Consider the following 56,053-nt stretch of genomic DNA (forward strand, 5'->3'; position numbering starts at 1 on the left):
GTGCGGATGCCGGTGCGCCGGCGTGTCGGGCCGGATCGGCCCGACATCCGGTAATCGGCCCGACAAACTGCCCGCCACCTGCCGGCATCCGTTCATCGAATGAGCATCCGCTTGTCGAAGCACGGTGCAGGACTGTTCCGTCTCGTCACCACCCCTCTCCAGGGCGGCACTGCAGATGATCGACGCGACTCAGCGGGTCGTCCCCCGCGGGACCAGGCGCGAAGGAGCCCAGATGTCCTCCGCCGGTTCCTGAGAGCCCTCGATGCGGGCGATCAAGCGATCGAGAGCGGTCTTCGCGATCCACTCGATCCGCGAGTCCATCGAGGTCAGCGCGGGCGACAGATAGGCCGCCTCCTCGATGTTGTCGAACCCGATCACCTGGATGTCCTCCGGGACCCGATGCCCGTGCTCCCTCAGCGCCCAGATCGCGCCGATCGCAAGACCGTCGTTGAGGCAGAGCAGACCGTCGAACTCGCGGCCTCTGGCCAACAGCTCCTCCGCGCCACGGAAACCGGCGCCGATCGTCCAGTCATAGCCGGTCACTGCGATCAGCGCTGGGTCCAGCGGCGCACCCTGCTCCTGGCAGGCCTGCACGATGCCGCGCAAGCGCTGCTCCGCGTTCCCCTCCGTCGCGTTCAAGATCCGGGACTCGTCGAATGCGCTGTGGGCGCCGACGACCGCGATCCGCGTGCTGCCGCGTGAGAAGAGGTAAGCCGTTGCGGCACGAGCGTCCTCGACGTCGTCGGTCGTGACCCGGTCGACCGCGCCGCCGGTGAGCCGCGACCCCAGGGCCACCACCGGGAAGCTCACGCGGAGATCGTCTGCGTCGAGATCGCCCTGCTCGGACATCGACAGGAGGAGTCCGTCGCTGAGGTATGGGTTGAAGCTTCGCAGATACTCCCGTGAGCCGTCGGCGCGATCATCGGGGTAGGTCGTCACATAGACCGCGTACCCGCGCGAACGCGCATCCTCGACGAACGCCTCTGCCAGTTCGGCGAGGTACGGCGACTTCAGCGTCGGAACCGCCAGGGAGATCGCGTTCGTCCGCCCGAGTGTCAGGCTTCTCGCGGCGACGTTCACCTTGTAGTCGAGGTCATCGATCGCCGCCAGCACCCGCCGTCGCGTGTCGTCGGACATGCGCCCCGTGCCGTTCACGACGTTCGAAGCCGTCTTCAGCGACACTCCGGCGCGTTCGGCGACGGCGTGCAGGGTCGCTCTCCCCCGCGCCTCACGCACAAGCACTCCTCCGACCGATCCGACCCGCCATCACTCCCACACTATCCCCCGCGATGACCCGGATCCCTCGGTGCGAGCCGGTGCACCGGTTCCGCCCGCCGAGCACGGGTCTCCTGCCGCGTCCGCTCCGCGCCGCGCGCACAGGGCAGTCCGCAGCTCACTTGATGGCTCCGGTGATCCCCGCGGCGAAGGAGCGCTGGAGGACGAGGAAGATGATCATGGTGGGCAACGAGGCGAGGAGCACTGCCAGCATCAGCACGCCGTAGTCGGTCACGTATCCCGCGCTCAGGTTCGCGATGAGCATCGGCATCGTCTGCACCCGGTTGTCGACGAGGATCACGCGAGGCCAGAGGAAGTTGTTCCAGGCGGTCATGAAGGTGATCACCGCGGCAGCGGCGTACGTGGACCGCATGGTCGGGATGTAGATCCGCGCGAAGATCCCGAGCTCGCCGACGCCGTCGATGCGAGCCGCCTCGATGATCTCATGAGGGAACGACCGGGATGCCTGGCGGAACAGCAGGATCAGGAACGGCGTCGAGATCGCCGGGATGATGACCGCGATGATCGAGTTCACCAGCCCCGCCTCGGCGAACAGCGTGAACAGCGGGATCATCGTGGCTGCGAAGGGGATCATCATCGCCAGCAGCAGCACGGCCATGACCGCATCCTTGGCACGGGAGTGGAAGACCTCGAAGCCGTACCCTGCGATCGAGCAGACCGCCAGCGCGACGACGGTGGTGCCGATGGCCACGGCGAAGGAGTTCCACAACGCGGAGCCGAGGTCTTGCGACTCGATGAGCTTCGTGAAGTTGTTCAGCAGCTCGCCCCCAGGCAGCAGCCGGGAATCGAGCACGTCGGCACTCGAGTTCGTCGCCGAGACGACCATGAAGTACAGCGGGAACACCGAGAACACGGCGAACAGGCCCAGAGTCGCATAGCCGGGCAGCTGTCGGAGTCGCTCAGTCACGCTTATCGCCTACTTTCATCTGGAAGAATGCGAGGGCGGCCACGAGGACGAGGATCACGAACGAGATCGCTGCGGCGTAGCCGAAGTTGGGGTTCTTGAGGAAAGAGACCTCATACAGGTAGTGCGACATGCTCATCGTGGTGTACGCAGGACCGCCGTGCGTCAACGACCACGACTCGTCGAACAGCTGGAGCGTGCCGTTGGTCGACATGATCGCGGTGAGCAGGATCATCGGCTTCAGCTGCGGCACGGTGACGTTCCAGAAGACCTGCCACGAGTTGGCACCGTCCATGCGGGCGGCTTCGATCGACGAGTAGTCGATGTTCTGCAATGCGGCGAGGTAGAAGACCATGTTGAACCCGGTCCAGCGCCACAGCAGACCGAGGATGAGCACGAAGCGTGCGGTATCCGGCGTGCCAAGCCAGTTCACCGCGGTGCCGCCCAGCCCGACAATCACGTCGTTGACGAAGCCTTCGTTCGCGAACAGCGTGCGAAAGACGAGGGAGTACGCCACCAGGGACACCGCGCACGGCAGGAAGATCGCGGTTCGCCAGAGACCTTTCAGGCGCAGGCGCGGGTTGTTCAGCAGATTCGCCAGGACCAGCGCCATCACCAGCATGATCGGCACCTGGATGATCAGGTAGATGAAGGTGTTCTGCAGCGCCAGCTTGAAGATCTCGTCGTGCAGCAGGCGCTCGTAGTTGTACCAGAGCGGATCAGCGAAGCTGAAGTTCGTGCCGCGGCCGGTCTGGAACGACAGCAGCAGCGCCTGGAGCATCGGCAGGAAGCTCATCACCAGAAGCAGCAGCGCCGCCGGCAGCAGGAAGCCCCAGCCGGTGAGGCTGCGTCGCCGCTCCCCGGAGAGCCAGGGTCTGCGCCGCTCGACGAATCCGTCCGTCTCCGGTTGGGCGTCGGATCGCCGCTTTCTCATGCGTGCGCGATGAGGGGAGGTCGTCGTCAACGTCGGGTCTCGCCTTCTTGGTCGTCTGCAGGGAGCGGGCGTCCGGCCTGGGAGGATGAGTCCTCCCAGGCCGGATCGCGCTTACTTCATCGCGAACTCGACGTTCGCCTGCGCTTCTTCGAGCGCCGTGGCCGGGTCCGCGCCGCTGAGGATCTGGGTGATCGCAGCGCTGACGGCGTCGCGGCCCTCGTAGTAGTAGACGCCCGTGTTGTTGCTGGGCACCTCAGCGCCGAAGGTCACGACGTCGGCGAAGATCGCCTGGCCGCCGAAGAACTCGCTGGGCTGCGAGTAGACGTCGCTATCGCCCGCAGGCACCCAGTTCGCCACGGCTCCGGTGGAGGGCAGGATCTCGTCGTAGAGCTCCTTCGAGCCCGCGAAGGTCGACGCGAGGAAGTCGGTGGCGAGGTCGACGTCAGCCTCTGCGCTGATCCCCCATGACGATCCGCCGTTGGCCGAGTAGTTGGTCGCACCGGAGACTCCCGCGAGCTTGGGGAGGTTCGTGACGGCCCACGAGCCGCTCTGGTCCTCTGCGCTCTGGATCGAGCCGACGATCCACACTCCGTTGATGGTGCCTGCCACGTCGCCGTTCACGAACGAGCCGATGTACTCGTCCCAGGAGTTCACCTCCACGAAGATCCCGGCTTCGACCAGCTGCGCGTAGACGTCGATGGCCTCGAGCAGGGCGTCGTTGTCGGTGATGGTCGGGTTGCCGTCGGCGTCGAACAGGCTGGCGCCGGCGGACTGCAGGATCATCATGATCATGTCGGAGGAACCGGCCTGACCCGACAGCAGGGCGTGACCGGTCTTGGCGAGCACGTCGGAGCCCTTCTCGATGAACTCCGGCCACGTGATGTCGGTGAAGTCGTCGATGGTGTAGCCGGCCTGCTCGAGCACATCGGTGCGCAGCGCCGTGATCGCGGTGCCGGAGTCGAACGGGACGCCGTAGTGCACGCCGTCGACGCTCGAGTAGTCGACGACGGACTCCGGGAACTCGCTGAAGTCCACCGCGTCGGACGAGATCTCGCTGAACAGATCGGGGTAGTTGATGACGTTCTTCTGGAACGCGTTGCTCTGCATGAGGAAGATGTCCGGGAGCTGATCGAGCTGACGCGACTGCGCCAGCGTCGTGAGCTTCGTCTGCAGGTCCTCCCACGGCGTCTCGACGATGTCGAGCTCGAAGTCGTGGTGGTCCTCCTGGTAGATCTTCTCCGCAGCCTCGAGAGCGGCGATGTTGAACGCCGGATCCCAGGCCCAGACGGTGAGCGTCTGATCGTCGCTGCCTTCTCCGCCGTCGCCTTCGCTGGGGCCGGTGCATCCGCTGAGACCCAGCGTGAGCGGAACGGAGAGGGCCAGCATCAGCGCTGCGCCCTTGGTGATTCGCTTCATTGTGATTCCCTACTCTGGTCGTGTGCTGTGCGCCGACGCGGCGCCACACCACTCGTCGTTGCGAGAGGAACGATCACGATTCGTCATCCCGGGCATTGCGGGAGACGGTCATTGCCACATGATCCTTCGCCTTCGGAGGTGATGTTGGTACAGCGCTGTACCACTGATGGCAAGCATCGATTCGACTCAGCGCAGATCCCCGACGCGTGCGGCGACGAAACCGCTCTCCCCTGTGCGCCTTTCCGCGGTCACCGTGATAATCAGCAGCACGGCGCCCATCACGGCGAGAGTGATCCACCAGGGCATCGACTCGATGCCCCTGCCGATCTGCACCGAGAACACGAACACGTTCTCGATCGGCAGCACGACGAGGCCGATCAGGAAGGGGGCAGCGAGTCGCCCGCGAGAGCCGACGAGGATCGCCACGAGTGCGAGGAGCATCACCAGGATGGCCCGCCAGGTGAGCGGATCGGTGAACGTCGAGACGATCGAGGCGCTCATCATGCTGGCGATGCCGGGGGCGAGCAGCGCCCAGGACCCGCTGAAGCCGGCGGGCCACGCGCCGAGGCGTCCCTGCCGCCCCTCCGCGCTCGCGCCCCTCAGGTGCAGGGCACCGGCGGCGAGCAGGAACGCGCCGAGCGGCAGCGAGAACCACTCGACCCGCAGCTCACGCGGACTCCACGCCACGATCGCGGTGACGAAGGCGATCGCGGACACAAGATCGCACTCGTCGACATCGCCGCAGGCGAGCAGATCCGCAAGTACGGGCAGTCGATCGGCGTTGCCAGCATCCCCATCCGCGCCGGCAGCCACGTCCACACGCACAACGTGCGGATGGACCTCACCGAGCGGCCGCGCGAGCTGGGCGGCGTGCACCACGAGCAAGCTCCCCCGCCCGGCCCCCGCCCCACCTTCCTGGGGTACCGCCGCGCGAACGGCCGGGTCGGCACCCGCAACTACATCGGCATCGTCACCTCCGTCAACTGCTCGGCCAGCACGGCGCGCATGATCGCGGCGCAGTTCCCCCGCAGCGTGCTGGCCGACTACCCGCACATCGACGGCGTCATGGCGCTGACCCATACGTCCGGGTGCGGACTGGTCACACAGTCCGAGGGTGCGCAGACGCTCGAGCGCACCCTGAAGGGCTACGCCGAGCACCCCAACTTCGCCGGCATCCTCGTGCTGGGCCTCGGGTGCGAGATGCTGACCGTGAACTCGCTCGTCTCCTCGCTCGACCTCTCCCCCGACACCGTGCTCGAGCATCTGACGATCCAGGAATCCGGCGGCATCCGCGCGTCCGTGCGCGCCGGCGTCGCGGCGATCACGCGCATGCTCGATCGCTGCGAGGCCGAGCGGGTCGAATGCGACGTGAGCCACCTCGTCCTCGAGCTCAACTGCGGCGGCTCCGACGGCTACTCCGGCATCACGGCGAACCCCGCCCTCGGCTACGCCTCCGACCTGCTCGCCGCCTACGGCGGCACCTCGGTGCTGGCCGAGACGCCGGAGGTGTTCGGCGCCGAGCACCTGCTCACCCGCCGTGCCGTCTCCCCCGAGGTCGCCCTGCAGCTGCTCGACCGCATCGACTGGTGGCAGCGGTATGTGGAGACCGGCGGCGGCACGCTCGACAACAACCCCTCCCCCGGGAACAAGGCGGGCGGGCTCACGACGATCCTGGAGAAGTCGCTGGGCGCCGTCGCGAAGGCCGGGCAATCCGACCTCGCGGCCGTGTACCTGTATGCGCAGCGCATCGACACGCCTGGGCTCGGTTTCATGGACACCCCTGGGTACGACCCGGTCTCGGTCACCGGTCTCATCGCCGGCGGCGCGACGGTCATCTGCTTCACGACCGGGCGCGGCTCCGTTCTCGGCGGAAAGCCGAGCCCGTCGATCAAGCTCGCGACGAACACGGAGCTCTTCAACCGTCAGCGCGAGGACATCGACATCAATTGCGGCGGAATCGTCGGCGGCACGCACTCGATCGAGGATGTCGGCCAGGAGATCTTCGAGCGGATCCTCCGCGTCGCCTCCGGCGAGATGTCGGTGAGCGAGGACCTCGACCTGGGGCAGGACGAGTTCGTGCCGTGGCAGCTCGGGTCGGTGACGTGACGGTCTCGGCGGTGTGACGGTCTCGGCGGCGTCAGAGGGTCTCGGCGGCGTCAGAGGGTCTCGGGGCCGAAAGGAGAGTCCAGCGATTCGGTGAGCTCGGCCAGCATCGCCTCGATCTGCGGCTCGACGTGCTGTGAGATGGCGGCCTGGATCTGCAACCGGTGCCGCAGCAGGAAGCCGCAGATCTCGCGCCCGACCAGGTTCGCGTACTCGTCGGCCAGGGCGACCTCCTGACGCAGCGCCGCCTTCGCCTCGTCGCTCAGCGGCGGCAACGGCGGCAGCTCCTCCGCTGCATCGTCGGCGAGACCCGCGATCGTGAAGAGGAACGGCGCCCCCGGCACGGGATCGGGGTCCAGCGGCAGGCCGTCGAACTCCGGGTCGAGGTTCTCGCTCGGGCGATAGCTGCGCGAGCGGTTGCGGGTCGCCTGCTGATCGAGCTCGCTCTGCAGCATCGGCAGGTTCTTCGCCGTGTACTCGGCGACCGCCGCATCGACGATCGCCTTGATGCGCGTCGACAGGCCGTGCTGGACGCCGTGCGGGGTGTTCGAGGCGATGCCCGCCGCCGACAGGATGGGAGAGCCGAAGCAGCGCCGGCAGGGCGCGAAGCGACCGCGGTGGGTGGCCGGCTCCCAGCGCGGCACCCAACGCAGCCAGGCCTCGACGGCCTGAGCGACCTGCGTCTCCAGAGAGCGCTCCACCCCTCAAGCGTACGGCGCGCCCGGCGCGTCGCCGGCTATTCCGCGTCGTGTTCCTCCCACGGCCACCGCGGATGCTGCGCCCTGGTGCGCCGCAGCGCCACGGCACCCCACGACGCCACGACCGCCGCGAGCACGATCACCGCACTCGCCCCCTTGCGCACGAGATCGCCGACGACGACCGTCGCGATCACCGCGTCGCCCGTGCCGACCGTCACCGCCGCCCACACCGCCGCCAGATGCGCGAGACCGGTCGTCAGCGCGATCGTCACCACCGGCAGGTAGGACGGATGCCGTGCACGCACCACCGCGCGCAGCGACAGGGCGAACACGGCGACCGCGACCAGCATCCCCGCCGCCCCCGGCGCCTGGCCGAGATCGGGCACCGCGATGATGTCGGCATCCGTAGAGAAGCTCAACGCACCGAGCCCGAACACCGCGAGGGCGAAGAAGCCGATCGTGGCCAGCACGAGCGCCAGAGATGCCGAGACCCTCGCAGCCTGAGGCTCGCGGGGGTCCGGCGTGGTCATGTCGTCACTCAGCGGGCGAGGGTCGGCCCCGCGTCGAGGGTGCGCTCGTACTCGCGCTGCGCCTCGGCGTTGATCTCGTTCTTGCGAGCGCCTCTGCGGGCGACCCACGCGCCGAACCAGATGGTGAGCTCGCGTCCGAACACGAAGGCGGCGATCGCGAGCGGCGCCAGCAGCTGGCCGTTCACGAATTCGACGCCTTCGGAGGCGGTGAGGCTCCAGAACGGGGCGGCGAGCAGCTGCCCGAGGATGTGCCCGCCGTAGGCGATGAAGCCGACGAAGATGCCGAGGATCACCCAACGACCCCAAGGTCCGCGGTTGATGACCGCGCCCAGCAGCCAGAACCCGAGGAAGAAGATCACGACAGGGGTCCAGAAGCCGACCGTCGTCAGCGGAGCGAGGGCGGCGTCGGCGATGTTCTCGCCGGTGACGTCGCCGACGAGGGCGCCGAGGCCCAGGATCGTACCGAGGTACAGGATCGCGAACGACAGCGTGGCGAGCAGGCCGATGACGCCTGCGGTGCCGCGGTTGCCGCGGTCGCGGGGCGGCTCGGGGGCCTGCACGAAGATCGGCTGCTGCTGCTGGAGCGGGGCGACCACGGGGGGCGGGGCGAGCACCGGATCGGGGCTCGTCGTCACGGGCTCGACGACCAGGGCGTCGGCCACGGTGGGGTCGGCCACGGTGGCGACGGGCTCGGAGGGGACGATGCGGGTCTCGGTGTCGTCGCCCGCGCTCTCGTGCACCGCGTTCAGCGCGGGCGTCGAGAACGTGCCGGGGTGGTCGCGCTCGGCCGCTTCGAAAGCCGCGAGGTCGGAGTCGACGGCATCCGTCTCCGTGCGCTCGTCGCTGTCGCCGCCGACGGCCGCGCTCGCCGCCGCGGCCGCGTCGAGACCGGCGTTCGCGCTGTCTACGACGTCGTTCACGTCGTGCGGCTGCTCGGACTGCGAAACCTCGGGGTCACTCATGGGGTGCACCTCTCATCGGATGTGATCACTACGAGGCTACCGCCGCGTGTTCGCGCGGCGGCGGAGGCGTGCCGTCGTGTCGGAGAGCGGATGCCGCGTCACTGCCCCATGTTGCGAAGCCCGTCTCCCACGAACTGCGCCATGACCGGCACGAGGGGCAGCGTGAACCACACCAGGGCGGCGATGACGCCCACGCACAGCACCCCGGCGATCCAGCTGATCGCGCGGTTGCGTCCCCCGACCTGTGCGCTCATGCCGCTCACGCTACCCCCCTCGCGTCATCCTCGTCGGAACCACACACCCCCTTCCCCCCATCTCCCCCTCCCCCAACCCTTCGCGCCGAGAAACCGCTTGCCGCCCGAGACACCACGTGTGCAGTGGTGTCTCACGACAGAAGTGGTTTCTCACTTTGTCTACCCAGCCAACTCAGGGCGAGAAACCACTTGCCGCACCAGACACCACTGGAGAGGGGATGTTTCGGGACGGAAGTGGTTTCTCGGCGAGGAGACGGGGGCGGGGGCAGGGGACGGGGGCGGGGGCGGGGGCAGGGGGCGTGGCGGGGGTGGGGGGTCAGCGACGACGCATCCGCCAGAGGAGCCAGAGACCGGATGCCGGAATGAGCAGGAACGCGACGAGGAACAGCACATGGTGCACGCCGAAGGTCGGAACCAGCGGGTTGACCGGATCGGATCCCGCATCGTCACCCATCACACGCGACAGCACGAAGGAGAGCAGAGCCGACAGCGCGATCACGACGAACGGGCCGATGATGGCGACGAGTTTCTCGCCGCGCCTCCACACGGTGCTCAGGAGCACGAGCGCGATGCCGACCACCCAGCCGACGGCCGGCACGACGAAGCCGCCGAAGCCGAGCACGAGCGCCGCCGCGATCGCGAATCCGCGCGACGAGGTCACGGAGGGCTGCGGCACGGCGGCGGCGGATGCCGGAGCGATCGTCGAGACCCGCGCAACGGTGGCGGATGCCGACGCAGAACCGGATACCGGCGCGGAGGCAGCGCCCGGAGCATCCGCAGCCGACCGCCCAGACCCGGACGCTGCGAACGGAACCGTCGGCGCAGGTGTCTGCACGGAATCCGCGACAGGTGCAGCGGGGCCGCCGGGCCCGGCGTCGTCCCCTCCGGCGTCGGCGGCGGCGCGGGCGATCGCCGCGGGGTCTCCGAGTTGCGCTATCCGCGCCGAGACGGCGTCCGCGTCGATGCCGGTGAGTTCTTCGGCGATCCCCGCCCGCAGGTCGCCGGCGACGCCGTAGGGCAGCGCGCCCATCGCGTCGTCGAGCCGTGCGAGGTAGTCCTCGCGCAGACGTGCGGCTTCAGCATCCGTCATGTTCGTCCCTCTCCGATCAGTGCGGTGACCGTGCGCGCGAAAGGCGCCCACTGCGCGCGGAACCGGTCGAGCTGCGCGCGCCCTTCGGCGGTCAGCCGGTAGTACTTACGCACGGGTCCAGAGCCGGACGGCTGGTCGAAGGTCACGACCCAGCCGTTGTCGCGCAGGCGTCCCAGCAGCGGATACAGCGTGCCGATGCTGGCGATGAGGTTCGCTTCGACGAGCGCCTCGGACAGCTCCCACCCGTACTTGGGCTCGTCGGCGAGCAGCCCGAGCACGCAGTACTCGACCACGCCCTTGCGCAACTGCGCGCCGGCATCCGCTGTCATGCATGACAAGGTACCAGCTCGCGCTCGCGCCCGCCACGAGGGTCTGCGTGTCGATGCCGACGGGCTCGACGCTCGCGATGACGCCCTGATGGATCAGCGCTGTCGGTAGACTCTCCGCATGGCTGACAGTTCCTTTGACATCGTCTCGAAAGTCGATCACCAGGAGGCGCAGAACGCTCTCAACCAGGCCCACAAGGAGATCGAGCAGCGCTACGACTTCAAGGGCACCGGTGCGTCTATCGAGTGGAGCGGCGAGCAGGTGCTCATCAAGGCGAACTCAGAAGAGCGCGCCAAGGCCGTCCTCGACGTGTTCCAGTCGAAGCTCATCAAGCGGGGCATCTCGCTGAAGAGTTTGGACTCAGGCGAGCCCTTCGCCAGCGGCAAGGAGTTCCGCATCGTCTCAAGCCTGAAAGACGGAATCTCCTCGGAGAATGCGAAGAAGATTAGCAAGATCATCCGCGATGACGGCCCGAAGGGCGTGAAGAGCCAGATCCAGGGCGACGAGTTGCGCGTGCAGTCCAAGAGCCGCGACGATCTGCAGGCCGTGATCGCTCTCCTCAAGGGCAGCGACCTCGACGTCGACCTGCAGTTCGTCAACTACCGGTAGTTGTTGCACACCCTCCCACACGGTGTCACCAGCGAAGACGGGTCTCGGGACGACTGCACCGCGGTACGCAACTGATGCTCACCGAAGGATCCAGGCCTGGCAAGGGTGAGCTGTATATTCCCACTGGATCGCCGCCGCTCCAATTGCAGTGGAAGCGTTGCCAATCTCGAGACGCTTCCCGCTGACCCGATTGCTGATCGCGAAACCGCCCCCAGGGAAGGGAACGATCACCCATTCGTGATCGAGAGTGCCGTTGTCGCTCCATTGCAGGGTGCGCGCGCCGTTGTCACGTGACTTGCCGGTGACGCCCAGGACGAGACCGCTGTTGCGATTCCGGATCAGCCAATAGCCGTCTGATTGACGCTCGAAGGTCCAACTGTGGTCGGGGGTTCCGTTATCGGTCCATTGCAGCCCGCCCGCTCCGACGTTCTTGCCGCCACCTTCGACGCCGAGGACGAGGCCGCTGCTGCGGTTTGCGACAGTGTAAGTCGCGCCGGAGGTGATGGAGGAGCCAAGGTCGACAGCCCCGTACGTGACAGTGTTGTTCCCGCCGAGGCTCCCCGCGTTCATGACGAATACCGTGCGGCCGTCCGGCATAGCCGTGAGCGATCGTGAGTACCCTGCGCTCACTTGTATCGGCACGCGGGTCCACGTGTTCTTGGCGCCGCCGCTGGTATTGAGGAACAGGTCGGAGGAGCTGCTCGCCGACACGACGATCGTGCCCTGCGGCCCACCCGACGGAATCCAGGTTACGTACGGAGAGCCCGTCGGCACGATGCCGTCGGTCGTGCGCAGCACTTGGGTGCTCTTGTTGCCCCAGCTTTCGATGTCAGTTGAGAATTTGTAGTAGACAGAGAAGTATCCCTCCGCAGCCCCGCCGTTCTCGTAGGTCATCATGTACCGCCCGTCGGGCAGCTTGGTAATGACGGGCATGCCAGGGCGGTCGGAGTAGCGCGAATTGGTGACGTCGTTGACAACCGCTCCCCACGTTGTGAGATCGCTAGTCGTCTGGTGAACGATCTTCTGCCCGTAGGCGGGGTCTCGCTGGTCGGAGTAGAACGCGCTCAGTTTTCCGTTGGCGAAGACGAAGAAGGGTTCCCACACCGGAGTCTCACCGTTGTTCGGCAAGGCGACCCCGCCCCGCGCGATACTGCTGACAAAACTCCAGGTGTACCCGCCGTCCGTGCTGGCGTACACGTCGAGCTTCGTCTCCGAGAGATCGTTCGGGATGGAGTTTCCCGCGGCGATGATCGTGCCGGCAGGATAGTTTCCGATAGCACTCGGCAACTGGAAGAGCTGAGGCTGGTAGCGAAGACCCCATCCATTGACCGTGTCACGCACGCTCGAGATCCGAGTCCACGTGCGGCCCTTGTCGGTGCTGCGGAAAATGGGCAGCACTGGTGTGCCGTTGGTGTACTGCTCGAAGCTGGCGAGCATGGTGCCGTTCTGCAGCGTGATCGCCCGGGGATACAGCACCTTCGGCGTAGGAGCGGCGGCAGGCGGCGTGTACATCGTCGATACGCCGAAGGTCTCGGCGACGGCGGCCGGGGCGCTCATGCCACCGAGCACTACCGCGACTACGGCGACAGCAGATCCGATTCTTGCAATAACCCGGCGCAGCGTGCGGGGCGGCCGGGCGGGCGGGTCAGCAGAAAAGGTCATAATCACTCCATTGTGACTCGAATTTCTACATCGTAGTAGACGACGATGTCGAAGAACGTAGCGCGGATGCCGACTCGGCGTCAATGCCTCGACACGAGGAGCACTGCCGTCTCAGGTTGTCAGAGCGTTGTCCGCGTTGACGGAAGATTCCCGAACCGCCAGCTCGAACGCGGATTGCACATGATGTGGCGCGCAGTCGTCTCCGACGATACGGCGCTCCAGGATCGAGAGCGCAGTTTCGGCGATCTCGACAACGCCGGGGTCCACGGCAGTGAGTGCGGGAAGGCTGTACCGCGATTCCTCGAGGTTGTCGAATCCGACCACGGCAACATCTTCTGGAATCGTGAAGCCGCGTCGCTGTAGCGAACGCATCGCACCGAGGGCGAGCATGTCGTTGAGGCCGAAGACGGCATCGATGAGAACTCCGCTGTCGAGGAGGGCATCCATCGTCGCCGTCCCGTCGCTTCGATGCCAACGCTTGACATAGCCGATGAGGCGCTCGTCGATGTCGACACCAGCCTCGCGATGAGCCTGTCGGTAGCCTTCCAGCCGAAGGCCGGCGGATCCGACGACCTCGTCCTCGTGGGCGCCGATCACTGCGATGCGGCGCCGTCCTTGCGAGAGGAGGTGGTGCGTCATCGCCCTAGCCGCTTCGACATTCGGCATCGTGACGTGGTCGGTCGGCGGGTTGAGAACGTGATCGCCCAACAAAACCGTCGGGACCCTCCCTGCGAGCAGGGGTCCATCCTCATCACACAGTGCGAGGGCGTTCAAGAGCAGTCCGTCGTAGGTTGCCGAGTGCTGTCCGTGCAGAACATCCAACTCACGCTGTCTCTCGCCCTTGGTGAGACTGATGGCGACCGTCAACCCCCGCCGCTCCGCGGCCACCGTGACCGCGTCCGCAAGCTCGGCGAAGTAGGCGTTGCGAAGATCGGGCAGAGCAAGGCCAATGACGCGGCTGCGGCCGGAACGCAGACTGCGCGCTGACTGATTGGGCACGTACGCCAGCCGTTCAACGGCGTCGAGCACTCGCTGCCGAGTGTCGGGCTTCATGAAAGGGTAACCGTTGAGTGCGTTCGATACGGTCTTGGCAGAGACGTTCGCCGCCTTCGCGACGTCTTTCATCGTCACCGCCATCGCGCACTCCATCGGTCGAGTTCCCTATTGACAAGACTGTAGTCGCTCATGCAGACTCGCGTCTACATCGTTATCTTCATCGATGTAGACGCGCTCAGAGCGTCAGTGTCGAAGGCGACCATCCCGTGGGCAGATGCATTCGACGACGCCCGTCCTGCGCAACAGCACCTGACAGCAGTTCGAGAGGAAAACCAGACAATGAAGTCCACAACGATCCGCCGATGCACCGGTGTCGTCCTGAGCCTCGCGGTAGGCGTGAGCATGTTCACAGCCTGTTCCGGCAACACCAGCGGTGGCGACACCAGCGCCGCACCGGAAGGTGGCAGCTGCACCAACACCATTGTCAACGCCGACGCCCCGCAGGTGTCGGTATGGGCCTGGTATCCCGCGTTCGAGGAGGTCGTCGATGAGTTCAACAGCACTCACGACGACGTGCAGGTGTGCTGGACGAACGCAGGCCAGGGGCAGGAGGAGTACACGCGTTTCTCCACTGCAGTCGAAGCCGGCTCCGGTGCCCCGGATGTGGTCATGCTGGAAACCGACCAGATCAACAGCTTCGCGCTACGTGAAGCTCTCGTTGATCTGAACGAGTTCGGCGCTGCCGACGTGAAGGAGAACTACACTGACGGTGCGTGGGCAGACGTCAGCGCCGGTGATGGCGTCTACGCGATTCCGGTCGACGGCGGCCCGATGGGCCTCCTTTACCGCAAGGACATCCTCGACAAGTACGGCATCGCGGTCCCGACCACGTGGGACGAGTTCGCCCTCGCCGCACAGCAGCTGAAGGATGCAGGTGCACCGGGAGTTCTTACGAACTTCCCGACCAACCGCGATGGCGCCGCATTCGTGCAGGCACTGCTGAACCAGGCCGGAGTCGAGCCCTTCGAGTACGACCTCGGCCAGAGCCCGACCGAGCTCGGCGTCGACATCGACAACGCCGCCGAGGTGAAGGTTCTCAGCTACTGGTCCGACCTCGTCTCCAAGGGCCTCGTCGCCAATGACGACGCGTTCACGCCGGACGCCAACACCAAGCTCGTGGACGGCACATACGCAATCTACCTCGCCGCGGCATGGGGTCCCGGTTACCTGCAGGGGCTGCAGGGCGGCTCCAGTGACGCCGAGTGGCGCGCGGCACCGCTTCCCCAGTGGGACGCGGCTGCGCCCAAGCAGGTCAACTGGGGAGGGTCCGCCTTCGCCGTGACCACGCAGGCGCGCGATCAAGCCCTCGCTGCTGAGGTCGCGAAGGGGATCTTTGGCACCGAGGAGGCATGGAAGATCGGCATCGAAAAGGGCGCCCTCTTCCCGCTGTGGAAGCCCATCCTGGAGTCGGACTACTTCACCAACCTGGAGTACCCATTCTTCGGCGGTCAGCAGATCAACAAAGAGGTTTTCCTCGACGCCGCCGCCGGCTACGAGGGCTTCACGTACAGCCCTATCCAGAACTACTTCTACGACCAGCAGAGCACCCAGGCCGCTGCGATGGCGCGCGGTGAGGTCACCCCTGAGGAAGCCGCGACGAACATTCAGGATGCCGTCGCGTCCTACGCCACCGAGCAGGGCTTCGACCTGAAGTAACGGCGGGAGGCGGGTGGGCCGACCTGGTCGCCCACCCGCCTCCGACCCCGAAGGAGTTGTCATGACGAACGTGGGCGTTCCCGCTTCCACGCCAATCGCGCCTGGCCGCACGCCTCGACGATCCAACGCGCATCAGCGCCGCCAGCGATGGGGCTGGGTGTTCACCGCACCGTTCGCGACGGTCTTCGCGCTGATGCTCATCGTGCCCCTCGCGTACGCCTTCTGGCTGAGCCTGCACACGAAAACTCTCGCGTTCGGAACGAAGTTCACTGGCCTCGATAATTACGTCAAGGCGTTCAGCGACCCGGACTTCCTCGACGGAGTCTGGTTGGTAACGCGGTTCTCTCTCGTGCTAATCCCCCTGCAGATGCTCGTCTCACTCGTCGCCGCACTGGTTTTGGACGCCCTGAGCACGCGATTCGCGGCCTTCGCGCGTCTGATGATCTTCGTACCATACGCGATTCCCGTGGTGATCGGGGCGCTCATGTGGGGCTTTCTGTACAGCCCGCAATTCGGGCCCGGCGCACAGATATTCGGGCTGTTCGGCGCCGAGAGTCCGGCCTTCCTCGCACCGGAGAACATCTTCGGCAGCCTGGTCAACATCGTCACTTGGCAGTGGGCCGGGTACTACATGATCATTCTGTTCTCCGCCCTGCGCGGCATCGATCCCACGCTCTACGAGGCGGCTCGTCTTGACGGAGCCAACGCCTGGCAGACGGCGCTGCGCATCAAGATCCCCCTCATCTCCTCATCCCTCGTGGTGATCCTCGTGTTCGCTCTCATTGGGACGCTCCAGTTCTTCACGGAGCCGCAGATTCTTCGCGCCGTGGCGTCCGGAGCCATTCCCGCCAACTACACACCGAATATCTACGCGTATTCGTTGGCGTTCTCGTACTCGCAGTTCAACTACGCCTCGGCGATCTCATTCGCGCTCGGTTTGATCGTGTTCCTGTTCTCGTACGTCTTCCTGTTCCTCACCCGTAAGCGCAACGGAGTCTTCTGATGGCCAGCATGTTCGACAAGGTCCCCGCTGGCAGCCGCGGCAGCTCGTCGGCGGCTCCCGGTCGCACCGCAGCGTCGGTCGCCGACCGCCGCGCTCCCGGTTCGCACCGTTCGTCCGCGACGCTGACGCACCTGTTCCTACTCGCAATGGTCGTCTACTTCGTCACACCGCTGTGGTGGCTCATCATCGCGAGCACGAAATCCGAAGCCGGTCTCTTCGGAGGCACCGGGGGCCCGCTCTGGTTCGACCGGGACTTCGCCCTCTTCGCGAATCTCGCGGAGCTGTTCACGGCCGAGAACGGCCTTTACCTAACGTGGCTGCGCAATTCGTTTCTGTATGCTCTCTCCGGCGGTATCGGCTCAACGATTCTCGCCGTGCTGGCGGGGTACGGACTAGCGATCTATCAGTTCCGCGGGAGCCGGGTCTTCTTCGCCGTTCTCCTCGGCGCCGTCATGGTGCCTCTCACTGCGCTCGTCATCCCCACTTTCGTCTTGCTGAGCGAACTGAATCTGACCAACACCATCTGGGCGGTCATCCTCCCGAGCCTGCTGAACCCGTTTGGGGTGTATCTGATGCGCGTCTACGCGCAGGAGGTTGTTCCCACAGAGCTCCTCGAAGCAGGTCGCATGGATGGGGCCGGTGAGCTCCGCTTGTTCTTCCAAGTGGCGCTGCCGCTGCTTCGCCCGGCGCTCGTGACGGTGCTCCTCTTGTCCGTCGTCGCGACCTGGAACAACTACTTCCTGCCGCTCGTCATGGTCAACGACCCGCAGCTGCTGCCTGTGACGGTGGGTCTCGGCCAATGGCTGAGCATTTCTCGGCAAGGTGCCGCTGAGGCGCAGGTGTGGAACCTCGTCGTCACCGGCGCACTGGTCTCGATCGTGCCGTTGGTGATCTCATTCCTCGCCCTGCAGCGCTACTGGCGCGGCGGCCTCGCGCTGGGGAGCCTCAAGTAGTCTTCAGTGCACCCCGCCCGGTTGTTCGCGCCGGCGGGACCGAGCAGCTGGCTCTGCACATGCACGGGCTCTGACGGGCGTGTCAGCGCAGCGCGCTGATCGCGGACTCGCAGCGCTCCGCCATGACGTCGACGCTGAAGCCGTCAGCCCCATGCGTCGCAGCGCGGCGAGGAAGCCCCCGCATGATCGGGCGCAGTCGCTCGAGATAGTCAACGACGGCAGGCGGTTTCACACCGAACAGGCTGAGCGCGTCGGCCGTGAGAAACGCGTCAAGCCCGAGGCGGCGCTCACCGAACAACCCGAGTTGGTGCACATCGCCCTCCCCCGATGGCTCGGGATTGACATCGAACGCAGGCGACAAGGTCCACGATGCTCCCCGTCGCAGAAACCCGTGGTTGCGTAGATGATCGTCGACGTTCCCGACGAGCACGCCGAACACCGCGCGTCGCCACAGCTCACCGGCATCAGCACCGGAGATCCGGGCGAAATCGACGACGTCCATCCAGTCTCCGCCCGCGCCGTCCTCGGCTTCCAAGGCCGTCAACGCGGAGATGTACGGGATCCGCCTACCACCGGCCGCGCGATCGAACCGTCGCAGGAGAAGCAGTGTGCGCCGGCTCCCATCCAGCGTCACCGATGCCGTCCGGTGCTCCGGGATGGAGATGCCTGCCTCTTCCATCGCATCGAGCATCGCCGCTTCCCACGCCATGACGTTCCAAGCGTCGCCGACAGGCTTCGGAAACTTCGCCAGCCACAGCTCCGCCCCGATCCGCACGTTGGCCTTCGGCCGTGCACCACCCAGCGACCCAGTGGCTCTGAAGAGGCGACGAACCGCGACGGGGTCGATGTCCGCTTCGCCGCGCTCGACCTGATCGGCGACCCTGAGCAGATCGGCGAGGTCCGTCTCCGCGGGCACGCCATCTCCGTCGGCGACAGCGAGGCCATCCGACCAGAATCGAGTGGCTCCTTGGCGACCCTCATCATTGACGCCGAGCATGAGCGTGAGCTCATCGAGCTTGCGACCCGCCGCACGGATCTGCACCTTGCGGCCCCATGTGTCCGGCGCGGAATCGCTGAACGGGTTGTTCGGCCGCAGCGGCTGCGGCCCGGCGAACAAGCCCAGCGCGGGGGCGAGCGCGAAAGCCGCGCGGGAGCGCAGATAGCCGGAGTCGTACTCGAAAGAACCTGCAGCCCGGCTGCGATAGATCCTGCCGGCGAGAACCTCCTGCCCGCCGACGACCGTCGTCACCTCGTACACGTCAGCCATCACGGCGCACTCGCACACGCTCTGGGAGCTTCTCATCGAGCATCATCCGCCCGCGCTCCGTGTTGAAGGGATCGGATGCCGCCACCACGGCATCCATGAGGCCCAGCACGCGCATCACCCGCAGCGTGATCTCAAGGGAAGCGCCGTCGCCGTTCTCGAGCTTGCTGATGGTGGGCGGCGTCGTGCCCGCGCGTTCCGCGACCATCTTCGCCGTGAGTCCCAGCAGTTTGCGCTGGTTCACGAGGTTCTGTCCGATCGCACGCATCGAGCGCTTCACAGAAACGGGAGTCATCGACATCGAACCATATTACAACGCGGAATATTTATCTAAAATGGATTTAGAACAACTATCCTTTATTCTAAATGCCCGCCGCCCAGCCCCGCACCCAGCGGTCGAGCCGGGTGTAGGCGTCTTCGCGCGCCTCGTGCCGTGAGAGGAAGACGTCGTGCAGCGCACCATCGATCCGCTCGATGGTCACGCTCGCGCCGAGCTTCAACGACGCCCGCGCGATGTCGTCGACGACGAGCACGCTGTCGGCCGCGGTGAGATCCTCCGACCATCGCGTCGGCGTCGCCGACCGCGACGACAGGAGCACGCACACCGGTGCGTCGATGCGCAGCCCCGCCGCGACCTGGGCGTGACCGGCGAGAATCGCGTGGAACCAGCCCGCATGCACCGCGTTCGACTGCGCCGGACGCCACTCGAGGTTCACCTCGACGGGGTCCTCCGGGTCGGCGACCTCCTGCTGCGCCCGGGTGTAGAAGCCGAGATCGATCTGAGGCGCGGCCTCCAGCGGCGCCCGCCGCGCCCGGTACTCGGCGACCGGCGCGAGCAGCGGGCGCGCCAGGGCGACCTGGAGCTCCAGCCACGGACTGTTGAGGATGACGGCATCCGCCACCCCCGGATGCCGCGACGCCCACAGGCTCAGCGTGAGACCGCCGGTGGAGTGCCCGAACAGCACGAGACGACGAGCGGATGCCGCGCCCTCCGCGCCGCGTCCCATCGCCTCGAGCGCCGCCGCGATGTCCTCGTCATAGGTGGCGAGATCGTTGATGTACCCGGGTGTCTGCCCCGGTCTGAGGCTCCGGCCGTACTTGCGCAGATCGAGCGCGTGGAACCGGGCGCCCCTGGCCGTCCAGAACCGCGCCAGACGCTTCTGGAAGAAGTAGTCCGACCAGCCATGCACGTACAGCACATCGACGTCGTCGAGCGGGCGCTGCGGCGCCAACGGGTTCCGCAGGCGTCCGATCGGCCGCTCCCACCACCGCGGCGGCCTCGGCAGCGCGCGCACGAGGGTGGCGACGACCGGGCCCTCCTGATCCTCGCCGAGCTCCAGCGTCAGTTGGGTGAACTCGTCGCCGAGGACGTCGGGGATCCAGTCGGGCATGCCGCTACTCGCCGCGCGAGACCCGCACCATCTCTTCACGCGGGACGACCTTGATGCGGGCGCGATCCTGCGCCGAGCCGAGGGCGATCTCGTGCTCGTCGAGGCGGTGCCAGCCCTCGAGGTCCGTCCAGCGCACCCCGCGCTCGGCGAGTAGCGCGGGGATCGCGTCTTCGGACGGATCCTCAGGGTGCCACCACGAGCCCTGATCGTTGATGAGGTGTCGAACGGTCTCCATGGCGTCGGACTTCGTGTGGCCGATGAGACCGACAGGCCCGCGCTTGATCCAGCCGGTGGCGTACACGCCGGGGACGTGCTCGTTGGAGTCCTTGGCGAGCACCTGGCCCTCGCGGTTGGGGATCACGCCGTGCTTCTCATCGAAGGGCACACCCGGCAGCGGCGAGCCGAAGTAGCCGACAGCGCGGTAGAGCGCCTGCAGCGGGATCTCGCGCAGCTCTCCCGTGCCCACAGCACCGCCCTGGCCGTCGGGCTTCGTGCGCTCGTAGACGAGAGCGGCGACACGCCCGTCATCGTCGGTGCGGACCTCGACCGGGCGCGCCCAGAAGTGCAGGTGGAGTCGGCGGGATGCCGTGCCGCCTTCGTTGCTCGCGTCGCCTCTGGCGTCATTGACGGACGGGCGCTTGCGCCACGACTGCAGCACGCGGTCGATGACCATGACCTGCTTGTTGCTGGCGATGGCATCCTTCGACGCCTCGTCGTAGTCGAAGTCTTCGTCGTAGACGACCATGTCGACGTCGCGAAGCTCACCGAGCTCGCGCAGCTCCAGCGGGGTGAACTTCACCTGCGCTGGCCCCCGGCGCCCGAACACGTGCACGTCGGTGACCGGGCTCGCCTTCAGCCCCTCGTAGACGTTCTCCGGCACCTCGGTGACCAGCAGGTCCTCGGCGTGCTTCGCCAGCATCCGCGCCACGTCGAGGGCGACGTTTCCGTTGCCGAGCACGCCCACCGAGGCGGCGTCCAGCGGCCACTCGCGCGGCACGTCCGGGTGGCCGTCGAACCAGCTCACGTAGTCGGCAGCGCCGTAGGAGGCGAGCGCGTCGATGCCGGGGATGTCGAGGTCGGCGTCGCGGATCGCGCCGGTGGCGAAGATCACCGCGTTGTAGTGCTTCTTGAGATCGTCGAGCGTGATGTCCTCGCCGAAGCGGACGTTGCCGAAAATGCGGATGTCGCCGCGGTCGAGCACCTCGCGCAGCGCCGTGATGATGCCCTTGATGCGCGGGTGGTCGGGGGCGACGCCGTAGCGGACCAGACCGTACGGCGCCGGCAGCTGCTCGAACAGGTCGATGGAGACGTCGAAGGTGCGCTCGGCCTTCAGCAGGATGTCTGCGGCGTAGATGCCGGCGGGGCCCGCACCGACGATGGCGAGTCTGAGCTTGGTCATGAGGGTCCTTTCGTCGCACCGCGCGTGCGCTGCGGTGCGGGATCAGCGGGAGCGCTCGGCGAGGGACTCCGCGAAGCGGGTGAGCGCCTCGCGCACCGTGCCCTTGGGCAGCGGGGCGAGAGCATCGATCGCGTCACGGGTCCAGGCGAGGGCGAGGTCGAGGGTCTTCTGCGTCGAGGCGTGGTCGCGGAGCTGGGCGAGCGGACCGTCGAGGATCGAGGGGTCGGCGCCGTCGGCGATGCGGGCGACGCCCTCGTCGATGCGAGCGGCGAGGGCGGCGGATGCCGGATCGGCCTCGGCCTTCAGCAGGAGGTACGGCATGGTCGGAACGCCCGCCCGCAGATCGGTGCCTGGCACCTTGCCGGTGTCCTCCGGCTTCGACGACAGGTCGATCACATCGTCGAGCAGCTGGAAGGCGACGCCGATCTTCTCGCCGTACACGCGCATCGGCTCCTCGAACTCGGCCGGCGCGTGCGAGAAGATCACACCGGCCTGAGTGGCGGCGGCGATCAGCGAACCGGTCTTGTCGGCCAGCACCTGGATGTAGAACTCGATCGGGTCGTCACCCGGCTGAGCACCGAGCGTCTCGTGCATCTGGCCGAGGACGAGCCGCTCGAAGGTGTCGGCCTGCAGGCGGATCGCCCGGTCGCCGTGCCGCGACATGAGCAGGCTCGCACGCGAGAAGAGGATGTCGCCGGTGAGGATGGCGACGTTGTTTCCCCAGACCGTCTGCGCGGCGGGAACCCCGCGGCGGCGGTCGGCGCCGTCCATGACGTCGTCGTGGTAGAGCGAGCCGAGGTGGGTGATCTCCAGCGCCTTGGCGATGTCTATGACGGCATCCGTGTTGCCATCGCCGAGCTGCGCGGCGAGCAGCGTGAGCACAGGGCGGATGCGCTTGCCGCCGGCCTCGTAGAGGTAGCGGCTGGTCGCGTCGGCGAGTGGGTCGGCCACGCGGACGTCCTCGGCAAGCCCCGTCTCGACGCGCTCGAGGCCGTCTTCGATGGCGTGGGCGATGCGGCGCGCAGCAGGACCGATGAAGATGCGGTCACTGAAGCCGAGTCGGCTCGCCAGTCGCGAACCCGGGACGATGGGGCTCGAAGTCACGGTGTCCAGCCTACCTGGCGCTGTCATTCGGGCTTGCGGGCCCGATGCAGGGCGACGATGCCGAAGGACAGGTTGCGGTAGGCGACATCGGTCCAGCCGGCCTCGCGGATCCAGGCGGACAGCGTGCGCTGGTCGGGCCAGTCGCGGATCGACTCGTTCAGATAGTCGTAGGCGTCGCCGTTGGTACCAGCGATCCTGGCGACGCGCGGCAGCACCTGGGCGTTGTAGAACCGGTAGGCGCTGCGGAACAGGCCGTTCGGCGGGGTGGAGAACTCGTTGATCACCATCCGCCCACCGGGCTTGGTGACCCGCAGCAGCTCGCGCAGCGCCTTCTTCGGGTCGTTCACATTGCGCAGCGCGTACGACATGGTGACGGCGTCGAACTCGGCGTCCGTGAAGGGGAGGTCTGTGGCATCCGCCTGGACGAAGGACAGATTGCGCATGCCGCCGTGCCGGCGCTCGCCCTCGGCGAGCATGCCTGGCGAGAAGTCCGCCGCGACGACCTGCGCGCCGCTGCGGGCGAGGGAGGCGGACGACGAGGCGGTCCCCGCGCCGAGATCGAGGATGCGCTCCCCCGGCTTCGGGGCGACAGCGCGGGTCGTCGCGGCGCGCCAGAGCGCGTCGTTGCCGACGGTCATCGCGGTGTTCGTGCGGTCGTAGCCGCGGGCGACCTGGTCGAACATGCCGCTGACGCTGGCGGGGTCCTTGCCGAGGTCGGCGCGGTTGGGCTCGTGCGCGGTCATGCTTTCGAGTCTAGGCGGGAGGCCGAGGGCTTCGAGGCGGTCGAGCCAGACGTCGGCGGTGGCGTCGTCGAAGGGCGGGAGCTGCGCCCGCACCCGCCGTTCCAGATCGAGCGCGAGCGCTTCGAGGTGCGCCATGACGTCGGCGGGATAGCCGTACCGGGCGCTGTGCTCCGCCCACTCGTCGCGGTCGTCGACCCAGGTGCCGCGCTCGCCCTCGACGCGCACGACGTCGAGGTCCATGTCGACACCGGTCGCCCGGGGCTCGTCGGACGACCAGGCGAGATCCCAGGCCAGGTCGATGTAGATGCGCATGCCCTTGGGGTGGGCGCGGTTGACGGTGAGCGCGTAGTCGGTTCCGGTTCCGGTTCCGCTTCCGGTTCCGGTTCGGGGGACGAGGGTGACGTTCACGCTCCCGGTGACGAACTCGCGCCCCGGGCGGGCGCTGCGCCATCCGATGGGTTGCCCGACCCAGTCGCCCCACTCATCGGCTCCGAGGTAGACGCACTCGTGCCGCCAGTGCGCAGACCCGTCCCACTTGCGCCACTGGAAGATCATGAACTCGCCGGGGGCCGGTCGCGCATCCGTCATCCCGCCAGCCTATGCCGGACGCCCCCTCTCCCCTCTCCCCTCCCCCTTCCCCCCTCCGCCGAGAAACCATTTTCGGCTTGAGACACCACCCAGCCAGGGGTGTCTCGGGCAGGAAGTGGTTTCTCACCGGAAGTAGGGTGGGAGGGTGAGCATGAGGCTGGTCGTCGAGACCCGCGAGATCGACCCCGTCGAGGATCTTCTGGCGTACGCCGACCCCGCCCGGCCCCTCGCCTGGCTGCGCCGCGGCGACGGCATCGTCGCGGCAGGCGACGAGGTGGTCACGACAATCCGCATTCCGGCAGGCACGGATGCCACACGCTCGGCGATCATCGCCACGGCCTGGCGCAAACTGGCGCAGGATGCCGCGATCGACGACGCCCTGCAGCTCCCAGGCACCGGACTCGTCGGCTTCGGAGCGCTGACCTTCGACGAGGACTCCGCGGCCGACAGCGTGCTCGTCATCCCCTCCACCATCATCGGCCGCCACCGCGGACGCAGCTGGCTCACCAGCATCCGCTCTGCCGATTCCGCCGCCATCGCGGATCCGCCGACGGCGAGCGCGTACGGACCGCACTGGGCGGGCACTCTCGGCCCCGGCGCGCAGAGTCCGCAGCGCTACCAGGACTCGGTGCGCGGCGCGCTCGCCCGCATCGCCGACGGCGAGTTGAGCAAGATCGTGCTCGCGCGCGACCTCACCGGCAGCATCCCGGCTGGCTCCGACCTGCGCCGCCTCGTGCGCGCCCTGTCGACCGGCTACCCCGACACCTGGGCGTTCGCGGTCGACGGGCTCATCGGCGCGAGCCCCGAGACCCTGGTCACCGTCAAGGACCGCACCGTCACCGCCCGGGTGCTCGCCGGCACGATCGGACGAGGAGCGGATGCCGACGCCGACACCGCAGCGTCCGCCCATCTCGCCTCGAGCACGAAGGACCTCGACGAGCACGGATACGCCGTGCAGAGCGTGCTCGCCGCGCTCCGGCCGCACACGCGGGCGCTCGCAGCGAGCGAGCAGCCGTTCCTGCTGAAGCTGCCGAACCTCTTCCACCTCGCAACCGACGTCGAAGGCGAGCTCGCCGATGGCGAATCGGCGCTGGACCTCGTCGGCGCGCTGCATCCGACGGCGGCGGTCGCGGGCACGCCAACCCCCGCGGCAATCGCGGCGATCCGCGAGCTCGAGCCCTTCGACCGCGGCCGCTACGCGGGCCCCGTCGGCTGGGTCGACGCCGCAGGCAACGGCGAATGGGCGATCGCGCTGCGCTGCGCGCAGTTCGCGCCAGCCCGCGACGAGATCGCGGTCACCGCCTACGCCGGCGCGGGCATCGTCGCGGGTTCCGACCCGGAGTCGGAACTGCTGGAGACGCGGGTGAAGTTCCGACCGCTCGTCGACGCGCTGGCCTGAGAAGCGCGCTCGCCTGAGAGGGATCCGCGCTCAGGTCGCGGCGAGGCGGATCTTCTCGGCGTCGACGTCGAAGTCGGCCACGGGCCACTGCGGGTCGATGCCCTCGAGAGCCGCCAGCAGCAGCTCCTGCACGGCTAGGCGCGCATACCACTTGCGGTTCGCGGGGATCACGTGCCACGGTGCGGACGCGGTCGAAGTGCGCTCGAACACGGTCTGGTACGCGGCCATGTAGTCGTCCCACAGCATCCGCTCGTCGACGTCGCCCGGGTTGTACTTCCAGTGCTTGTCCGGGCGGTCGAGGCGCTCCATGAGCCGCGCCTTCTGCTCGTCGCGCGAGATGTGCAGCATGACCTTGACGATGCGGATGCCGGATGCCGTGGCGCGCGCCTCGAAATCGTTGATGGCCGCGTACCGCCGTTCGATCTCCTCTGGTGGCGCGAAACCCCGCACCCGTGCGATGAGCACGTCCTCGTAGTGCGACCGGTCGAAGACGCCGATGAACCCCGGCGCCGGAAGGCGCGGCTCGATGCGCCACAGGAAGTCGTGCGCGCGCTCCTCGGCGGTGGGCGCCTTGAACGCGGCGAGCACGATGCCTTGCGGGTCCACTCCCCCGACGACGTGCTTGACGATGCCGCCCTTGCCCGCGGAATCCATCGCCTGGAGCACGAGCAGCACCGCATCCTTCGCCTCGCCCGCACGGCTCTGCGCGTACAGGCGCTCCTGCAGCTCGCCGAGGGCGGCGAGCCCGGTGCGCAGATCGGCCTGCCCTTCGGCCTTGTCTCCGCGATAGCCGGGCGTCCCGTCGGGGTCGACGTCGGCGAGCCGGAATCCTTCGCCGACCTGAAGCCCGTGGGTCCACTGGTGCGCGTTCATCTGCCCATGATGCCAGTCAGCGCGCCAGCGGAACCTCGATCAGCTGACGGCGCGTCTGCGGGGTCGTCAGCACCTGATCGAGCGCGGCACGGGTCCTCACCCGATGGAACTCCCACCCGTATGCGCCGGCGAGGTGCTCGAGATCGACGTCGTGCGGCGTGTAGAACGCGCGATCCAGATCGGATGCCGAAGCGGACGATGCCACCTCGAGACCGTCGAAGATCGTCCCCCCGCCGTCGTTGCCCACGATCACCTGCATGCGCGGCGGCGTCTCATCCGGCGGGAGCAGGAGCGCGCCGACGTCGTGCAGGAAGGCGAGGTCGCCCAGCAGCACCCGGGTGACCCCGTGCGCGCCCTCGGCCTGCGAGGCGATCGCAATGCCGGTGGCGGTGGCGACGGTGCCGTCGATGCCGGCCAGCCCCCGGTTCGCGTGCACGGGCACCTTCTTGCCGCCGAGCACCGCATCGGCGACGCGCACGAGGCGCGACGAGCCGAACACGAGCCGATCGTGCGGCCACGTCGCCCGCCACACCGCATCGACGAGCAGCTCGCGATCGAGCGGACGGCGCACGGCGTCCAGTTCGGCGCGCACCGCACCGCGGCGGGCGGCGAAGTCCGTCGAGGCGAGTGCGTCGGGGTCGGGGGCGGCTTCGCTGAGATCGACCGCGCGGGCAGCGGATGCCGTCATCCACGCGCCCAGCCAGGCACGCGCCTCGGCCGCGGCGCCGTCGGCCCCTGCAGCCGCGCCGACAGCGACGGATGCCGCCGCCGTCGTGCGCCCGTTGAGGTTCAACGCCTCGCCGCCGTGGCGCACGGCGATCACCTCGACATCGGCGCGACCCAGCAGCCGCGCAGCCTCGCGGCTGAGGGTCGGATGCCCGAACACCACGGCACGCTCGATGCGGCCGCCGAGTTCCGGCTCGTTCAGCAGCTCGCGGTAGCCGTGCACGAGACGACGGCCGAACCGCGCGCCGCTGACGATCTCGGCGATGAGCGGCCAGCCGCCGACGTGCGCGAGCTCTTCGGCGGCGGCACCGGCGTCCGCACCAGCGATCACGACCGTGCGGGGGCCGCGTTCGAGGACGACGGCGGCACCGCGCGCCTGCGTCGGAGCCGCCCCCGGTGTCACCTCGATCTCGGGCATCGCGCCAGACAGCGGCTCGCGGGTGGGAAGGTTGAGGTGCACGGGACCCGCCACTCCCGCGCGCTCGGACGCCGAGACCCCGCCTCCTCCGGCATCCGCCCCGCACGCCTGCGCGACCGCGGCGCCGGCGAGGCCGGACCAGTCGCCGTCGCCCGGCACCGGCGCGTCGATCGCCCACCGCACGAACGACCCGAACAGTCCTGGCTGATCCGTCGCCTGGTTCGCGCCGACGCCGCGCAGCTCTGGAGGACGGTCGGCGGTCAGCAGCAGTAGCGGCACGCCGGAGTGGAACGCCTCCATGACCGCTGGGAGCAGGTTCGCCACGGCCGTTCCCGAGGTGCACACGAGCGCGGTCGGCACCCCGGTCTCGCGGGAGAGACCGAGGGCGGTGAAACCGGCGACCCGCTCGTCGATGCGCACGTGCACCCGGAGGAGTCCTCGACCATGGAAGTGCACCGCGGCGAGCGCGAGCGCCTGGGAGCGGGACCCTGGGGAGAGCACGAGGTCGCGCACGCCGTGCCCGATGAGGTCGGCGAGGAGCGCGACTGCGGCATCGGTCGCGGGCGAAGCGGTCACGACCGCGAATCCGCCGCGTCGCCCTCGTCGTCGAGCCGCGCGAGCTCCGCCTCGAGCTCGGCGATCCGCGCGTCCTGCTCCTTCTTGTCGATGCTGCGGAGGAACTCGGGGTCGTCGTCTGGCGCGAAGGCGCGGGCCGGGCGCTCATCGGCCCTGCGGCGACCGAGCGTGAACCAGAGGATGCCGCCGATGACGGGGAGGAGGACGACGATCGCGATCCAGACCCCCTTGGGCACACCGCGATGCCGCGTCGCTGGCTGCACAGCGCAGTCGACGATGCTGAACACCCAGAACACGGCGGCCAGGAAGCCCCCGACGATCAACACTCTCGCCACGTCTTCAGTGTAGGCGCGTCTGGCGACCTGGAGACCGCGATCGGGAAGGGAGCGCGGGGCTAGGCTCCGACCGGCACGCGCCCTCCCGACACCCCGAGCAGATCGCGCAGCGTTGCGTCCTCCTCGTAGGAGGTGCGATAGGTGCCGCGCTCCTGCAGCAGCGGGATCACCCTGTCGGTGAACTCGTCGAGGCCGTGCGGGATGAGGTGCCCGACGATCGTGAAACCGTCGGTCGCCCGCTCCTGCACGTAGCGGTCGATCTCCGCCGCCACGTGGTCCGGGGTACCGACGAAGGTGTGGTTCGCGGTGAGCCGGATGACGAGCTCGCGGATGCTGAGCTTCTCGGTCTCGGCGATCTCGCGGAGCTTTGCGATGCGGCTGCGCACTGCGGCGTGCCGGTTCGCGAACCCCTGCGCGCTCTCCGGCCCCGTGTCCGGGTCGACGTCGGGCAGCGGGCCGTCGGGGTCATAACCGCTGAAATCGCGGTTCCACACCTGTTCGAGATAGGTGATCGCGGTCTCGGGCCGCACCTGCGCGAGCGCGATCTCGCGCGAGCGCTCGCGGGCCTCTTCGAGCGTGTCTCCGAGGACGAACGACACGGCGGGGAGGATCTTGAGGTCGTCTTCGGCGCGCCCTGCGGCCGCGAGGCGGCCCTTGACGTCGCGGTAGAACTCCTGCGCATCGGCGAACTCCGTGTGCAGCGAGAAGATCACGTCGGCGTGCGCCGTGGCGAAGTCGCGGCCGTCGGCGGAATCTCCCGCCTGCACGATGAGCGGCCGCCGCTGCGGCGAGGCCGGCACATCGAACACCGCGTCGATGTCGAACAGGTCGCTCGTGTGGGTCACGCGGGCGATCGCATCCTGCCGCAGGAACTCCCCCGTCTCCTGGTCGGCGACGATCGCGTCTTCTCGCCAGGAGCCCCACAGCCTCTTCGACAGCTCGGCGAACTCGCCGGCCCTGCGGTAGCGGTCGGCGTGGTCGAGGTAGCCGCCGCGGCGGAAGTTCGCGCCGTGGAAGGCGTCGGAGCTGGTGACGGCGTTCCAACCGGCCCGACCATTCGAGAGGTGGTCGAGCGTGCCCAGCTGCCTGGCCAGCTCGTAGGGTTCGTTGAAAGTCGTGCTCAGCGTGCCGACGAGCCCGATGTGCTCGGTCACCGCCGCCAGCGCCGCGAGGATCGACAGGGTGTTCGGCCGCCCCAGCACATCGAGGTCGTGGATGCGGCTTCGGTGCTCGCGCAGCCGCAGACCCTCGGCGAGGAACAGATAGTCGAACAGGCCGCGCTCGGCGCCCCGGGCGAAGTACTCGAAGGAGGAGAAGTCGATCTGGCTGCCCGCGGACGGATCGGTCCACACTGTCGTGTTGTTCACGCCGGGGAAGTGCGCGGCGAGATGGATCCGGCGGCTCATGCGAAGACCTCCTGGGCGGCGTAGCGGCTGGACGGGCGGGGAAGGCCGAGTCGCTCCCGCAGGGTGGGCGCGCCCTCGTCCTCGTGCAGAAGTCCCGCCGCGGCGAGGCGCGGCACGACCTGCCCGGCGACGGCGAGGAGGTCGGCAGGGAGCCGGGCGGGGCGCAGGCGGATGCCGTCGATGCCGGCCTCCGCGAGGGCGCGGATCTCCGCCACGACCTCATCGGCGGTGTCGGCGACCACCCGTGCGTCCGTCGCGATCGGCGATCTCTCCTCGAGCCGGTTCCAGGCCTCGGCGGCTTCGGCGGCGGTGTCTTCGACGAGCACCAGCAGATCGGCGAAGACCCGCAGCGGCTCGGGCTCCTGGCGCACCTCGTCCGCGGCGGCGGAGACCTCGGCGATGATCGCCGTCGCATCCGCCGCGTCACGCGGGGTGACGAAGACGACATCGGCATGCTCGGCGGCGAACCGGTAGGGCACGCTCTGGTGCGCGAGCGCGGTGATCAGCGGCTGGCCCTGCGGCGAGCGCGGCACGATGGACGCCCCGGTGATCGAGAAGAACTCCCCCTCGATGTCGACGTTGTGGATCCGCTCCCGGTCGAGGAAACGGCCGGTCTCGACGTCGCGGATGATGGCGTCGTCCTCCCAGGAGTCCGCGAGCCGGCGGATCGCGTCGACGACCTCGCCCGCCTCGCGGAACGCCGCCTCCCACGCGGGGTCATCCTCGACGCGGCCGGATGCCGGGAACCCGACGGGCCCGTCGGCGCGACGGCCGAAGTTCGCCCGCTCCGACACCGAGGAGCCGGCCACGATGCGGGCGCCGGCGCGACCGCGGCTGGCGTGGTCGAGGGTCTGCAGACCGGTGGCGAGGTGGAAGGGCTCGGGGTGCGTGGTGGTGACGGTCGGCACCAGACCGATCCGGCGGGTGAGCGGGGCGAGGAAGGAGGCGACGAGCACCGCGTCGAGGCGTCCCCGCACGCGGTCGCGGCGGGTCGCGGCATCCGTCTCTGCACTCGTGCCCTCGAGCGACAGCGCGTCCTCGAGGGTGACGAAGACGATGCCGGCGTCATCGGCGGCGCGCACGAGGTCGCGCCAGTAGGCGGGCGAGGTGAGCTCGCGCGGGCGCGCTGAGTCCTCGCGCCACGCGGCGGGATGCCAGCCGGCGCCCTCCAGCGCCACGGCGATGTGCACCTTCTCGGTCATCTGTCTTTCCTCTCGTTCACCGGGGCTCGTTCACCACGACCGAGGCCCCGCGACGGTGGAGTCCACCACCGGCAGCACCTCGGCCCGGAAGAGCTCGAGGCTGTCGATCCAGGCCTCACGGGTCCAGTGATCGGGGTGCCCCGGAATGGAGATCGCGCTGTAGCCGTAGGCCTCCTGGTAGGCGGCGAGCTTGTCGATCACCTGCTGCGGGCTGCCGACCAGTGCGGCGCTGCGGGCGAGGTAGTCCTCGAAGGAGTGGAACAGCACCGAGGAGTCGAAGTCGTTGTAGGTGTCGACCCGGCTCGCGAAGAACTTCTCGTAGACAGGACGGAACGCCTCGACGGCATCCTGCGATCGTTTCGTGACGAACAGGGTGAACCCAGCGCCGACGAGGGCGTCTGCGGGGTCTCGCCCTGCAGCGGCCCAGGCCGCACGGTAGTGCTCGACGAGCGGGCGGTAGCCGTCGACCGACTTCTGGAAGTTCGCCACCCAGATCGGGTCGCCGTACTCGGCGGCGAGCTCGACGGTCTGCGCGGAGGTCGAGGACCCGTGCCAGATGCGGACGTGCTCCTGCAGCGGGCTCGGATGCACGCGCGCGGCGCGCAGCGGGGTGCTGCGGATGCGCGGGGCGTCCGCCGGCGGTTCCCAGTCAACGGGCTCGCCCGACCAGATCGCGCGCAGCAGCCGGTAGTTCTCCCGCTGCACCTCCCCTGCGTCGTCGCGCTCGATGCCGAACAGCTCGGTCTGCTCCGGTCCGTTGCCCTTGCCGACGATGAGCTCCAGCCGTCCGCCGGAGAGCAGATCGAGGGTCGCGTAGTCCTCGGCGACGCGCACCGGATCGAGCACGGAGAGCAGCGTGACCCCGGTGAAGAGCTTGAGCGTCGTGGTGCGCGCGGCGATCGCCGAGAGGATGACGGGCGGGGAGCTGGACACGAAGGGCGCGTGATGGCGCTCGCCCACGGCGTACCCGTCGAAGCCCAGCTGCTCGAACAGCACGGCGTTGTCGACCACGCCGTCCAGGCGCTCCTTCGCCGTCGCCGTCGTGCCGTCGGCGCGAGGGGTGTTCGCGATGATGTCGAGACCGATGACCCTGACCATGCCCTCAGCCTCAGCCCGCGAGCACACGGTCGGCGGCGGGGGTGCGCACGAAGAGGAACGTGGTGTGCCGGCGCAGGGCGAAACCGAGACGCTCGTAGACGCGGATCGCGCCGGTGTTCGTCGCCGCCGCGTGCAGCAGCGCCCGATCCCCTCGTTGCTGGATGTGGAAGGCGACGTCGAGCACGAGACGGGAAGCGATGCCCTGACCGCGGTGCTCGGCATCCGTCGCGACCGCGCTGATCTCGGTCCATCCCTGCGGATGCAGGCGCTCCCCCGCCATCGCGATGAGCCGCCCGTCCCGGCGGATGCCGACGTAGCGCCCGAGCTCGTGGGTGCGCGGGCGGAAGGGGCCCGGTTGGTTGCGCTCGACCAGGGCGAGCATCTCAGGCACGTCATCGGCGCCGAGCACGATCGCCTCCTCGTCGGGGCGCGGCTCGAGAGCGTCGGTCTGCACGAGCTGCACTCCCGCTCCGCGTCCGAGCTCCTCCCACCCCGCAGGCAGCTCGGGGTCCGCTCCGGAGATGCCGACCTCCTCACCGGGGCCGACGAGGTCTGCCAACGCCTGCCACACCGCAGGGTCGTCCCAGGTGCGCACCGCGACGAACGGAGCGATATCGCCGGGATAGCGGCGCACGAGATCCCCGCCGATCGCGAAGGAGGAGTGCGGGCCCGTGAGCGCATGCCACGCCGGGTTGTCGAGGACGTCGTCGATGGGCGTGTGCGGCATGGGAGGGTCCCTTCAGGTGCAGCGGATGCTGACGGCCGGATGCCGTGTCGGGTGGGAGTCCCACGTTAGGAGCCTTCGCGGCAGCACCGGCCGCCGAGCATCCGACTGTGTCTTCCGGTGACGTAACGCGACGATTGTTGACGGCCTGCGTCAGCGCATGACCGCCCGCGTTGGCCGCCTCCGCCATCGGATGTGAGCATGACGGATCGGCACGCGCCGTCCCGTCGAACACCCGAAAGGAGCCCCGGATGCCTCAGCACGCACCCCGAGCGGCGATCGTCCGCTACGTCGCCTCGCGACTCGGACAGGCGCTGATCGTGCTCTGGGCCGCGTACACGGTGTCGTTCATCGTGCTGTACGCGCTGCCGAGCGATCCGGTGGCTCTGCTCGCCGGCGGCGAAGCCACCGACATCACGCCGGAGCAGCTGGCCGCTCTGAACGCGCAGTACGGCCTCGACCAGCCCCTCGTGGTGCAGTACCTCCTGCGCCTGGGCGGTGTGCTCACGGGAGATTTCGGCAGCTCGATCGCAACCGGCCGCCCCGTGGCCGAGGTGATCGGCGAGGCCATCCCGCCGACACTGCAGGTCGCCGGCCTCGGCTTCCTGATCGCGGTGCTCGCCGGGGGTGGCCTCGCTGTGCTCGCCACCTACGTGCGCAGCTCCACGCTGTCGACCTTCCTGCTGGGGCTGCCGCCGCTCGGCGTCGCGATCCCCGCGTTCTGGTTCGGGCTCATGCTCATCCAGTGGTTCTCGTTCCAGTTGCCGATCTTCCCCGCCATGGGCGACAAGTCCTTCGCCTCGCTGGTGCTGCCTGCGATCACGCTGGCGCTTCCGACGGGTGCGATGATCGCGCAGCTGCTGTCGAAGAGCCTGGAAACCTCGCTCGGCGAAGCGTACATCGACACCGCACGGGCGAAGGGCGCCGACCGCCGCCGCGTGCACCTGCGTCATGCGCTGCGCAACGCGGCGCTGCCGGCGATCACGATGACCGGCCTGATCATCGGGCAGCTGCTCAGCGGCACCGTGGTCACCGAGACCGTGTTCTCCCGGCCGGGCATCGGCCGTGTCACGGCGTCGGCCGTGCAGCAGCAGGACATCCCGGTCGTGCAGGGCATAGTTCTCTTCGCCGCCGCAGCCTTCATCCTCGCCAATCTCGCGGTCGACCTCGTCTACCCCCTCCTCGACCCGCGCATCCAGCTGACGGCGGCGCCGCGCCGCCGTCAGGCCTCGGCGAGCGCACCCGCCGCGGCGGCGCCCGAGAGCGCCGTGACCGTACCTCCCTCCATCGACGCCGCACTGGAGGCCGCCCGATGAGCGAGACGACGGCCCTGCTCCCCGACAGCGCCCAGCGCTCGTCAGACGGCTTCGGCGCGACCTCCGCCAACCGCTTCGATGACGCGGTCGCCGACCGCGCCTCCCGCAGCGGCGCAGCGGCGTCGTGGCGGAACAGGATCGGCTGGTTCGCCCGGCGTCCCGCAGCGACCCTCTCGCTGCTCTGGCTGCTCGTCGTCATCGTCGCGGCCCTGTGGCCAGGCATCCTCGCACCCGGCGACCCGCTCGCGGGCGTCCCCGCCGAGAACCTGCAGGGGCCGTCGGCCGAGCACTGGTTCGGCACCGACCAGATCGGGCGCGACCTGTTCACCCGTGTGGTGCACGGCACCTCGCTGACGATCAGCGCCGCCTCGATCGCCGTCGCGGTCGGACTCGTCGCTGGTTCCGTGCTGGGCCTTGTCAGCGGTTTCGCCGGAGGGCGGACGGATGCTGTGATCATGCGCGCCGCCGACGTGCTGCTCGCGATCCCCAGCCTGCTGCTGTCCCTCGCGATCATCACCGCCCTCGGCTTCGGCACCGTCAACGTCGCGATCGCGGTCGGCATCGCCAGCGTCGCCTCCGTGTCGCGCATCATGCGCGCCGAGGTCATCAAGGTGCGAAGCTCCGCCTACATCGAAGCGGCCCGCGCCTCCGGCAACGGCTGGCTCCGCGTGCTCGTGCGCCACGTGCTGCCGAACTCGACGGGACCGGTGATCGTGCTCGGGGTGCTGGAGTTCGGCGGGGCGATCCTCGCCGTCTCCGCGCTGAGCTTCCTCGGCTACGGCGCCCCCGCCCCCGCGCCCGAGTGGGGCGCGCTGGTCTCCGGCGGCCGCGACTTCCTCCGGGGCTCGTGGTGGCTCACGACCCTCCCCGGCCTCACCATCGCCCTCACCGTGCTCGCCGCGAACCGGCTCGCGCGAGGACTCGACTCCGAAGGGACGAGCCGATGAACGCCCCGACCTCCCTGCTCGACATCGACTCCCTGTCGGTGACCTACCGCACCTCGCGCGGACGCATCCAGGCCGTGCGCGATGCGACCCTGTCGGTCGCTCCCGGCGAGACCGTCGCGATCGTCGGCGAGTCCGGATCGGGCAAGTCCACCACCGTGCACTCTGTGATCCGCCTGCTCCCGGATGCCGCGCAGATCGCCTCGGGGGCGATCCGCTTCGACGGCGTCGACCTCGCGACGGCCTCGGGGCCCGCCCTGCGCGCCGTGCGCGGCCGCCGGATCGGCTTCGTGCCCCAGGACCCCACGGTGAGCCTGAACCCCGTCACGCGCATCGGCGCCCAGGTCGCCGAGGTGCTGCGCGTGCACGGTCTCGCCGACCGGCGAAACGCCGCCGAGCGCGCTGTGCAGGCGCTGGAGCGCGCGGGGCTGCCCGATGCCGCGCTGCGCGCCCAGCAGTACCCGCACGAGCTCTCCGGCGGCATGCGCCAGCGCGTGCTGATCGCGATCGCGATCATCGCCGATCCGGACCTCATCATCGCCGACGAGCCGACCAGCGCCCTCGACGTGACCGTGCAACGCCAGATCCTCGACCACCTCGACCGGCTCAAGCGCGAGCGCGGCGCGAGCCTGCTGCTGATCACGCACGACCTCGGTGTCGCGGGCGACCGCGCCGACCGGATCGTCGTGATGTCACAGGGTGAGATCGTCGAGGAGGGCACCCCGGAGCAGGTGCTGCTCACCCCGCAGCATCCGTACACCCGCCAGCTCATCGCCGCAGCGCCGAGCCTCAACGCGCGGCGCGAGCCGATCACCTCCGCAGAGCGTCCGCCGCTCGTGCTGCAGGGACGCCCCGGCGATCCGTTCGCGCCCAGGGAGGCGGTTCCGGATGCCGCGACGAGCGCGGAGCCCGTGCTCGAGGTCGCCGGCCTCGTGAAGGAGTTCGCGGTGCCCGGTGCGAACGGCGCCGTGCAGCGCGCCGTCGACGGCGTCGGCTTCCGCATCGACCGCGGGCAGACACTCGCTCTCGTCGGCGAATCCGGCTCTGGCAAGACCACCACGGCGCGTCTCGCGCTGCGCCTGGCCGATCCGACCACTGGCAGCGTGCGCATCGACGGCGTCGATGTCACCGGACTGCGCGGAGCGGGCCTTCGTCAGTTGCGCCGGCGCATCCAGCTCGTGCAGCAGAACCCGTACGCCGCCCTCAGCCCTCGGCTGACGATCGAGGAGATCGTCGTCGATCCGCTCAAGGCGTACCGGCTGGGCACGAGCGCGCAGCGTCGCACCCGCGCCGCCGAGCTCATCGACGTCGTGGCGCTGCCCTCATCGGTGCTGCACCGCAAGCCCGCCGAGCTGTCCGGCGGTCAGCGGCAGCGGGTCGCCATCGCCCGCGCCCTGGCGATCTCACCCGAGCTCATCGTGCTCGACGAGCCGGTCTCCGCCCTCGACGTGTCGATCCAGCACCAGATCCTCACCCTGCTCGACGCGATCCAGCGGGAGTTCGGGCTCAGCTACCTCTTCATCTCCCACGACCTGGCCGTGGTGAGGCAGATCGCCCACACGGTCGGCGTGATGCAGCGCGGTCGGCTCGTCGAGCTCGGCTCCGCGGAGGAGATCTTCGAGAACCCGCAGGCCGAATACACCCGCACGCTGCTCGACGCGATCCCCGGCCGATTCCTGGCCACCCACTGACCCGCACACCCTTCCCCTCACCAAGGAGCCACCATGAACCGCACCCGCCACACCCTGCGCCGCCGAGGCGCGCTCTCGGCCGCGACAGCCGTCGCCGCCGGTCTCGTCCTCTCCGCCTGCGCGAGCACCGCGCCCGCCGACACCCCCGACAGCGATGCGGATGCGACGACCCCCGTCGACGGCGGCGAGCTCACCTTCGCCATCGCGAACGACCCGATCTCGCTGAACCCCTCCGGCATCGGCTCCGGCAACGACACCTGGTACGTCACCCGCCAGCTCGTCGACTCGCTGCTGTACCAGAACCCCTACACCGGTGAGCTCGAGCCGTGGCTCGCGACCTCGTACACGGCCAATGCCGACGCCACCTCGTTCACCTTCGAGCTGCGCGACGACGTCACCTTCTCCGACGGCACGCCGTTCACCGCGGCCAACGTCAAGGCCACCTTCGACGACATCATCGCCGCAGGGGCTCTCAGTCAGTCGGTGAGCAGCTTCGTCGGCTACCAGGAGACCAAGGTCATCGACGACGACACCGTCGAGGTCGACTTCTCCACCCCGAACGCCGCATTCCCGAACTCCACGGCGGCCGTCGGCCTCGGCATCGTTGGAGACGCCACCCTTGCGGTGCCCTTCGCCGACCGTGCCGACGGCGAGGCGATCGTCGGCACCGGGCCGTTCACGCTCGACACCTACACGAAGGACGTCGAGACCGTCCTCACCGCCCGCGAGGACTACGCCTGGGCGCCAAAGGCGCTCGGCAACGATGGCCGGGCTCACCTCGACACCGTGACCTTCCAGATCGTCCCCGAGGCCAGCGTGCGCACCGGAAGCCTCACCAGCGACCAGGTCGACGTGATCGGCGGGGTGCAGCCGACCGACGTGCAGACTCTGCAGGACGCCGGCTATCCGCTGGTCTCGCGCGGCAACCCCGGCATCAGCTTCGGGCTCTCCTTCAACCTCGCCCGCCCGATCGTCTCGGACATCGCCGTGCGCGAGGCCATCTCGGCGGCCATCGATCCGGAGGTGGTACGCGACACCGCGCTGAACGACCTGTTCAATGTCGGTACCAGCGCCCTGGCGAAGACCACGCCGTCCTGGGCCGACGAGAGCGAGTACTTCTCCTACGACCCGGAGCACGCAGCCGAGCTCCTCGAGGGGGCGGGGTGGACCGAGGGCGCCGACGGCATCCGCGCGAAGGACGGCGAGCCCCTCACCCTCCAGCTCGGCTGGATCACCAACTTCGGCCCCAACCAGACCTCGCTCGAGCTCATCCAGCAGCAGCTCAAAGAGGTCGGCATCGACGTGGTGCTCGAGGGCGTCACTGTCCCAGAGTTCCTCGAGAAGCAGGCCGCCGGCGACTTCGACATCGTGTGGGGCAACCTGTCCCGCGCCGACGGCGACGTGCTGCGCACGCAGTTTTCGGCGGCGACCACCAAGTTCAACATCGACGACCCCGAGCTCGAGGCTCTGCTGCAGGGGCAGCTCGCCGCGGGCGACGCGGCCGAGCGCGACGGCATCCTCGCCGAGGCGCAGGAGCGCATCGCGTCGCAGTACTACCAGATCCCGGTGCACGAGCTGACCTCGATCCTGTCGACGCAGTCGAGCGTGCACGGCATCTCGTTCGGCGCGGACTCCCGGCTCGACCTGCTCGTCGCCGCCTGGAAGGACGCCGACTGATGACCGTGCCGAAGATCGCCGCGGCCGGGTTCACGCTGGCCGGCAACTACCCGGAGGCGGATCCGGCCGCGGGGCTCGAGGACACGCTGCGGCTTTTCGAGTTCGCCGAAGAGATCGGCCTGCAGGTGGCCGGCATCCGCCAGCGCCACCTCGAACGCGGCGTCTCCTCTGCCCTCACCTTCCTCGCCGCCGCGACGCAGCGCACCGAGAGCATCCGCCTCGAGACCGCGGTCGTGCCGCTCGGCTACGAGACGCCGTTCCGGCTCGCCGAGGACTTCGGCACCGTCGACGCGCTGTCGAAGGGGCGCATCAATGTCGGTGTGAGCTCCTCGGCCCCGCACGGCGCCCTGCTGCGCCACCTCGGCCGGCTCGAGGACGAGGACGAGATCGACGCCTACGTGCTGATCGCCCGGTTCCTGGAGGCGCTCGAGGGCCGCACCCTCGGCGAGGACATCTACACCCCCTACGGACCGCAGACCCCGCGCGTGCAGCCGCACGTCGCGGGCCTGCGCGAGCGGGTCTGGCTCGGCGGCGGCTCCGCCCGCTCGGTGCGGTGGGCTGCCGAACAGGGGCTGAAGCTCCTGCTCGGCAACATCACCGCGGCAGACGGGGCCGACCGCTTCGAGACCGCGCAGCGCGCGAACATCGACGACTACTACGCGCACTTCACCGGCGCGGGAGCGCCGTCGGTCGGCGTCGAGCGGGTGATCCTGCCGATCGACAGCGCCACGGCCGACCAGCGGGCACGCTACACCGCGTTCGCCGAGAGCCGCCAGGCCCGCACCGAGCAGGCCACGAACGGCCACCTCTTCCAGAGGGATCTGTTCGGCGCCTCGGAGGAGATCGTCGACCGGCTGCTGTCCGACCCGTCGATCGACGGTCTCACCGAGCTGCGCATCGCCCTGCCGTACGCCCTGTCCCTCGACGACTACCGGCAGATCCTGTCCGACATCCGCGAGGCGGTGCTTCCCCGCCTCGGCTGGGTGCCCGCAGCATCCGCCCTCGCCCTCGTTTAGACCGCACCCCACCGAAGGAGCACCGCAATGACCTCACGACTTCGCATCGGCGTCGCCCTCGACGGCGCCGGCTGGCACCCCGCGGCCTGGCGGGAACCGTCGTCGCGCCCCGCCGCGCTGTTCACCCCGCAGTACTGGGTCGACCTCGTCCGCACGGCGCAGGACGGACTGCTCGATTTCGTCACGATCGAGGACTCGCTCGCCCTGCAGTCCTCCGACTTCTTCGGACCCGATGAGCGCACCGACGAGGTGAGGGGGCGTCTGGATGCCGTGCTGATCGCCTCGCGCGTTGCACCGGTGACCGCGGGCATCGGTCTGATTCCCGTGGCGACGGTGACGCACACCGAGCCGTTCCACGTCTCGAAGGCCATCGCCACCCTCGACTACACGAGCGAGGGACGAGCCGGCTGGCAGGTGAAGGTATCGGGGCGCGCCGACGAGGCCGCCCACTTCGGCCGCCGCGAGCACCCCGGCACCGAGATCGACTGGACCTCGCCCGCGTTCCGCGTGTTCGCTGCGGAACTGTTCGACGAGGCGGCGGACGCCGTCGAGGTCGTCAGGCGCCTCTGGGACAGCTGGGAGAACGACGCCGAGATCCGCGACGTCGCCACCGACCGCTTCCTCGACGCCGACAAGGTGCACGAGATCGACTTCGAGGGGCGCTGGTTCAGCGTCCGAGGCCCGTCGATCACGCCGCGCCCGCCGCAGGGTCAGCCCGTCGTCGTCGCTCTCGCGCACAGCGAGCTCCCGTATCGTCTCGCGGCGCGGTCGGCGGATGCGGTCTTCGTCACCCCGGCGGATGCCGCGCAGGCGCAGAGCATCCTCGATGAGGTGTCCGCCATCGCGGCGGATGCCGTGGCAGCGGGCGAGCGCGACGGCGAGGCGCTGCAGGTGTTCGCCGACATCCTCGTCCTCCTCGACGACCCGGACGGCGAACGCGCCGAGGACCGGCTGCGTCGGCTCGACGCGCTCGGCCGCCCGCTCACGAGCGATACCCGGATCTTCACCGGGTCGGCATCCGAGCTCGCCGACCTCGTCGCCCAGCTCGGCGCGATCGGCTACGACGGGGTGCGTCTGCGACCGGGCGTCGCCACCGACGACCTGCCGCGCATCGCCGGCGCCTTCACCCAAGAGCTGCGCGCCCGCGGGCTCTTCCACGATGACTACGAGGCCGGCACCCTGCGCGGCCTGCTCGGGCTGCCCGAGCACCTGCCCAGCCGTTACGCCACCGTCTGAGATCCCTGGAGCCGACATGACCAAGAAGCAGATCATCCTCGCCGCCTACGTCGGCGGGGTCAACGAGCACACGCTGTGGGAGCATCCGGACGCGGGAAGCCAGATCGACTTCTCCACGTTCCGGCACGTCGCCCAGACCGCGGAGAGGGGGCGTTTCGACTACTTCTTCCTCGCCGAGGGACTTGCGCTGCGCGCGCGAGCGGGCCGCATCTTCGACCACGACATCGCCGGACGCCCCGACACGCTCCCTGTGCTCGCCGCCCTCGCCGCCGTGACCGAGCACATCGGCCTCGTCGGGACCCTGAACGCGACGTTCAACGAGCCCTACGAGCTCGCACGGCAGATCGCGAGCCTCGACCATCTCTCCGGAGGCCGCGCCGGGTGGAACGTCGTCACCTCCTTCGATGCGTACACCGGGGCGAACTTCCGCCGCGGCGGCTTCCTGCCGCACAGCGAGCGCTACGTTCGGGCCGAGGAGACGGTCACCGCCGTCCGTCGGTTGTGGGACTCGTGGGCGGAGGACGCGATCGTCGCGGACAAGGCATCGGGGGTGTTCCTCGCGGATGCCGAGGCCGGCGCGTTCGCGCAGTCGGGCACGCAGTTCGACATCGCCGGCCGCTTCACGGTGCCGCGCAGCCCACAGGGGCGGCCGGTCATCGTGCAGGCGGGCGTCTCGCCGCAGGGACGCGACTTCGCGGCATCCACCGCCGATGCCATCTTCTCCCCCTACGCGACGCTCGCCGAGGGCAAGGCCTTCTACGCCGACATCAAGGAGCGCGCCGCCCGCTTCGGCCGCGGTCCCGATGAGGTGAAGATCCTTCCGGCCGTCGGGTTCGTGATCGGCGACTCGAAGGCGGATGCCGAGGAGAAGGCCCGTCACATCCGCGAGCAGCAGCTCAGCGACAAGACCATCCAGGTGACCTTCGAGCAGGTGTGGAACCGCGATCTGTCCGCATACGACCTCGATGGCCCGATCCCGGACATCGACCCGGATCCGGAGGCTGCGCCCATCATCCAGGGACGCTCCTTCGTGTTCCAGGATCGCTTCGAGACGGTGCGGAAGTGGCGCGAGCTCGCCGAGGAGCGCGGCCTCACGCTGCGCGGCCTCGCCCACCAGGTCTCGGGCAAGGCCGGGTACGTCGGCACCGCCGCAGAGATCGCCGATCAGCTCGATGCGTTCGTGCAGGAGGACGGCGGCGACGGCGTCGTGATCGGCTCGCACCTGGTTCCGGCGGGCATCGACGAGTTCGTCGACCAGGTCGTGCCACTGCTGCAGGAGCGCGGTTCGCTGCGCACCGACTACGAGGGAACGACGCTGCGGGACAACCTCGGCCTGCCGGTGCCCGCACGCGGCGCGCAGCTCGCCGGCGCCGGAAGCGAGGGCGTGCGATGAGCCTGCAGACGACTGCCGCCGAGGCCGTGCCCTCGCGGGAGCGCTTCGCCGAGGAGTGGGAGGCCTGGCACCGCGAGCACGAGAAGCGCCGCGCCGATCCGCACGGCTTCCTCGCCGTGACGGGGCTGTTCTGGCTCTCGGCCGAGCCGACCGAGATACCCGGGCTCCCCGGCCTGTGGAGCACGGGCGAGGAGGGTCCCACGGTCGAGCTCGCCGGGGACGACGTGCTGCTGCTCGGCGGCACCGTGATCGCCGGCACGCACCGCTTCGGACCCATCGCGGAGCGCGGCGGCATCACGGTCGGCTTCGACGGCGGCGTCGTCGAGATCGCCAAGCGCGGAGGACGCGACATCCTCCGGCCGCGCCGCCCCGACTTCCCGTTCCTCTCCTCCTATACGGGCACCCCTTCTTACGCGCCCGATCCGAGATGGCGGGTGCCTGCGAGGTTCGTCCGGTTCGTCGCGCCCCGGCCGATCGAGGTGGGAGCCGCCGTGGACGGCCTCAGCCACGTGTACGAGTCGCCGGGCTACGTCGAGTTCGATGTCGACGGCGAGACGTTCCGGCTGCTCGCGTTCCCCGGTCACGCGCCAGGGTCGCTGTTCGCACTGTTCACCGATGCGACGAGCGGCGTCACGACCTACGCCGCGAACCGCACGGTGGCGATCGACGTCTCGGAGGACTCCGACGAGACCGTCATCGATTTCAACAGGGCGACGAACCTGCCGTGCGCGTACACGGACTTCGCCACGTGCCCGCTGCCTCCGGCGGAGAACCATCTGCGCATCGAGGTGACGGCCGGGGAGAAGACGCCGATCAGTCGCGTGCAGGGCGCCGCGTCGGCTGCCGGCCTCGTCCCCGCCGCCGGGTCGCTCTGACCGCGCCCGCCCGACGGCGCCGCCCGCGATCGTTCGTTCGCGGGCGGCGCTGTCGGGCTCGGCCGGACTTCCGTTCCGGTCGCGATCTGTGCCGCCCGTCGCGCGATCGGGCGGCCAAAGTGCGACCGGAACGGGGGCGCGGATGCCGGAACGGGGGGCGGATGCCGGAACGGCGAGCGCTGCGGGCTTACGCCGCGTTGCGGTCGAGATCGAGCCCGAAGGCGAGCAGGTCGAGGAAGCGCCCCGGTTCCACCTCGATGCGGTGCTCGCGCTCGGGCAGCCGACGGAAGCCGATCTTCGCGTAGAGCGCGTGCGCGCCGAGCATCTCCGGGCCGCTGTTCATCACGACGCGCACGGCGCCGCGTTCCTCGGCGAGCGCGATCACGTGCCTGGTCAGTGCCTCGCCGACGCCCCGGCCACGGGCCGAGGGCGCGACGGCGAGCTGGCGGAAGTCGAGCTCGCCCTCCCGGGCGAGCTCCGAGAGGTGCTCGCCCGGACGGGGCACCCAGACGGTGCCGACGATCGCACCGTCCGGCTCGGCGGCCACCCAGACGTCGCCGAGCCGCACACGCGCCTCGACGTCTCGCAGCGACTGCACATACGCAGGAGAGAGTCCCGAGTAGCTCGACAGATATGCCTCCTCGGTCACGCGCCCGACGACGTCGTACTCCTCGGGCGTCGCCGTGCGGATCACGAAGGTCTGCGGTAAGACGTGCGCTCCGGTCGCAAACCTGGCTCTATTTCTGGGGTAGTTGGAGCCTGTTTTGCGACCGGAGCCGGCGGCGGATGCCGTCATGACCCCGCCACCGCCAGCGCACGCTCGGCGTCCGCCGACAGCCCCCACACCTCGGCGAGCAGCTCGAAGGAGCGCACCCGGTCGAGCGGGTCGTGCGTGATCGTCGTCACCAGCAGCTCATCCGCTCCTGTGACCCGCTGCAGTGTCTCCAGGCGCTCGGCGACGGCATCCGGATCGCCGACGAAGCGGGTGTCGAGGCGATCGCCGACGACCTCCAGGAGGTCGGGTTCGAACGGCTCGGCGAGCGCGTCCTCCGGACGCGGATACGGGATGGCGCCCTGACCTGCGCGGATGCTGTGCACCCATTCCGCGTAGCCGCGGCCGATGCGCTCGGCCTCGGCGGCGGTGTCGGCCACGAGCACGTCGGCCGAGACGATGACACGCGGCTCGGCGAGAGTGCCGGGCCGGAACGCGCGCCGATAGGCGTCGACGGCGTCGAGCACGAAGCTGCCTGCGACGTGGTAGTTCGCGCCGAACGGCAGGCCGAGGCGTCCGGCCAGCTCCGCGCTGATCCCGGCGGTGCTGCCGTGCAGCCAGACTTCGATGTCCTGCCCCTCGGCCGGAGTCGCGTGCAGGGGAACGTCTTCGGGTGCGACGTAGGAGCCGTCGATGAGGGCGAGGATGTCGAGCACGTCCTGCTCGAAGCGATCCGCGTCTCCCGCGGTGCGGCGCAGCAATCGGGCCTGCGCCGCGAAGCGCGCCGCGTCGAAGGGGAACGGCTGCGCCGGCGGGAGCAGCAGACCGTCGACCACGCGGGCCTCGGCGGCAGAGGGCGGGGGCGTCGCGGCCGCGCCGCTCGAACCGGACCGGCCGATGCCGAGGTCGAAGCGGCCGGGGTGGAGGGCCGCGACGACACCTGCGGCCTCGACGACCTGGAGGGCCGCGTAGTTGCCGATGATCGTCGCCGCCGTGCCGATCCGGATGCGCTCGGTGGCGGCGGCGATCGCCGCCAGCAGCACGTGCGGGGCTGCTCCCGCCACCCCCGGGTTCAGGTGATGCTCGGCGAGCCAGTAGCGCCGGTAGCCGAGGCGCTCGGCGGCCACGGCCAACTCGATGGTGTCGCGCAGCCCCTGCGCCGGGGTCGAGCCCTCGCCGAAGGGAGAGAGGTCGAGGATGCTGAGCGGTGCGCGGTTCGTCATGTCTTCGTCTTTTCTCGCTGGCGGCGGATGCCGGAGGCGGTGCGGATGCTGCGGAAGGGGCGGCGCGGACCGGCGCTCCCCACGCCGGTCCGCACCGCGTCTCAGGACTTGGGGAGGCCTTCTGGGTTGATCACCGACTCGTCGACGCCTTCGGATTCCAGACCCCACGCCTTGAGGACCTCGCCGTAGGTGCCGTTGGCGATGAGCTCGTTCAAGACGATGTTCACCGGCTCGATGAGCCCGTTGCCCTTCGCCGTGCCAGCGGCGATGTCGGCCGCGAGCGGCCAGCCGCCTGGAACGATGCCGACGAGCTTGGTGTCACCGGTCTCACGGGCCGCCCACGCCGCGGTGGCGTTCGGGCCGAAGGTGGCGTCGACGCGCCCCGACTGCAGGGCGAGCACTGCGGCTGCGGTGTCGTCGAAGTACTGCAGCTCCGCCGGCGCCTTGCCGTCGGCCTCCAGCTCCTCGTTCCACTTCAGCAGCACCTGCTCCTGGTTGGTACCGGAGCCGACCACGATCTTGAGACCGGAGATGTCGGCGGCCTCCTCGATCTTGTCGATGTCGCTGTCCGCCTTCACGTAGAAGCCGAGCAGATCCTGCCGGTAGCTCGCGAAGTCGAAGAGCTCCTTGCGCTCCTCGGTGACCGTCACGTTGGAGGTGATGAGGTCGTACTTGCCCGATTGGATGCCGAGGGGCCAGTCGGCCCAGGCGACCACGACCGGGTTGTACTCGAGGCCGAGTCCTTCGGCGATCAGGCTGCCGATGTTCGGCTCGGTGCCGGCGGGGAGGGTCTCGCCATCGGGGACGTAGCTCAGCGGCGGCACGAAGGCGCCGACCGCGACGGTGAGCTTGCCCGGCTCGATGGGCTCGAAGCCGCTCTCCTCGAGCGCCTCCACCGCCTCGGGCACGACCTCGCCCTCGATCCATTCGATGTCGTCGGCGGAGACGTTGGTCGAGGTCTCCTCCGGCGCCGGCGTAACGTTGTCGGCCACGGCCTCGGCCGGACGATTGAGCGCGACGGCGGCTACCACGCCGACGATCACGACGACCGCTGCGGCGGCCACGCCGATCGCGACGCCCTGCTTCTTGCTGAGTGCCATGTGATTCTCCTTGGTGATTCGGGCTGCGGCGCCTGCTGTGGGTGGACGCCGCGTTCGGGTCTTTCGGGTCGTAGAGGTCAGCCCAGCACCTTGGCCAGGAACTCCCGGGTTCGCGGGTTCTTGGGGGCGCCGAGGACCTCGGCGGCTGCGCCTTCCTCGACGACGACACCGCCGTCGAGGAACACCACCCGGTCGGCGACCTCGCGGGCGAAGCCGATCTCGTGGGTGACGATGATGAGAGTGGTGCCGAGCTGGGCGAGATCGCGGATCACGTCGAGCACCTCTCCGACGAGCTCGGGATCCAGTGCGCTGGTCGGCTCGTCGAACAGCAGCACCTTCGGCTTGAGGGCGAGCGCCCTGGCGATGGCGACGCGCTGCTGCTGCCCACCGGACAGCTGCCGCGGGTAGGCATCCGCCTTGTCGGCGAGTCCGACCCGGTCGAGCAGCCCGAGCGCGAGCTCGCGCGCATCGTCCTTGCTCAGCCGCTTCAGAGCGACCGGCGCCTCCGTGATGTTCTCGAGAGCCGTGAGATGCGGGAACAGGTTGAAGTTCTGGAACACGATGCCGACCTGCGTTCGGCGGCGCAGGATCTCGCGCTCCGGCAGCTCGTGCAGCTTCTCACCGCGCAGCTCGTAGCCGATCAGCTCTCCGTCGACCGTGACCGATCCGCGGTCGACGCTCTCGAGGTGGTTGATCGTGCGCAGCAGCGTCGACTTGCCTGAGCCGCTGGGGCCGAGGAGGGCGACGACCTCGCCCGGCTGCACGGTGAGGTCGATACCGGAGAGCACCTCGACGCCGCCGTAGCTCTTGTGGACGTTGTGGATCTCGACGAGTCCGCGGGTCGCGGTCTCTGCGATGACGGCGGTCATGCCTGCGCCTTTCCGGTCGTGGGTGTGACGGCATCCGTCCCTGGGGCGTCGTCGCCGAGGCGCGCCCACTGCGTGCTCAGCCAGCGCCTGGCCTGCTGCAGCGGAGTCGGCGGCAGGGTGCGCACCGAACCGCGAGCGAAGTGCCGCTCGATGTAGAACTGGGCGATGCTGAGGATCGTGGTGATGATCGTGTACCAGACGACCGCAACGAGCAGCAGCGGGATGACCCTGCTGTTGCGGTTGTAGGTCACCTGCACGGCGTAGAACAGCTCGGGGATCGCGATCACGAACACGACGGATGCGCCCTTGACCAGGCCGATCACCTCGTTGGTCGCGTTCGGGATGATCGAGCGCATCGCCTGCGGGAGGATGATGCGCAAGAGCCGCCGGGACGCGGGGATGCCGAGGGCGGCGGCCGCCTCCGACTGCCCCTGATCGACCGAGATGAGACCGCCGCGGATGATCTCCGCCGAATACGCGGCCTGATGCAGCCCGAGGCCGAGGATCGCCGCGGCGAACGCGCTGATCAGCTGCACGGTGGGGAACTCGACGAGCCAGAAGTCGGTCGTGAACGGGGTGCCGAGGCCCAGCGTCGGGTAGAGGTAGCCGAGGTTGTACCAGACGATGATCTGGACGACGAGGGGAACCGAGCGGAAGAACCAGATGTACGTCCAGGCCGCCGAGTTGAGCAGCGCCGACTTCGAGAGGCGTCCGAGGGCGATGACGGTGCCGAGGAGGAAGCCGACGACCGCCGAGATCGCCGTGAGCGACAACGTGTAGCCGATGCCGATGAGCACGGGCCCCGAGAAGAAGTACTCGGCGAAGGTGCCCCACATGTAGCGGTCGTTCGTGACGAGGCTCCACGCGAACTGGACGAGGATGAACACGATGATGGCGGCGATCGTCCACCGCCACCAGTGGCGCGTGTGCACCACCGTGACGGCGCCGAGGTCGAGGTTCGTGCGGTTCTCGACGGGGAGTTCGGGTTCGGGAGCGACAGCGGTGCCGAGCGATCGTGCGGCGGTGTCAGTCATGATGATCCTCGTGTTCCCCGCGGCGCCGGATGCGCCGCGTGAAGCAAAGCTAGAGTCACCGGGGCTACCGGCCACAACCGTGTTTCACACGCCGCAACCGGCCGACGCATGCCGTAACGGAGAGGCTCTCCCCGTAACACGACAGGCAGAGCACTCAGGCGCTGCGGAGGATCTGATCGGTCACCCTGGTCGAGAAGTGCAGGGCCTCGACAGGGATGCGCTCGTCCGCGGCGTGGAACTCCCCGAACACGTCGAAGTCCGCAGGCACCCGCAGCGGGACGAAGCCGTAGCCGCGGATCCCCAGCTGCGCGAGGTGCTTGTTGTCGGTGCTCGCCGGCAGCAGGTAGGGCACGACGAGCGCGCCTGGGTCCTCCGCCGTGATCGCATCCTGGAGCACGTCGAGCAGCGGCGTGTCCAGCGGGGACTCGATCGCCGGTACCGGGCGGCCCCAGGCGATCTCGACGTCGTCGCCGACGATCCCCTGCAGCTGCGCGCGCAGCGCGGCATCCGCTCCTGGCAGCACCCGGATGTCGAGGCGGGCTTCGGCCTCGGCGGGGATCACGTTCGTCTTGCCTCCGGCGGCGAGCACGGTCGGCGAGACGGTGTTGCGGGCTGAGGCGCCGATGAACGACGCCACGAACCCGAGGCTCTCCAGTTCGGCGTCGAGGTCGACATCGGAGAAGCGGATGCCGCGATGGCGTCCGAACACGTCGAGGAAGCGGTTCAGCGCCGGAGTGCGCACGACGGGGAAGCGATGCTGCCCGACTGCGGTCACGGCCCTCGCCAGTCGGACGACCGCGTTGTCGGCGGTCGGGCGCGAGCCGTGCGCGGCATGTCCGCGAGCCGTCAGCGTCGCCCAGGTCACGCCCTTCTCGGCCGTGGCGACGAGATAGGCGCGGCGGTCGCCGGTGAGCGGGATCGAGAAGCCGCCGACCTCGCTGATCGCCTCGGTGGCCCCGGCGAACAGCTCTGGCCGGTGGCGCACGATCCAGCGCGCGCCCCAGACGCCCCCTGCCTCCTCATCGGCGAAGAACGCGAAGATCAGGCCGCGCCGGGGCACCACGCCGTCTCGACGGTAGGCGCGGGCGATCGCGAGGATCGTCCCCGCGTAGTTCTTCATATCGACCGCGCCGCGGCCGTACAGGATGCCGTCGTGGATCTCCGCCCCGAACGGCGGATGCGTCCAGTCGGACTCCTCGACGGGGACGACGTCGAGGTGGGCGTGCACGACGAGGGCGCCGGCATCCGGATCCGCTCCGGCGAGCCTGGCGACGACGCTCGCCCTGCCCGGCTGCGGCTCGACGAGGTCCACGTGATAGCCGACCTCCTCCAGCTTCTCCTTCACGAACAGCGCGGCCCTCGTCTCGCCGTCGCCGATCGTGGCGGGCTCTCCGGTGTTCACACTGTCGATGCGGATGAGCGCGCGGATGAAGTCGAGGGCCTCGGCCTCGAGCGCGGAGGTCACGGCGGACGCTCAGTGCTGGTGCTCGGCCAGTGCATCGCCTGCGAGCTTGAAGGCGAGCCGGCCGTGCGCATAGCCGCCGCCCGCGCGGATCGCGGTCGCGACCCACGCCGCCTCGGCGAGCTCTGCCTCGGTGGCCCCGGCGCGCACGGCGTTCTGAGAATGGCCGTCGATGCAGTACACGCACTGCGTGGTGATGCCGACGGCGAGGGCGATCAGCTCGCGATACTTCAGGGGGATCACCCGGCCCTCGGTCGCGAACACGGCCTGGTCGAAGGCGGCGAACGCCGCCAGGATGTCGGGCGTCTGGTTCTTGTAGACGCGGGTGAAGGTCTTGTCGGCGTCGCGGTCGAAGTAATCGGACACGTGCTCTCCTCGGCTCTCTCGCCGCGCGGGCGCTCGGCGCCCACCCACGCTAATGGCGGAGGGGAGAGTGGATGGCGCGAGTTGACCCGGATCGTCATCCGGCGTCTCACGGCGACATCGACGGCTGATCGTTGCGGCGGATGACGTCGCGTTTCGCCGACGACGCGCAGGTCCCGGCCACGGGTGAGACTCGTGACATGGCAGAAGTGACAGACAGCGGCACGCTGTTGCGCGACCGGTACGGATCGGATGCGGATGACCTCGCCCTGCACCTGGATGAAGCAGGCACCATCGCAGGGCTCCTGGGGCATCGCTCGGTGCGAGCGTTCGATTCCCGGCCGCTGGCGCCCGCGACGGTCGACACGCTCATCGCCGCAGCGCAATCGGCGTCGACCTCGTCGAACCTGCAGTCGTGGAGCGTCGTCGTCATCAGGGACGAGTCGCGCAAGAGCGAGGTCGCGGCCCTGGCCGGAGATCAGCAGTTCATCCGCGATGCTCCCCTGTTCCTCGTCTTCGTCGCCGACTGGGCGCGCGGGGCCGCGATCTCCCGTGGCCGCGGCGAGGCGGCCGAAGGCATCGACTACTTCGACAGCACCCTGGTGGCGACGATCGACGCCGCGATCGCCGCGCAGAACGCGGTCGTCGCCGCGGAGTCGCTCGGCCTCGGTGCCGTGTTCGTCGGCGCCGTGCGCAACCACCCCGATGAGCTCGCGGCGCTGCTGGGCCTGCCGCACGCCTCGTATCCGGTGGTGGGCGTCGCCGTCGGCTGGCCCGACGAGCACCGCCCGGCCCGTGTGAAGCCGCGGCTGCCGCAGTCGGTGGTGCGTCACGACGAGAGCTACGCTGCGGCATCCGACGACGATCTCGCCGTCTACGACGAAGCGCTGCGCCTGTTCAACCAGTCGCAGGGGCGCACCGGCGGCTGGCTCGACGCCGTCGTCGCGCGGGTGCGCAGCCGCTCGGCGCTGCACGGGCGAGAGCGCCTTCGCGGCATCCTCTCCTCGCGCGGGCTGCCGTCGTCCTGAGCGACGTGCCGAGCCGGCCCGCGGCGCCTGCGGTCCGTTTGTCGGGCGGATTCGCATTTGTCGGGCGGATTCGGCGCGACACGCCGATGCCAGGCGGGATTCTCCCGACAAACGGCTCGCGGGATTCAGGGGGCTTGACGGCAACGGACCGCCGGAGGCGTTGGACGCGACGGCGGGAGTCGAACCCGCAACGCCGTCAGTTATGAGCTGAGGCCCGGGACCGCCCGGATCGCCGCGATGTGCCCGACGCTACCCGGTGGCCGTGTGCAAAGCGAGGACCGTTGCCTGGGATAACCCTATGAGTCCGTCGATGACGCAGGACGGGACACGCGCCCGCGCAACGGCAAGACCGCCTCGTCATCGACGTCGGATCGAATCGTGGAACGGGTTCGGCTCGAGCGTGTAGTCGGTCGAGGCGTCGCCCCAGGTGCCAGGCCCCGCCGGCTGCCGACGCGCCTGCACCGCCGCGATGGCGCGGCTCGCCGGCACTCCGAGCGCGAGCGCGAGACGGCCGCCGACGGTCCGCTCCTCACGACCCAGCACGCTCGCCCGATGCCAGAGCGCCGTAGACTTGAGAGGTGAAGCCCGCGCCGATTCTCGTCTACACCGTGCTGCGGCTACTGGCCTTCCTCGTGCCGCTCGCCATCTTCTGGTTCTTCTTCCCGATCTTCCGGGAACTGTGGTGGCTGGCCGCCATCTTCGCCGCGCTCATCGGAATGAGCATCTCGATGCTGTTCCTGCGGCAGCCGTTGTCCGATGCCTCGGCCCGCCTCTACGAACGCCGCCAGGAGCGCACCGCCGCCGCGGAGGACGCGGATGCCGAGGACGGCATCGTCGACGGCGAGCCGACGCCCCCGCGATCCGAGTGACCTCTCAGCACCGCTCCCCCTGGAGACCCGTCCTGCACGGTCGTGCCGCCGAGCTGCGCTGGCTCACGAGACGGTCCTGGACGAACCGGTGGTACCCGCAGGGCGTCGACACCGGTCTCCTGCAGGGGCGACGGATGCTGGCGATCAGCTGGTTCCGGCAGGATGCGCAGCGGCATCACCTCGCCGCACGGGTCACGTTCGTCGATGCGGACCGCCCGCGCCCGCTCGACGTCGCCCTCGCGGTTCTCGGACCCGACGGCGCGCTCGAACCAGCCCGCATCCATGCCGGAGGGCTGGCCTGGTTCGATGACCGCCTGTTCGCCGCGGCGACGGGGCAGGGCATCTGGGAGTTCGATCTGACCGGCATCCGCTCGGTACGCGGCGATGCCGCGCGACGGCTCACCGCGGGCGAACGTTCGCAGGCCCTCGCCGTCCCGCGCACGCGCGTGCACCCCGTGGCCCTGCGCTGCTCGTTCATCGGACGGGTGTTCGACGAACGCGCAGCCGCGCTGCCGCGGGTGCTGATCGGCGAGTTCCGCGCCGACGGCGACGGCCGCATCGGCGAGTTCGATCTCGACGGGTTCGCTGCGCGCGAGGTCGTAGCCACCGGCATTCGTCAGATGCAGGGAGCCGTGCGCTGGGGAGGGACGACGTTCGTGTCGCAGTCCGACGCCACGCGCCCCGGCACCCTCTGGGCGGGCGCGGTCGACGCACTGGAGCGCACCGCGATTCCGCTGCCGGCGGGTTGTCAGGACCTCGCGCTGGATCTCGAGCGCCGGGTGCTCTGGACGCTCGGCGAGCATCCGTGGCGGCGCGTGGTGCGCGGCATCCCTCTCGACCGCCTCGGGCTCCAGGGCGCCTGAGGCGCGCGTCGCGCGCGCCTCGCGTCCCCTCGCGTCCCCACGCGCGCCCTCGCGTCCCCACGCGCGCGCCCTCGCGTCCCCGCGCGCGGTCAGCGCGTCCCCACGCGCGGTCAGCGCGTCCCCGCGCGCGCCCGCGCGCGGTCAGCCCACGAAGGCCCAGAACAGCGCGCCGGCGTACAGCAGCGCGGTCACCGAAGTCAGCGCGAGGGCGATCACGAGCTCGGCCGGCTTGCGGTAGGTCCACACGATGAGGATCGCCGGCAGCCCTGCCAGCAGCGCGAGCAGCGCGATCCACGCGATCGGGAAGAGCAACGCGATCACAGTGGAGAGGGCAAAGGGCGCGAGCACGAAGAGGGTGAACAGCACCTGCGTCGCCCGCCTGCCGATCAGGACCGTGAGCGTGCGCTTGCCGACGAGGCGATCCTGATCGATGTCGCGCAGGTTGTTGGCCAGCAGCACGGCGCACGCGAACAGGCCGGCGGCGACCGCGCCGATCCAAGCCTGCTGCGGGAGATCGAAGATCTGCACCCACGTCGTGCCGAGCGTCGCAACGAGCCCGAAGAACGTGAACACGAACACCTCGCCGAGCCCGGCATAGCCGTAGGGCCGCTTGCCTCCGGTGTAGAACCACGCGGCGAGGATGCAAGCGGCGCCGACCGCCAGCATCCACCACTGCTGCGTGCGGATCACGATCGCGAGGCCCGCGACCGCGGCGAGCGCGAAGAAGGCGAGGCCGGTGACGAGCACGGTGCGCGGCTTCACCCGTCCGGAGGCGGTGAGGCGGACGGGACCGACGCGGTGGACGTCGGCACCGCGGATGCCGTCACTGTAGTCGTTCGTGAAGTTCACGCCGATCTGCAGGAACACCGACACGGCGAGGCACGCGAGCGCGATCACCCAGTGGAACTCCGGTCCGGTGCTGCGCGCGGCACCGGTCCCGATGAGCACGGGCGCGACGGCGAGCGGCAGGGTGCGCAGCCGCGCGGCGCCGATCCAGTCGCGCGCCGTCACGGGACCGAGCTCGACGATCGGCTTCTTCGCCGGGTTGCCGCTCGTGCGGTTCGGTCTGCGCTTCGCGCTCGCGCTCTTCTTCTTACTCGCGCTCTTTCTGCGCTGGGAGGATGCTGCCACGCACGGCATCCTACTGCGCGTCTCGATGGGCTCCCCGCCGCGCCCCCGCTCCCGCCCCGTGGGGTGGTCAAAAGCACTGCTCCGCAGGTCAGTTCAGGTGCGCTTTTGGCCATCCACGGGGCGTTAAGGGGTGGTGGGCGCCACCGGGATGATCGGACGGTGCTCGTAGTAAGTCTGGAGAACCACCGTGGTGCGGGTGCTGACGTTCGCCGCGAGGCGGATGTCGCGCACGAGCTCCTCCAGCGCGCGCGGTGAAGGCACGCGCACGAAGAGCATGTAGCTCGCATCTCCCGCGATGGAGCGGCACGCCTCGATCGCTGTGAGGTGCTCCAACAGCTCCGGTGCGTTGTCGGGCTGCGCAGGATCCAGCGGGGTGATCTCGATGAACGCCGACAGCGGCGCGCCCACCTTCTCCGGATCGAGGATCGCCCGGTAACCGGTGACGACCCCGCGCGTCTCGAGCCTCTTGAGCCGCGACTGCACCGCCGAGACCGAGAGGCCGACGGCATCCGACAGCTGCGCGAGCGTCGCCCGCCCGTCCCGGGAGATCTCGGCGAGGATCGCGTGGTCGACAGCGTCGTTCATACATGAAATAATACCCTGAAAGCCAGCTTTTGCCGGAATATTTCCTGTTTTCGCGATCGGAGGTCCCGATGTCCCTCACCACCACCAGCAATGCTCTCATCGGCGAACCCGAGGTCGTCGAGCGCCGTGCTGAGCGAGCGCAGCGAGACGAAGTGGACGCATCGACCGCCGAGCACTCCGCCGCCTGGGCGCAGCTCAAGGCTGCGGCAATCGCGATCCGCGAGCTGCAGGTTAAGGACGGATCGATTCCGGATGCCGCTCACCACGGCGCCGCCCGCGAGCTCGTCTCCGCGATCACCGATGGCATCCGCGCCCTCGCCCCCGCCTTCCCGCACGACGCCGAGTACCTCGCCGCCTCCATCATCGACTTCGAATGCTGGGCGGATGAGGGCTTCGGGGTGCCGGACTTCCTGGACTCCCTCGTGGCGTTCCAGCCGCAGCAGCACCGGGTCGACGGCATCCGCCACCTCGTGATCTTCCCGATGTACACGCAGAACGGCTCGAGCGACCGCCTCGTCGAGGCGCTCATCGTCCAGGCGATCTGGCCGGAGTTCATCGCCGCGCTCGAGGCCGGCGACTACGGCAACAAGCTGTTCGTCTCACTGCGGCTGATCGACTTCACCCCGGGCTACGACACGAACTCGGCGGTGCTGTTCCCCGAGACCGTCGCGATGCGCGAGATCCCCTCGTTCACCTGGGGCGCGATCTTCCAGGACCGCGAAGCCGCCCGCTACCGCAGGGTCGTGCGCGCGGCATCCGAGATCACCAACCTCGAGCTGCCAGAGCGGGCAGCAGCCATGCTCGACGATCAGGCGCTCACCGAGCGGGCGTTCGTGATGTGGGACATCATCCACGACCGCACGCACATGCGCGGCGACCTGCCGTTCGACCCGTTCATGATCAAGCAGCGGATGCCGTTCTTCCTCTACTCGCTCGAGGAGATGCGCTGCGACATGACCGCGTTCCGCGAGTCGGTGAAGATCGAGCGCGCACTCGCCGCCCGCATCGCCGCCGGCGAGGAGCTCACCGCGACCGAGCAGGAGATGCACGACCACGCCGGCCTCGTGCAGTACGCCGTGATCTTCGACCGCATCTTCCGCTTCGCGATCACGGGCAACCGGGTGCGCAATTACGACGCGGTCGGCGGGCAGCTGCTGTTCGCCTGGCTGCACCAGCGCGGCGTGCTGCACTGGACCGACACCGCGCTCGCCTTCGACTGGGAGAACGTGCCGGATGCCGTGGTGGCACTGGGAGATGCGATCGACGACCTGTACTGGCACTCGATCGACCGCCCGAAGGTGGCGCACTGGCTGGCCGCCTACGAGTTGGTGCGCAGCACGCTCACCCCGCACCCGGCGTCGCAGTGGGCGCGCGGCCTCTCGGACGAAATCCTCGCCGGGCCCCCTAAGGGCTACACGGATGCCGTCATGGACGACGAGTTTCCGCTGTCGATGTTCTTCGAGACGCTCGAGAAGAAGATGAAGCCGGTGATCGAGTCGACCGTCGGCATCCGCGGCACCGACGACTGATCGTCTCTGGCAATTCTCGTTCGCACAGCAGACACTGCCTGAAAGGACGTTGTCATGGGTCTCAGCGGTCGCACGATCGTGCTCGCCGGTGCCACGAGCGCGGCAGGACTCGCGGTGGCACAGGCTCTGCTCGCTGGCGAAACGCGAGTCATCGCGACAGGTCGCTCGGCCGAGCGACTGGCTGCGCTGCAGGACGCAGGGGCCGAGACGCAGGTCGCTGATGCGACATCCCTCACGGCCATGACCGACCTTGCCGCACGACTCGGCGTGGTCGACGGTGTCGTTCCCCTTGTCGGAGGCTGGCGCGGGGGCGGCGGACTCGCAGGGCAGACGGATGCCGACTTCGATGCGCTCCTGCCGGCCTTGCAGGCCGTGCGCGCTACGAGCCGCGCCTTCGACAGCGCGTTGCGCGCCTCGGATGCCGGACGCTTCGCGATC

55 protein-coding genes and 1 tRNA gene (1 of these 56 cut by a window edge) are annotated in these 56,053 nt (G+C 69.1%); 19 read left to right on the forward strand and 37 right to left on the reverse strand.

Going from position 1 to position 56,053, the window contains the following annotated elements; all coding sequences use genetic code 11:
- Positions 1-189: 189 nt before the first annotated feature.
- The 5 genes from QM568_RS05600 to QM568_RS05620 form a co-directional block, all read right to left on the reverse strand.
- Positions 190-1,236 (reverse strand): LacI family DNA-binding transcriptional regulator, encoded by a 1,047-nt coding sequence (locus QM568_RS05600; RefSeq protein ID WP_415136679.1) that lies wholly within the window; start codon positions 1,234-1,236, stop codon positions 190-192.
- Between the two features lie 157 nt (positions 1,237-1,393).
- Entirely contained in the window at positions 1,394-2,203 is an 810-nt protein-coding gene (locus tag QM568_RS05605) for a carbohydrate ABC transporter permease (RefSeq protein WP_415136681.1), read from the reverse strand.
- The gene (locus tag QM568_RS05610) at positions 2,196-3,134 is read right to left on the reverse strand and encodes a carbohydrate ABC transporter permease (protein ID WP_415136683.1); all 939 of its coding nucleotides are present in this window, start codon (positions 3,132-3,134) and stop codon (positions 2,196-2,198) included. The genes QM568_RS05605 and QM568_RS05610 overlap by 8 nt, the downstream gene beginning before the upstream one ends.
- 111 nt (positions 3,135-3,245) lie before the next feature.
- On the reverse strand, positions 3,246-4,550 hold the full coding sequence (locus QM568_RS05615) for an ABC transporter substrate-binding protein (RefSeq protein ID WP_415136685.1): 1,305 nt from the start codon (positions 4,548-4,550) through the stop codon (positions 3,246-3,248).
- 186 nt (positions 4,551-4,736) lie between these two features.
- Positions 4,737-5,267 carry an SCO7613 C-terminal domain-containing membrane protein gene (locus QM568_RS05620; RefSeq protein ID WP_415136687.1) on the reverse strand — a complete coding sequence of 177 codons (531 nt, stop codon included), beginning with the start codon at positions 5,265-5,267 and terminating at the stop codon, positions 4,737-4,739.
- On the opposite strand from QM568_RS05620, the gene QM568_RS05625 reads away from it, so the two are divergent.
- The gene (locus QM568_RS05625; protein WP_415136689.1) at positions 5,154-6,656 is read left to right on the forward strand and encodes a UxaA family hydrolase; all 1,503 of its coding nucleotides are present in this window, start codon (positions 5,154-5,156) and stop codon (positions 6,654-6,656) included. The genes QM568_RS05620 and QM568_RS05625 overlap by 114 nt on opposite strands.
- Before the next feature lie 50 nt (positions 6,657-6,706).
- On the opposite strand, the gene QM568_RS05630 is transcribed toward QM568_RS05625, so the two are convergent.
- The 6 genes from QM568_RS05630 to QM568_RS05655 form a co-directional block, all read right to left on the reverse strand.
- A complete protein-coding gene (locus QM568_RS05630; protein ID WP_415136691.1) occupies positions 6,707-7,354 on the reverse strand; it encodes a spermidine/putrescine ABC transporter substrate-binding protein in 648 nt (215 codons plus the stop codon).
- 35 nt (positions 7,355-7,389) lie between these two features.
- Positions 7,390-7,881, reverse strand: coding sequence for a hypothetical protein (locus QM568_RS05635; protein ID WP_415136693.1), 492 nt, complete (start codon positions 7,879-7,881; stop codon positions 7,390-7,392).
- 8 nt (positions 7,882-7,889) lie between these two features.
- Positions 7,890-8,843, reverse strand: coding sequence for an ABC transporter (locus QM568_RS05640; RefSeq protein WP_415136695.1), 954 nt, complete (start codon positions 8,841-8,843; stop codon positions 7,890-7,892).
- 98 nt (positions 8,844-8,941) lie between these two features.
- Complete coding sequence (locus QM568_RS05645; RefSeq protein ID WP_415136697.1) at positions 8,942-9,097, reverse strand: hypothetical protein; 156 nt, start codon at positions 9,095-9,097, stop codon at positions 8,942-8,944.
- Positions 9,098-9,413: 316 nt separating this feature from the next.
- Positions 9,414-10,187, reverse strand: coding sequence for a hypothetical protein (locus QM568_RS05650; protein WP_415136699.1), 774 nt, complete (start codon positions 10,185-10,187; stop codon positions 9,414-9,416).
- A complete protein-coding gene (locus tag QM568_RS05655; protein ID WP_415136701.1) occupies positions 10,184-10,516 on the reverse strand; it encodes a PadR family transcriptional regulator in 333 nt (110 codons plus the stop codon). Before QM568_RS05655 ends, QM568_RS05650 begins: the two co-directional genes overlap by 4 nt.
- A gap of 118 nt (positions 10,517-10,634) precedes the next feature.
- Here QM568_RS05655 and QM568_RS05660 point away from each other — a divergent pair, with 118 nt between their 5' ends.
- The gene (locus tag QM568_RS05660; RefSeq protein ID WP_415136703.1) at positions 10,635-11,123 is read left to right on the forward strand and encodes a YajQ family cyclic di-GMP-binding protein; all 489 of its coding nucleotides are present in this window, start codon (positions 10,635-10,637) and stop codon (positions 11,121-11,123) included.
- A gap of 78 nt (positions 11,124-11,201) precedes the next feature.
- Here the strand turns inward: QM568_RS05660 and QM568_RS05665 are convergent, their stop codons facing one another.
- Entirely contained in the window at positions 11,202-12,785 is a 1,584-nt protein-coding gene (locus tag QM568_RS05665; protein WP_415136705.1) for an RICIN domain-containing protein, read from the reverse strand.
- A gap of 111 nt (positions 12,786-12,896) precedes the next feature.
- Positions 12,897-13,922, reverse strand: a complete 1,026-nt coding sequence (locus QM568_RS05670; protein ID WP_415136707.1) for a LacI family DNA-binding transcriptional regulator — start codon at positions 13,920-13,922, stop codon at positions 12,897-12,899.
- Positions 13,923-14,183: 261 nt separating this feature from the next.
- Here QM568_RS05670 and QM568_RS05675 point away from each other — a divergent pair, with 261 nt between their 5' ends.
- The 3 genes from QM568_RS05675 (at position 14,184) to QM568_RS05685 (ending at position 17,453) form a co-directional block, all read left to right on the forward strand.
- The gene (locus QM568_RS05675) at positions 14,184-15,497 is read left to right on the forward strand and encodes an ABC transporter substrate-binding protein (RefSeq protein WP_415136709.1); all 1,314 of its coding nucleotides are present in this window, start codon (positions 14,184-14,186) and stop codon (positions 15,495-15,497) included.
- 61 nt (positions 15,498-15,558) lie between these two features.
- Positions 15,559-16,500 (forward strand): carbohydrate ABC transporter permease, encoded by a 942-nt coding sequence (locus tag QM568_RS05680; RefSeq protein ID WP_415136711.1) that lies wholly within the window; start codon positions 15,559-15,561, stop codon positions 16,498-16,500.
- The gene (locus QM568_RS05685) at positions 16,500-17,453 is read left to right on the forward strand and encodes a carbohydrate ABC transporter permease (RefSeq protein WP_415136713.1); all 954 of its coding nucleotides are present in this window, start codon (positions 16,500-16,502) and stop codon (positions 17,451-17,453) included. Before QM568_RS05680 ends, QM568_RS05685 begins: the two co-directional genes overlap by 1 nt.
- Positions 17,454-17,535: 82 nt before the next feature.
- Here QM568_RS05685 and QM568_RS05690 read toward each other — a convergent pair whose 3' ends face one another.
- From QM568_RS05690 to QM568_RS05715, 6 genes are all read right to left on the reverse strand, one after another.
- On the reverse strand, positions 17,536-18,756 hold the full coding sequence (locus tag QM568_RS05690) for a type II toxin-antitoxin system HipA family toxin (RefSeq protein ID WP_415136715.1): 1,221 nt from the start codon (positions 18,754-18,756) through the stop codon (positions 17,536-17,538).
- Positions 18,713-19,018, reverse strand: coding sequence for a helix-turn-helix domain-containing protein (locus QM568_RS05695; RefSeq protein WP_415136717.1), 306 nt, complete (start codon positions 19,016-19,018; stop codon positions 18,713-18,715). Before QM568_RS05695 ends, QM568_RS05690 begins: the two co-directional genes overlap by 44 nt.
- Before the next feature lie 61 nt (positions 19,019-19,079).
- On the reverse strand, positions 19,080-20,108 hold the full coding sequence (locus tag QM568_RS05700; RefSeq protein ID WP_415136719.1) for an alpha/beta hydrolase: 1,029 nt from the start codon (positions 20,106-20,108) through the stop codon (positions 19,080-19,082).
- Between the two features lie 4 nt (positions 20,109-20,112).
- Positions 20,113-21,507, reverse strand: a complete 1,395-nt coding sequence (locus QM568_RS05705; protein ID WP_415136721.1) for an FAD-dependent oxidoreductase — start codon at positions 21,505-21,507, stop codon at positions 20,113-20,115.
- 42 nt (positions 21,508-21,549) lie between these two features.
- The gene (locus QM568_RS05710; RefSeq protein ID WP_415136723.1) at positions 21,550-22,611 is read right to left on the reverse strand and encodes a polyprenyl synthetase family protein; all 1,062 of its coding nucleotides are present in this window, start codon (positions 22,609-22,611) and stop codon (positions 21,550-21,552) included.
- Positions 22,612-22,634: 23 nt separating this feature from the next.
- Complete coding sequence (locus QM568_RS05715) at positions 22,635-23,354, reverse strand: class I SAM-dependent methyltransferase (RefSeq protein WP_415136809.1); 720 nt, start codon at positions 23,352-23,354, stop codon at positions 22,635-22,637.
- 739 nt (positions 23,355-24,093) lie between these two features.
- On the opposite strand from QM568_RS05715, the gene QM568_RS05720 reads away from it, so the two are divergent.
- Positions 24,094-25,341: an isochorismate synthase gene (locus QM568_RS05720; RefSeq protein WP_415136811.1), complete on the forward strand. Its 1,248-nt coding sequence runs from the start codon at positions 24,094-24,096 to the stop codon at positions 25,339-25,341.
- A 30-nt stretch (positions 25,342-25,371) separates the two neighbouring features.
- Here QM568_RS05720 and QM568_RS05725 read toward each other — a convergent pair whose 3' ends face one another.
- The 7 genes from QM568_RS05725 to QM568_RS05755 are packed head-to-tail and all read right to left on the reverse strand — an operon-like array spanning position 25,372 to position 32,702.
- The gene (locus QM568_RS05725) at positions 25,372-26,214 is read right to left on the reverse strand and encodes a polyphosphate kinase 2 family protein (protein ID WP_415136725.1); all 843 of its coding nucleotides are present in this window, start codon (positions 26,212-26,214) and stop codon (positions 25,372-25,374) included.
- A gap of 16 nt (positions 26,215-26,230) precedes the next feature.
- Complete coding sequence (gene menD / locus QM568_RS05730) at positions 26,231-27,934, reverse strand: 2-succinyl-5-enolpyruvyl-6-hydroxy-3-cyclohexene-1-carboxylic-acid synthase (protein ID WP_415136727.1); 1,704 nt, start codon at positions 27,932-27,934, stop codon at positions 26,231-26,233.
- The gene (locus tag QM568_RS05735) at positions 27,931-28,269 is read right to left on the reverse strand and encodes a PLD nuclease N-terminal domain-containing protein (protein ID WP_415136729.1); all 339 of its coding nucleotides are present in this window, start codon (positions 28,267-28,269) and stop codon (positions 27,931-27,933) included. The genes menD and QM568_RS05735 overlap by 4 nt, the downstream gene beginning before the upstream one ends.
- Before the next feature lie 59 nt (positions 28,270-28,328).
- Positions 28,329-29,675: an NtaA/DmoA family FMN-dependent monooxygenase gene (locus QM568_RS05740; protein ID WP_415136731.1), complete on the reverse strand. Its 1,347-nt coding sequence runs from the start codon at positions 29,673-29,675 to the stop codon at positions 28,329-28,331.
- Complete coding sequence (locus QM568_RS05745; RefSeq protein ID WP_415136733.1) at positions 29,672-30,877, reverse strand: LLM class flavin-dependent oxidoreductase; 1,206 nt, start codon at positions 30,875-30,877, stop codon at positions 29,672-29,674. The genes QM568_RS05740 and QM568_RS05745 overlap by 4 nt, the downstream gene beginning before the upstream one ends.
- 30 nt (positions 30,878-30,907) lie before the next feature.
- Positions 30,908-31,975, reverse strand: coding sequence for an LLM class flavin-dependent oxidoreductase (locus tag QM568_RS05750; protein ID WP_415136735.1), 1,068 nt, complete (start codon positions 31,973-31,975; stop codon positions 30,908-30,910).
- A 10-nt stretch (positions 31,976-31,985) separates the two neighbouring features.
- Positions 31,986-32,702: a GNAT family N-acetyltransferase gene (locus QM568_RS05755; RefSeq protein WP_415136737.1), complete on the reverse strand. Its 717-nt coding sequence runs from the start codon at positions 32,700-32,702 to the stop codon at positions 31,986-31,988.
- Between the two features lie 248 nt (positions 32,703-32,950).
- On the opposite strand from QM568_RS05755, the gene QM568_RS05760 reads away from it, so the two are divergent.
- From QM568_RS05760 to QM568_RS05795, 8 genes are read left to right on the forward strand one after another with little or no spacing between them, the layout of a single operon-like run.
- On the forward strand, positions 32,951-34,015 hold the full coding sequence (locus QM568_RS05760) for an ABC transporter permease (protein ID WP_415136739.1): 1,065 nt from the start codon (positions 32,951-32,953) through the stop codon (positions 34,013-34,015).
- Positions 34,012-34,962, forward strand: coding sequence for an ABC transporter permease (locus QM568_RS05765; RefSeq protein WP_415136741.1), 951 nt, complete (start codon positions 34,012-34,014; stop codon positions 34,960-34,962). The genes QM568_RS05760 and QM568_RS05765 overlap by 4 nt, the downstream gene beginning before the upstream one ends.
- Positions 34,959-36,650 carry a dipeptide ABC transporter ATP-binding protein gene (locus QM568_RS05770; protein WP_415136743.1) on the forward strand — a complete coding sequence of 564 codons (1,692 nt, stop codon included), beginning with the start codon at positions 34,959-34,961 and terminating at the stop codon, positions 36,648-36,650. Before QM568_RS05765 ends, QM568_RS05770 begins: the two co-directional genes overlap by 4 nt.
- A gap of 33 nt (positions 36,651-36,683) precedes the next feature.
- Entirely contained in the window at positions 36,684-38,327 is a 1,644-nt protein-coding gene (locus tag QM568_RS05775) for an ABC transporter substrate-binding protein (protein WP_415136745.1), read from the forward strand.
- Positions 38,327-39,343: an LLM class flavin-dependent oxidoreductase gene (locus QM568_RS05780; RefSeq protein WP_415136747.1), complete on the forward strand. Its 1,017-nt coding sequence runs from the start codon at positions 38,327-38,329 to the stop codon at positions 39,341-39,343. Before QM568_RS05775 ends, QM568_RS05780 begins: the two co-directional genes overlap by 1 nt.
- Positions 39,344-39,370: 27 nt before the next feature.
- A complete protein-coding gene (locus QM568_RS05785) occupies positions 39,371-40,579 on the forward strand; it encodes an LLM class flavin-dependent oxidoreductase (RefSeq protein ID WP_415136749.1) in 1,209 nt (402 codons plus the stop codon).
- A gap of 16 nt (positions 40,580-40,595) precedes the next feature.
- Entirely contained in the window at positions 40,596-41,972 is a 1,377-nt protein-coding gene (locus QM568_RS05790) for an NtaA/DmoA family FMN-dependent monooxygenase (RefSeq protein ID WP_415136751.1), read from the forward strand.
- A complete protein-coding gene (locus tag QM568_RS05795; RefSeq protein WP_415136753.1) occupies positions 41,969-42,847 on the forward strand; it encodes a DUF1684 domain-containing protein in 879 nt (292 codons plus the stop codon). Before QM568_RS05790 ends, QM568_RS05795 begins: the two co-directional genes overlap by 4 nt.
- 187 nt (positions 42,848-43,034) lie before the next feature.
- Here QM568_RS05795 and QM568_RS05800 read toward each other — a convergent pair whose 3' ends face one another.
- The 7 genes from QM568_RS05800 to QM568_RS05830 form a co-directional block, all read right to left on the reverse strand.
- Entirely contained in the window at positions 43,035-43,643 is a 609-nt protein-coding gene (locus tag QM568_RS05800; protein WP_415136755.1) for a GNAT family N-acetyltransferase, read from the reverse strand.
- Complete coding sequence (locus QM568_RS05805; protein WP_415136757.1) at positions 43,640-44,782, reverse strand: LLM class flavin-dependent oxidoreductase; 1,143 nt, start codon at positions 44,780-44,782, stop codon at positions 43,640-43,642. Before QM568_RS05805 ends, QM568_RS05800 begins: the two co-directional genes overlap by 4 nt.
- A 101-nt stretch (positions 44,783-44,883) precedes the next feature.
- Positions 44,884-45,882 (reverse strand): ABC transporter substrate-binding protein, encoded by a 999-nt coding sequence (locus tag QM568_RS05810; RefSeq protein ID WP_415136759.1) that lies wholly within the window; start codon positions 45,880-45,882, stop codon positions 44,884-44,886.
- A 77-nt stretch (positions 45,883-45,959) separates the two neighbouring features.
- Positions 45,960-46,751: an amino acid ABC transporter ATP-binding protein gene (locus QM568_RS05815; protein WP_415136761.1), complete on the reverse strand. Its 792-nt coding sequence runs from the start codon at positions 46,749-46,751 to the stop codon at positions 45,960-45,962.
- A complete protein-coding gene (locus QM568_RS05820) occupies positions 46,748-47,785 on the reverse strand; it encodes an amino acid ABC transporter permease (RefSeq protein ID WP_415136763.1) in 1,038 nt (345 codons plus the stop codon). Before QM568_RS05820 ends, QM568_RS05815 begins: the two co-directional genes overlap by 4 nt.
- 154 nt (positions 47,786-47,939) lie before the next feature.
- On the reverse strand, positions 47,940-49,250 hold the full coding sequence (locus tag QM568_RS05825) for a M20/M25/M40 family metallo-hydrolase (protein WP_415136765.1): 1,311 nt from the start codon (positions 49,248-49,250) through the stop codon (positions 47,940-47,942).
- 9 nt (positions 49,251-49,259) lie between these two features.
- On the reverse strand, positions 49,260-49,613 hold the full coding sequence (locus QM568_RS05830; RefSeq protein ID WP_415136767.1) for a carboxymuconolactone decarboxylase family protein: 354 nt from the start codon (positions 49,611-49,613) through the stop codon (positions 49,260-49,262).
- A gap of 197 nt (positions 49,614-49,810) precedes the next feature.
- Here QM568_RS05830 and QM568_RS05835 point away from each other — a divergent pair, with 197 nt between their 5' ends.
- Positions 49,811-50,638: an NADPH-dependent oxidoreductase gene (locus QM568_RS05835; protein WP_415136769.1), complete on the forward strand. Its 828-nt coding sequence runs from the start codon at positions 49,811-49,813 to the stop codon at positions 50,636-50,638.
- 161 nt (positions 50,639-50,799) lie between these two features.
- On the opposite strand, the gene QM568_RS05840 is transcribed toward QM568_RS05835, so the two are convergent.
- Positions 50,800-50,875 (reverse strand) — tRNA-Met (locus QM568_RS05840).
- A 120-nt stretch (positions 50,876-50,995) separates the two neighbouring features.
- Positions 50,996-51,181, reverse strand: coding sequence for a hypothetical protein (locus QM568_RS05845; protein WP_415136771.1), 186 nt, complete (start codon positions 51,179-51,181; stop codon positions 50,996-50,998).
- Positions 51,182-51,216: 35 nt separating this feature from the next.
- Here QM568_RS05845 and QM568_RS05850 point away from each other — a divergent pair, with 35 nt between their 5' ends.
- Both QM568_RS05850 and QM568_RS05855 read left to right on the forward strand, forming a co-directional pair.
- Positions 51,217-51,507, forward strand: coding sequence for a DUF4229 domain-containing protein (locus QM568_RS05850; protein WP_415136773.1), 291 nt, complete (start codon positions 51,217-51,219; stop codon positions 51,505-51,507).
- On the forward strand, positions 51,504-52,370 hold the full coding sequence (locus QM568_RS05855; protein ID WP_415136775.1) for a hypothetical protein: 867 nt from the start codon (positions 51,504-51,506) through the stop codon (positions 52,368-52,370). Before QM568_RS05850 ends, QM568_RS05855 begins: the two co-directional genes overlap by 4 nt.
- A 141-nt stretch (positions 52,371-52,511) precedes the next feature.
- Here QM568_RS05855 and QM568_RS05860 read toward each other — a convergent pair whose 3' ends face one another.
- On the reverse strand, positions 52,512-53,501 hold the full coding sequence (locus tag QM568_RS05860; protein ID WP_415136777.1) for a 1,4-dihydroxy-2-naphthoate polyprenyltransferase: 990 nt from the start codon (positions 53,499-53,501) through the stop codon (positions 52,512-52,514).
- Positions 53,502-53,624: 123 nt separating this feature from the next.
- Positions 53,625-54,086, reverse strand: coding sequence for an Lrp/AsnC family transcriptional regulator (locus QM568_RS05865; RefSeq protein ID WP_415136779.1), 462 nt, complete (start codon positions 54,084-54,086; stop codon positions 53,625-53,627).
- 68 nt (positions 54,087-54,154) lie between these two features.
- On the opposite strand from QM568_RS05865, the gene QM568_RS05870 reads away from it, so the two are divergent.
- Both QM568_RS05870 and QM568_RS05875 read left to right on the forward strand, forming a co-directional pair.
- Positions 54,155-55,615, forward strand: a complete 1,461-nt coding sequence (locus QM568_RS05870; protein WP_415136781.1) for a DUF6421 family protein — start codon at positions 54,155-54,157, stop codon at positions 55,613-55,615.
- A gap of 54 nt (positions 55,616-55,669) precedes the next feature.
- Positions 55,670-56,053, forward strand: the 5' portion of a protein-coding gene (locus tag QM568_RS05875) for an SDR family NAD(P)-dependent oxidoreductase (RefSeq protein WP_415136783.1). The gene runs 255 nt beyond the window's last position; the window shows 384 of its 639 coding nt (coding positions 1-384); it begins with the start codon at positions 55,670-55,672; its stop codon lies off the right edge, out of view.

This window comes from Microbacterium sp. (assembly GCF_047607465.1).
Classification (GTDB): Bacteria; Actinomycetota; Actinomycetes; order Actinomycetales; family Microbacteriaceae; genus Microbacterium.

Excerpts from the sequence above, each read along its gene's own strand:
- QM568_RS05800 (WP_415136755.1), bottom strand. The coding sequence starts at position 43,643 with ATGACGGCATCCGCCGCCGGCTCCGGTCGCAAAACAGGCTCCAACTAC.
- QM568_RS05715 (WP_415136809.1), bottom strand. The coding sequence starts at position 23,354 with ATGACCGCGCACGAGCCCAACCGCGCCGACCTCGGCAAGGACCCCGCC.
- QM568_RS05660 (WP_415136703.1), top strand. The coding sequence starts at position 10,635 with ATGGCTGACAGTTCCTTTGACATCGTCTCGAAAGTCGATCACCAGGAG.
- QM568_RS05765 (WP_415136741.1), top strand. The coding sequence starts at position 34,012 with ATGAGCGAGACGACGGCCCTGCTCCCCGACAGCGCCCAGCGCTCGTCA.
- QM568_RS05705 (WP_415136721.1), bottom strand. The coding sequence starts at position 21,507 with ATGACCAAGCTCAGACTCGCCATCGTCGGTGCGGGCCCCGCCGGCATC.
- QM568_RS05690 (WP_415136715.1), bottom strand. The coding sequence starts at position 18,756 with ATGAGAAGCTCCCAGAGCGTGTGCGAGTGCGCCGTGATGGCTGACGTG.
- QM568_RS05740 (WP_415136731.1), bottom strand. The coding sequence starts at position 29,675 with ATGAGCCGCCGGATCCATCTCGCCGCGCACTTCCCCGGCGTGAACAAC.
- QM568_RS05655 (WP_415136701.1), bottom strand. The coding sequence starts at position 10,516 with ATGACAGCGGATGCCGGCGCGCAGTTGCGCAAGGGCGTGGTCGAGTAC.
- QM568_RS05665 (WP_415136705.1), bottom strand. The coding sequence starts at position 12,785 with ATGACCTTTTCTGCTGACCCGCCCGCCCGGCCGCCCCGCACGCTGCGC.
- QM568_RS05770 (WP_415136743.1), top strand. The coding sequence starts at position 34,959 with ATGAACGCCCCGACCTCCCTGCTCGACATCGACTCCCTGTCGGTGACC.
- QM568_RS05615 (WP_415136685.1), bottom strand. The coding sequence starts at position 4,550 with ATGAAGCGAATCACCAAGGGCGCAGCGCTGATGCTGGCCCTCTCCGTT.
- QM568_RS05865 (WP_415136779.1), bottom strand. The coding sequence starts at position 54,086 with ATGAACGACGCTGTCGACCACGCGATCCTCGCCGAGATCTCCCGGGAC.
- QM568_RS05810 (WP_415136759.1), bottom strand. The coding sequence starts at position 45,882 with ATGGCACTCAGCAAGAAGCAGGGCGTCGCGATCGGCGTGGCCGCCGCA.
- QM568_RS05670 (WP_415136707.1), bottom strand. The coding sequence starts at position 13,922 with ATGGCGGTGACGATGAAAGACGTCGCGAAGGCGGCGAACGTCTCTGCC.
- QM568_RS05775 (WP_415136745.1), top strand. The coding sequence starts at position 36,684 with ATGAACCGCACCCGCCACACCCTGCGCCGCCGAGGCGCGCTCTCGGCC.
- QM568_RS05680 (WP_415136711.1), top strand. The coding sequence starts at position 15,559 with ATGACGAACGTGGGCGTTCCCGCTTCCACGCCAATCGCGCCTGGCCGC.
- QM568_RS05780 (WP_415136747.1), top strand. The coding sequence starts at position 38,327 with ATGACCGTGCCGAAGATCGCCGCGGCCGGGTTCACGCTGGCCGGCAAC.
- QM568_RS05790 (WP_415136751.1), top strand. The coding sequence starts at position 40,596 with ATGACCAAGAAGCAGATCATCCTCGCCGCCTACGTCGGCGGGGTCAAC.
- QM568_RS05745 (WP_415136733.1), bottom strand. The coding sequence starts at position 30,877 with ATGACCGAGAAGGTGCACATCGCCGTGGCGCTGGAGGGCGCCGGCTGG.
- QM568_RS05815 (WP_415136761.1), bottom strand. The coding sequence starts at position 46,751 with ATGACCGCCGTCATCGCAGAGACCGCGACCCGCGGACTCGTCGAGATC.
- QM568_RS05795 (WP_415136753.1), top strand. The coding sequence starts at position 41,969 with ATGAGCCTGCAGACGACTGCCGCCGAGGCCGTGCCCTCGCGGGAGCGC.
- QM568_RS05805 (WP_415136757.1), bottom strand. The coding sequence starts at position 44,782 with ATGACGAACCGCGCACCGCTCAGCATCCTCGACCTCTCTCCCTTCGGC.
- QM568_RS05695 (WP_415136717.1), bottom strand. The coding sequence starts at position 19,018 with ATGTCGATGACTCCCGTTTCTGTGAAGCGCTCGATGCGTGCGATCGGA.
- QM568_RS05725 (WP_415136725.1), bottom strand. The coding sequence starts at position 26,214 with ATGAACGCGCACCAGTGGACCCACGGGCTTCAGGTCGGCGAAGGATTC.
- QM568_RS05820 (WP_415136763.1), bottom strand. The coding sequence starts at position 47,785 with ATGACTGACACCGCCGCACGATCGCTCGGCACCGCTGTCGCTCCCGAA.
- QM568_RS05785 (WP_415136749.1), top strand. The coding sequence starts at position 39,371 with ATGACCTCACGACTTCGCATCGGCGTCGCCCTCGACGGCGCCGGCTGG.
- QM568_RS05675 (WP_415136709.1), top strand. The coding sequence starts at position 14,184 with ATGTTCACAGCCTGTTCCGGCAACACCAGCGGTGGCGACACCAGCGCC.
- QM568_RS05645 (WP_415136697.1), bottom strand. The coding sequence starts at position 9,097 with ATGAGCGCACAGGTCGGGGGACGCAACCGCGCGATCAGCTGGATCGCC.
- QM568_RS05835 (WP_415136769.1), top strand. The coding sequence starts at position 49,811 with ATGGCAGAAGTGACAGACAGCGGCACGCTGTTGCGCGACCGGTACGGA.
- QM568_RS05755 (WP_415136737.1), bottom strand. The coding sequence starts at position 32,702 with ATGCCGCACACGCCCATCGACGACGTCCTCGACAACCCGGCGTGGCAT.
- QM568_RS05750 (WP_415136735.1), bottom strand. The coding sequence starts at position 31,975 with ATGGTCAGGGTCATCGGTCTCGACATCATCGCGAACACCCCTCGCGCC.
- QM568_RS05870 (WP_415136781.1), top strand. The coding sequence starts at position 54,155 with ATGTCCCTCACCACCACCAGCAATGCTCTCATCGGCGAACCCGAGGTC.
- QM568_RS05685 (WP_415136713.1), top strand. The coding sequence starts at position 16,500 with ATGGCCAGCATGTTCGACAAGGTCCCCGCTGGCAGCCGCGGCAGCTCG.
- QM568_RS05700 (WP_415136719.1), bottom strand. The coding sequence starts at position 20,108 with ATGCCCGACTGGATCCCCGACGTCCTCGGCGACGAGTTCACCCAACTG.
- QM568_RS05610 (WP_415136683.1), bottom strand. The coding sequence starts at position 3,134 with ATGAGAAAGCGGCGATCCGACGCCCAACCGGAGACGGACGGATTCGTC.
- QM568_RS05635 (WP_415136693.1), bottom strand. The coding sequence starts at position 7,881 with ATGACCACGCCGGACCCCCGCGAGCCTCAGGCTGCGAGGGTCTCGGCA.
- QM568_RS05640 (WP_415136695.1), bottom strand. The coding sequence starts at position 8,843 with ATGAGTGACCCCGAGGTTTCGCAGTCCGAGCAGCCGCACGACGTGAAC.
- QM568_RS05650 (WP_415136699.1), bottom strand. The coding sequence starts at position 10,187 with ATGACGGATGCTGAAGCCGCACGTCTGCGCGAGGACTACCTCGCACGG.
- QM568_RS05720 (WP_415136811.1), top strand. The coding sequence starts at position 24,094 with ATGAGGCTGGTCGTCGAGACCCGCGAGATCGACCCCGTCGAGGATCTT.
- QM568_RS05760 (WP_415136739.1), top strand. The coding sequence starts at position 32,951 with ATGCCTCAGCACGCACCCCGAGCGGCGATCGTCCGCTACGTCGCCTCG.